Here is a 57671-nt window from a genome sequence, read left to right as displayed (position 1 = left end):
GACGCGGGCAAGCTGGAGTCCAACCACCCGGCGCTCGGCATCCACGCGGACGCCCGGCTCGCGCTCCAGGCGCTCCTGGAGACCGCCGAGGACCGCACCGACGCGACCGCCCCGGTCCGGGTCCGCGAGGTCCTGGACAAGGTCGCGGCGCGCCTCGCCGCGCAGGACCTGGAGCTGGAGCACCGGCTGGTGGCCTCGGTCCGCGAGGCGCTGCCGCCCCGCGCCCCCAGCTTCTGGGACATGACGATCCTCGCCTACTGGGCGTGGTCCGCCTTCGACGCCCGGCACCCCAACACGATGCACTCCGCGCAGGGCGCCGGCGGCCTCGGCTACGCCTACCCGGCCGCCCTCGGCGCGGCCGCCGCCGACCCGACGACCCCGGTCCTCGCGGTCTCCGGCGACGGCGGCGCGATGTACTCGATCGCCGAGCTGGCGACGGCGAAGCAGTACGGCTTCGACGTCACCTGGCTGATCGTGGACGACGGCGGCTACGGCATCCTCCGCGAGTACATGACGGACGCCTACGGCGAGGCCACCGGCACGGACCTCGCCCGCCCCGACTTCGTCGCCCTCGCCGAGTCCTTCGGCGTCCCCGCCGTCCGCACCACCCCCGACGCCCTCACCACGGACCTGGCGAAGTCCCTCGCCACCCCCGGCCCCTCGGTCGTCGTCCTCCCGGCCCTCCTGAGGATGTTCGAACCGACGCACCTCTGAGCGGGGCGCCGCGACGCCCGCGGGGCCGGGAGCCCGGTGGCTCAGCCCGTCAGGGACTCCCACGTCTTGCGGTACTCCGCGAAGCGGGCCTCGTAGCCCTGGACGAACTCCTTCGCCTCGCGCCGGCTCAGGGTGCCCCTGGCCTCGCGGCGCGGGGGCGTCAGCCGGGCTATGTCGGTCATGATCACGACGGCCGCGTCGGCGGCGCTCCCGCCCCGCTCCCGCGCGGCGAACAGGCGCTCTCCGACCCCCCGCAGCAGGCCCAGGGAATCGTTGAGGGGGTTGGAGACGGCGGCGGCCACCTCCCGCGCCGGCGCCTCCTCGATCCGCCCCGTGTCCCCCAGCGACCGCATGGCCACCAGCGCCGCGAACAGCCCTCCCCAGCGGTACGGCTTCCCGTCCTCGACCTGCCCCATGGACATCCCCTTCCGTCACCCGTGCGTGGCTCCTGCCGTCCTACCCACCGGAAGTCGGTCCTAGGACCAAAGCCCGGTCTTTGTGACGGCGGGATGAAATCGCACGTCGGGCACGTTGTGGCCTTCCGGTAGACCAGGACGGACGGGAGGCGCCACGTGGCGGTGGTGGGTCGGCAGCGGGAACAGGGGTGGGCGCGGCGGCTGTGGTCGTACGCCTGGCGGTACAGGACGGACGTCGTGCTGGCGCTGGGCTCGTCGCTGGCCGGCATGGCGCTGCTGGCGCTGGTGCCGCTCATCACCAAGGTGATCATCGACGACGTGATCGGGGCCGGGTCGCGGTCGCTGGCCGTGTGGACCGGGCTGCTGCTCGCCGCCGCCGTGCTCGTGTACGGGCTGACCTACGTGCGGCGCTACTACGGCGGGCGGCTCGCGCTCGACGTGCAGCGGGACCTCCGGGACGACATGTACGGGACGATCCTGCGGCTCGACGGGCGGCGGCAGGACGAGCTGTCCACGGGGCAGGTCGTCGGGCGCGCCACCAGCGACCTCCAGCTCATCCAGGGCCTGCTCTTCATGCTGCCGATGACGATCGGGAACGTGCTGCTGTTCCTGATCTCGCTGGCCGTCATGGCCTGGCTGTCGATCCCGCTGACCCTGGTCGCGCTGGCCGTCGCCCCCGCCCTGTGGTGGATCGCCAAGCGCAGCCGCACCCGGCTCCACCCGGCCACCTGGGCCGCCCAGCAGGAGGCCGCCGGCGTCGCCGGGGTCGTCGACGGGGCCGTCACCGGCGTCCGGGTAGTGAAGGGCTTCGGGCAGGAGGAGCAGGAGACCGGGAAGATCCGGGAGGCGGGGCGGAAGCTGTTCGCCGCGCGGCTGCGGACGATCCGGCTGAACTCGCTCTACACCCCCGCCCTCCAGGCCGTCCCGGCCCTCGGCCAGGTCGCCGTCCTCGCGCTCGGCGGCTGGCTCGCCTACCGGGGCCAGATCACCCTCGGCACCTTCGTCGCCTTCTCCTCCTACCTGGCGTCCCTCGTCGGCCCGGTCCGGATGCTCGCCATGGTCCTCACCGTCGGCCAGCAGGCACGCGCGGGCGTGGAGCGGGTCGTCGAGCTGATCGACACCGAGCCGGCCATCGAGGACGGCACGAAGGAGCTGCCGGCCGACGCCCCGGCGACCGTCGAGTTCGAGGACGTGAGCTTCGGCTACGGCGGCGGCGAAGCCGGCGGGAAGCCCGTCCTCGACGGGTTCTCGCTGGAGCTGCGGGCCGGCGAGACCGTCGCCCTGGTGGGCTCCTCCGGCTCCGGCAAGTCGACCGTCTCCCTCCTGCTGCCGCGCTTCTACGACGTGGACCGCGGCGCCGTCCTCGTCGGCGGCCACGACGTCCGCGAGCTGACCCTGGAGTCGCTGCGGGCCGCCATCGGCCTGGTGCCCGAGGACTCCTTCCTCTTCTCCGACACCGTCCGCGCCAACATCGCGTACGGCGTCCCCGACGCCACCGACGAGCAGGTCGAGGCCGCCGCGCGGGCCGCCCGCGCCGACCGCTTCATCGCCGAGCTGCCGGAGGGCTACGCCACCAAGGTCGGCGAGCACGGCCTCACCCTCTCCGGCGGCCAGCGCCAGCGGGTCGCCCTGGCCCGGGCGATCCTCACCGACCCCCGGCTGCTCGTCCTCGACGACGCCACCTCCGCCGTCGACGCCAAGGTCGAGCACGAGATCCACGAGGCCCTGAAGGCGGTCATGGCGGGCCGTACGACCCTGCTGATCGCGCACCGCCGCTCCACGCTCAACCTCGCCGACCGGATCGCCGTCCTCGACGGCGGCCGGCTCGCCGACCTCGGCACCCACGAGGAGCTCCAGGAGCGTTCCGCGCTCTACCGCCGGCTCCTCACCGACCCCGACGAGCTGGGCGGCGTCTCGCCCGGCCACGTCCTCAGGACGGCGAAGGCGGCCCCCGAGGACGACGCCGTCCTGCGGGCCGAGCTGGACGCCGAGTTCGACGCCGAGCGCGGCATCACCCCCGCCCTGTGGGTGCGGGACGAGACGCCCGACCGCGCGGCGAAGGCCGCGGGCGCCACCCCCGAGCTGCTCGCCGCCGTCGCCGCGCTGCCGCCCGCCGCGGACACCCCGCTGGTGGACGAGGCCCGCGCCGTCGAGCCGGAGGCGAGCTACGGGCTCCGCCGGCTGCTGCGCGGCTTCGGCGCGCCGCTCCTCATCAGCCTCGGTCTGGTCGCGCTCGACGCGGGTGCCGGTCTGCTCCTGCCGGTCCTCATCCGGCACGGCATCGACGAGGGCGTGAACCGGCTGGCGATCGGCGCCGTCTGGGCCGCCTCCGTGCTGGCCCTCGTCACCGTCCTCGTGCAGTGGGTGGCGCAGACCGCCGAGACCCGGATGACCGGCCGCACCGGCGAGCGCGTCCTGTACGCGCTCCGCCTGAAGATCTTCGCCCAGCTCCAGCGGCTCGGCCTGGACTACTACGAGCGCGAGCTGACCGGCCGGATCATGACCCGGATGACGACGGACGTCGACGCCATGTCGAGCTTCCTCCAGACGGGCCTGGTGACCGCCTTCGTGTCGGTCGTCACCTTCTTCGGGATCATGGTCGCGCTGCTCTTCCTCGACCTCCAGCTGGCCCTGGTCGTCTTCGCGACCCTGCCGTTCCTCGCCCTCGCCACGTTCTGGTTCCGCCGCTCCAGCGTGAAGGCGTACGAGCTGGCCCGCGAGCGGATCAGCGTCGTCAACGCCGACCTCCAGGAGTCCGTGGCGGGTCTGCGGATCGTCCAGGCGTTCGGCCGGGAGCGGGCGGGCGCCGCGCGGTTCGCCGAGCGCGGCGACGCCTACCGGGACGCGCGGGTGCGCGGCCAGTGGCTGATCTCGGTCTACTTCCCGTTCGTCACCCTGCTGTCCTCGGCCGCCGCCGCGGCCGTCATGATCGTCGGCGCCAACCGGATCGAGGCCGGCACCCTCACCACCGGCGCCCTGGTCGCCTACCTCCTCTACATCGACCTCTTCTTCGCCCCCGTCCAGCAGCTCTCACAGGTCTTCGACGGCTACCAGCAGGCCGCCGTCTCGCTGGGCCGCATGCAGGAACTGCTCCAGGAGCCGACGTCGACCGCCGCCGCGGAGGAGCCCCGCGAGGTGCTCTCGCTGCGCGGCGACCTCGCCTTCGAGGACGTGTCCTTCGGGTACGGCGGCGAGACCGGCGACGGCGCGGAGACCGCGCTCACCGGGATCGACCTGCGGATCCCCGCGGGGCAGACCGTCGCCTTCGTCGGCGAGACCGGCGCCGGCAAGTCGACCCTGGTCAAGCTGGTCGCCCGCTTCTACGACCCGACCTCGGGCCGGGTCACCGCGGACGGCGCCGACCTCAGGGACCTCGACCTCACCTCGTACCGGCACCGGCTCGGGGTCGTCCCGCAGGAGGCGTACCTCTTCGAGGGGACGGTCCGCGACGCCATCGCCTACGGCCGCCCCGGAGCCACCGACGCCGAGGTGGAGGCCGCCGCCCGCGCGGCCGGCGCGCACGACATGATCGCCACCCTGGACGGCGGCTACCTCCACGAGGTCGCCGAGCGCGGCCGGAACCTCTCGGCCGGCCAGCGGCAGCTGATCGCCCTGGCCCGCGCCGAGCTGGTCGACCCGGACGTGCTCCTCCTCGACGAGGCCACCGCCGCCCTGGACCTGGCCACCGAGGCCCAGGTCAACGCCGCCACCGAGCGGCTGTCCGGGCGGCGCACCACCCTGATCGTGGCGCACCGCCTCACCACGGCGGCCCGCGCGGACCGGGTCGTCGTCATGGACCACGGCCGGGTCGCCGAGGACGGCACCCACGACGAGCTCCTCGCCCGCGACGGCCGCTACGCGACCCTGTGGCGCACCTTCATCGGCGAGGCGGACCCGGAGGCGGAGCAGGAGGAGGCGGCCGCGATCTGAGTACGGGGGCTCATGACCGGGCCGGTGCGGCCGGGGTTGGATCGGTGGCATGCACGACGTCCCCGACGCCCCCGCCGCCCCCGACACCGCCGCCGCGCCCGACGCCCCCGCCCACGACCGGGCGGTCCGGCTGCTGCGCCGCAGCGCGCTCTGGGCGGGGCTGCTGTTCCTCCCCGCGATCCTGCTCGGCGTGGTGCTGGCCCTGGCCTCCGAGAGCGGCACGGCGTGCGTGATGCGGGGCACCTGCGGGGAGGTGCCCGGCTGGCTCTACGCGGTCACCCTGGTCGTCGCGGGCGGCGCCTGGCTGCGGGCCCTCACCGTGCCGTACGGCGCCCCGCCCACCCGCGCCCGCTGGGCCGCCCTGTGGACGCTGATCGGCGCCGAGCTGCTCTTCCTCGCCCTCGTCATGGCGTACTTCGCCGGCTGACCCGTCCCGCCGGGGCAACCGTACGGGCGTCCCGGACGTCGTAAACGTGTACGGCCACGAGGAGAGCGGGGGAGGAGCACCATGTCCGGAGGCACCGCGGTCCCGGCGATCGCGGGGCGCCCGCGCGCGGACGTCCGTCGCGCCCGCCCGCGCGGGTACCTCCGCCGGGCCCTGCCACGCGCGCGCGTGCACCCCGTCGCGTACGCCCTCTTCCTCGGCCTCGCGGCCGGGCTGCTGACCCTGGCCGGGCCCGGCGCGGGCACCGCCGACGCCGCCTCCGTCTGCCAGGGGCGGCCCGCCCGCACGGTCGCCTTCGCCACCGGCGAGCTGCGCCTCTACCGGACCCGCCACTACGCCTGCGCCCTGGTCCTCGCCAAGCGGCCCGGCGCGCCGCGGCCCATGAAGGTCACCCTCCAGCCGCGCGGCGGCCGGGCCGCCGTGGTGAGCGGACGCTCGGGCCGGCAGGCCGGACCGGTGACCGTGCACGCGCTCAACCGGTGCGTCCGCGCCACCGCGACCGTCTCCGGCCGCTCCACCGCCACCGGCTGGATCCTGTGCTGATGCAGAGGTAAGACCCAACCGGGTCTGGCGGCCCGGACGTTCACCCCGCTAGGTTCACGGCACCGTTGTGAATCATGGGAGGGTGCATGCGTAAGTCGCTGAGACTGATGCTGTCGCTTTCGGTGCTCATAGGCACCGTGGGCTCCACCGGCGTGGCCACCGCCACCGCCGCGGACACGGAGTCCGTCAGCACCGTCGCGGAGACGCAGGGCTCGGACATCAAGGACCGCCTCCTGGCGATCCCGGGGATGAGCCTGATCGAGGAGAAGCCGTACGCCGGCTACCGCTTCTTCGTCCTCAACTACGAGCAGCCGATCGACCACAAGCGGCCCTGGGCCGGAACGTTCCAGCAGCGGATCTCGGTGCTCCACAAGGGCACCGACCGCCCCACGGTCTTCCGCACCAGCGGCTACGGCCTGAGCACCACCCCGAGCCGGGCGGAGCCGACCCGGATCGTGGACGGCAACCAGATCTCCATGGAGTACCGCTTCTTCACGCCGTCCCGCCCGGCGCCCGCCGACTGGTCCAAGCTCGACATCTGGCAGGCCGCCAGCGACCAGCACCGCATCTTCACCGCGCTGAAGAAGGTCTACGGCGAGAACTGGCTCTCCACCGGCGGCTCCAAGGGCGGCATGACCGCCACCTACTACGAGCGCTTCTACCCGCGCGACATGGACGGCGTCGTCGCCTACGTGGCCCCCAACGACGTGGTCAACAAGGAGGACTCGGCCTACGACCGGTTCTTCGCGAACGTCGGCACCAAGGAGTGCCGCGACCGCCTGAACTCCCTCCAGCGCGAGGCCCTGCTCCGCCGCGGCCCGCTCCAGGAGAAGTTCAAGACCTGGGCCGCCGCCGAGGGCGCCACCTTCAACACCGTCGGCTCGCTCGACAAGGCGTGGGAGGCGACCGTCCTCGACTTCGTCTGGGGCTTCTGGCAGTACTACGGCGAGGACGTCTGCGACACCATCCCGGAGGCGAGGACCGCGAGCGACGACGTCGTCTACGACACGATCGACGCCTACGCCGGCTGGTCCGCCTACAGCGACCAGGGCCTGGAGTACTACACGCCGTACTACTACCAGGCGGCCACCGAACTGGGCTCGCCCAGCATCCGGCAGCCGCACCTCGCCGGGCTGAGCCGCTACGGCTACCAGCCGGCCTCGAACTTCGTGCCCCGCGAGATCCCGATGACGTTCAAGCCGTGGGTCATGCGGGACGTCGACGACTGGGTCCGCAAGAACGCGCACCGGATGCTCTTCGTCTACGGCCAGAACGACCCGTGGGGCGCCGAGCCGTTCCGCGTCGACAAGGGCGCCCGGGACAGCTACGTCTACTACGCGCCCGGCGGCAACCACGGCGCCAACGTCGCCGGACTCGTCGACGCCGAGCGGGAGAAGGCCACCGCCCGCATCCTCGCCTGGGCCGGGGTCGACGCCCCCGCCGTCGAAGCGGCCCAGCCGCTCGCCCGCTTCGACGCCCGCCTGGACCGGCCGGTGGACGAGGACGTGACGAAGGAGCACGGCCTGCGGCCGTAGCCCCTCCCGGGGGTGCGCCCGGCCGGGCGCACCCCCTTCCCCGTCAGCGGTCGTACGACAGCCCGAAGCCGACCGGGTAGAGCGTCACCGCCGGGTCCTCGGCGCTGCGCACCGGCACCGGGAGCCGCCCGCGCGGCTTCGCCCGCCCCGCCAGCACCCGTACCGCGGCGCGGAGTTCGACGTCGGTCCAGGAGTAGGCGGCGAGCGTCGCCCGCTGCCCGGCGGTCCGGGCGACGTCGTACGGATTGCGGATCGCGACCGTCACCACCGGCACCCCGGTCGCCACCAGGCGGGCCACCAGCGTGCGCTGCGGACTGGTCGCGGTGAGGTTGTACGTGCCCACCACGACGACGTCCTGCCCCTCGGCGGCGGCCACCGCCTCGTCGATCCGGGCCGCCGTCGGGGTGATCCCGGTGGACAGCGCCGTCGCCGTGAAGCCCAGCTCCCGCAGCGCCCCCGCCAGGGTGACCGTCGGCGGACCCGTGGTGCCGGACGGGGAGGCGGGGTCGGCGCCGACGACCAGGACCCTGCCGTGCGAGGCCGGGCTCAGCGGCAGGAAGCCGTCCTCGTTGACCAGCAGGGTGGTGGTCCGCTCCGCGATCCGGTCGGCCTCGGCGAGGTGCCGGGCGGTGCCGACGGTGGCGTCCACCGCCTCCCGGGTCGTGCACGGCTCGGCGAACAGGCCCCGGCGCGCCTTGAGCCGCAGGATCCGCAGCACCGAGGTGTCGATCCGCTCCTCGGTCAGCTCCCCGCTCCGTACCGCCCCGAGCACCGCGTTCCAGGCGACGTCGAGCCTCGGCGGGTTGAGCAGCTGGTCCACGCCCGCCCTGAGGGCGAGCACCGGCACCCGGTCGTCGCCGTACTTGGTGCGGACGCCCTGCATGTCGAGGGCGTCGGTCACCACCACCCCGTCGTAGCCCAGCTGTTCCCGCAGCACCCCGGTGAGGATGGGGTACGAGAGCGTCGCCGGGTCCTCGGAGGGGTCGAGCGCCGGGACGACGAGGTGCGCGGTCATGATCGCGTCGATGCCGGCGGCGATCGCGGCCCGGAACGGCGGGGCGTCGAGCTCGGACCACTGCGCGCGGGTGTGGGTGATGACCGGCAGGCCGTAGTGGCTGTCCACGGCGGTGTCGCCGTGGCCCGGGAAGTGCTTGGCCGTGGCGGCGACGCCGGCGCCCTGGTAGCCGCGGATCTGGGCGGTGACGAGATGGGAGACCGCGGCGGGGTCGGAGCCGAGGGAGCGGACGCCGATGACCGGGTTGCCGGGATTGACGTTGACGTCGGCGACCGGGGCGTAGTTCTGCCGGATGCCCAGCGCGGCCAGCTCGGCGCCCGCGATCCGGGCCGCCTTGCGGGTGTCGGCGGGGGAGCCGCCCGCGCCGAGCGCCATCGCGCCCGGCAGCAGGGTGGCGGGCTCGCCGACCCGGCAGACGATGCCGTGCTCCTGGTCGGTGGAGATCAGCACGGGGACCGGCGTGCGGGCGGCCAGCGCGGCGGCCTGGATGCCGTTGGACAGCTCGGCGATCTGGTGCGGGTCACGGGTGTTGTGGGCCCAGGCGAAGTAGATGATCCCGCCGACGTGGTAGCGCTCGACCAGTTCGGCGGCGGTGCGCACGCCGATCTCCCGGAGGTTGGCGTCCACGTCGGCCTGGTCGGGGGCGGTGGCCGAATGGCCGTACACCCGCGTCACGAAGAGCTGGCCGACCTTCTCCTCCAGCGACATCCGGCCGACGAGCCGGCGGAGCCGCTCCTCGGTGCGGGCGTCGGTGGCGTGGGCGGCGGGGGCGACGGCCCCGGTGACGGAGGCGGCGGCAGCGGCGGCGGTGACGGCGAGCAGGGTGCGTCGGTTGGGGTGGGGCACTGGTGCTCCTTCCGGCCGAACAAGGGGTGAAAGAAACTTCCAAGGTGAACGGATAGTCTGAAAGTAACTGTCAGGTCAAGGACTCCCGCACGAATCGCCGAGAAGTGAGGTCCGTCCCGGTTCAGGCCGCCGCCGCGATCGACGGCCACAGCTCCTGGAGCGTACGGACCGTCTCCCGGATCGCCGGACGCCGCGCCGCCCCCGCCCGCCACAGCGCGTGCAGCCGCCGCGTCGGCGCCGGGTCGAGCCGCAGCGGCGCCACCTCCGGCGGCAGCCCGCCGCGCCCCAGCCGGGGCACCAGCGCGATGCCGAGACCGGCCGCCACCAGCGCCACCTGCGTGTGGTTCTCCTCCGCCTGATGCACGATCCGGGGCTCCACGCCGGTCGCCCGCAGCGTCCGCTCCAGCCAGTCGTGGCACACCGTCCCCGGCGGCTGCGAGATCCAGCGCTCGTCCGCCAGCTCCTCCCGCCGCACCGACCGCCGCGCCGCCAGCGGGTGCCCCCGGTGGACCAGGACGTCGCAGCCGTCGTCACCGATCACCGCCTGCTCCACCCCGGGCGGCGCGGGCAGCGGCGCGATGTCCCAGTCGTGCGCCACCGCCAGGTCGAGCACCCCGCGCGCCACCAGGTCCACCGACAGGTGCGGGTCCACCTCGGTCAGCCGGGCGTCCAGGCCCGGATGGCGCACCGCCAGGTCCGCGAGCACCCGGGGCATCAGACCGCGCGCCGCGCTCGGGAAGCAGCCGATCGACAGGCGCCCGGCGGGCAGCCCGCGCCGCTCCTCCAGACGCACCTCCGCCTCCTCCACCAGCGCCAGCAACTGCCGGGCGGTGCCCGCGAGCTGACGGGCCTCGTCGGTGAGCCGGACGCCCCGCCCGCTCCGTTCGAGCAGCGTCGTGCGGGTCTCCCGCTCCAGCTTCGCGATCTGCTGCGAGACCGCCGACGGGGTGTAGCCGAGGGCCGTCGCGGCGGCGCCCACGCTGCCGTGGACGGAGACGGCGTGCAGGGCGCGCAGCCGGCCGAGATCGAGCACGGGAACCTCCGACGGGCGTCCTGGATGTAGCAGTGCTTCATCCAACCATGAAGACACCTGTGCTGGTGCTACACGGTCGGCGGCGGCCATGCTCGCTCCATGCGTCCCGCACACATCGCCCTCGCCGCGCTCGTCGCCGCCCTCTGGGGCGTCAACTTCGTCGTCATCGAGATCGGCCTCGACCACTTCCCGCCGCTGCTCTTCTCCGCCCTCCGCTTCCTCGTGGCCGCCCTCCCCGCCGTCTTCCTCGTCGGCCGGCCCAAGGTCGCCTGGAAGTGGATCGTCGCCGTCGGACTCGCCCTGGGCGTCGCCAAGTTCGGCCTGCTCTTCACCGGCATGGACGTCGGCGCCCCCGCCGGACTCTCCTCCCTGGTGCTCCAGGTGCAGGCCGTCTTCACCGCCCTCTTCGCCTTCGCCGCGCTCGGCGAACGCCCCGGTCGGCTCACCGTCCTCGGCATGGGCGTCGCCCTCGCGGGCATCGGCGTCGCCGCCGTCGACGAGGGCACCTCCGGGCCCGTCACCGGCTTCGTCCTGGTCGTCGCGGCCGCCGCCTGCTGGGGCGTCTCCAACGTCCTCACCCGCCGGGCCGCCCCGCCCGACCCGCTCAACTGGATGGTCTGGGTCAGCACCGTGCCCGTCCTGCCGCTGCTCGCCCTCTCCCTCCTCCTGGAGGGGCCCGAGCGCGACCTGGCCGCGCTGCGCGCCCTCGACTGGACCGGCGTCGGCGTCATCCTCTACGTCGCCTGGGTCACCACCGTCTTCGGCTTCGGCGCCTGGGGCTGGCTGCTCCGCCGGCACCCCGCCTCCTCCGTCGCCCCCTTCTCGCTCCTCGTCCCCGTCTTCGGCATGTCCTCGGCCGCGCTCTTCCTGGGCGAGGGGGTGACCCCGCTGCGCTGGGCGGCGGCCGCCCTCCTGGTCGGCGGAGTGGCCCTGACCTCGCTCGCCCCGAAGACCCCGAAGGCCCTGGAGACCCTGGAGACCCCGGAGACCCCGGAGGGCGTGGCGGACACGGCGGACGTGACGGACGTGACGGCCCCGCTCGTCCCGACGGCTCCGACGGCTCCGACGGCTCCGACGGCCCGGCGGACGTGACGGACTCGGCGGACGCGACCGGCGCGACGGCACCGGCGGACGCGGGGCGGACCGCGCGGGCCCCGAAACCCCTGGTGCGGGAGGTCCCCGTCCCCGTATCGTCCGGGGGTCCCACCGGCGAGGAAAGGCCCGCATGACCTTCGAGAACGTGACCGTCGACGCCCCCGTCCCGGCGCCCGGCGCCCTGCTCCTGGCCGGCATCCCCGGCAGCGGCAAGTCGACCGTCTCGGCCGCCCTCGCGGCCCGCTTCACCCGCGCCGCGCACGTCGAGGTCGACCACCTCCAGGAGCTGATCGTCAGCGGCGGCCACTGGCCGACCCCGGACGGCGACCCGGAGGCGGACCGCCAGATCCTGCTGCGCGCCCGCAACGCCTGCCTGCTCGCGGGCAGTTTCGCCGCCGCCGGCTTCCTCCCGGTCATGGACGACGTCGTGGTCCGCCGCTCCCACCTGGACTTCTATCGGGCGCAGCTGACGTCCGTCCCCCTCCACGTGGTGATCCTCGCCCCCGGCCCGGACAAGGCGTGGGAGCGCAACAACGCCCGCCACAAGCGCCTCACCACCAACTGGGCCTTCCTGGACGAGGCCATGCGCGCCGAACTCTCCGACCAGGCCCTCTGGATCGACAACGCCGACCAGACCGTCGACGAGACCGTCGACGCGGTCCTCGCGGCCACGGGCCTGACCGCCGGGTGAATCAGCCTTCGGAGCGCGGGAACCCGTCGGTCTTCACGACGATCTCGCGGCCTTCGAGGGGGAGGACCAGGTCTTCCCCGAAGGGGATCTTCTCCTGATCGGTGTAGACGCCGGTGCGGGTGGGGTTGCTGTGGATGACGCAGGAGTTGCCGGAGGGGTCGATGATCACGTAGAGCGGGATCGCGCACTCCGCGTGCATCCGGAGCTTCTTCTCGAAGTCGTTGTCCCGGGTGCTGAGCGAGATGATCTCCAGGACGGCCTCGAGGCTGTGCCACTCGAAGCGGCCACGCTTGTTCCGCTCGGAACCGGGGGCGATGATCGCCAGGTCGGGGGCGTAGCCCCAGAGGCTGGACGGGAAGTCGATCATGACGTCCGAGAGGATGTCGCCGTGTCCGGCGAGCTGCTGCTCGATCTGGGGGGCGGCCCGAAGGATCACCTTCCACTGCTGCTCGCCCTGAGGCGTCATGATGATCTTTCCGTCCGTGATCTCTACGCGAAAACCTTCGGGCAGGTTGGCGTCCTCCAGGACGTCCCAGGCGCTGGACGTGTCCATCAGTATGGTCGTCACGAGATCCTCCGTGTGTCGTCGCTCACAACGATAGCCGCGCCCTACCCCCGCGGCGCCGCCGTCGAATCCCGCACCACCAGCTCGCCCGGGACCGTCTCCGTGCCGTGCGCCGGGGCGTCCTCGGTGCCCATCGCCAGCCGCCCGGCGCGGACGCCGGAGTCGTGGAGGGGGAGGCGTACGGTCGTCAGCGCCGGGACCGCGTCGACCGAGAAGGGGAGGTCGTCGAAGCCGGCCACGGAGACGTCGCCGGGGATCGACAGGCCCCGTTCCCGCAGGGCCGCGCAGACGCCGAGGGCCACCGTGTCGTTGGCGGCGACGATCGCCGTGAGCCCCGGGTCGCGGGCGAGGAGTTCGGCGACCGCCGCGTGACCGGCGGCGCGGTCGTAGGGTCCGTGCACGGTCGGGCCCTCGGTGGCGCCCGCCGCCGCGAGGGCCTCCCGGTGGCCCTCCAGGCGGTGCCGGGTGGTGGTGCGGTCGGCGGGGCCCGCGACGTAACCGATCCGGGTGTGGCCGAGGCCGAGCAGGTGCTCGGTGAGCCGGCGGCCCCCGGCGCGGTTGTCGAAGACGAGCGCGGCGGTGTGCGCGTCCCCGGGCACGGGCGGGCGCCCGCACAGCACGACCCGGGTCCCGGCCTCCGCCATCCGGGCCAGTTTCGCGGCCGTCGCGGCCAGGTGCTCCGGGTCCTCCAGTGAGCCGCCCATGAGGATGACGGCGGCGGCGCGCTGCCGCTGGAGCAGCGTGAGGTAGGTCAGCTCGCGCTCGGGGGAGCCCCCGGTGTTGCAGACGACGGCCAGTTTCTCGCCGCCCGCCCGGCCCGAGCCGCCCTCGCCGATGGCGCTCTGCGCGGCGCTCGCCATGATCCCGAAGAAGGGGTCGGCGATGTCGTTGACCAGCACTCCGACCAGGTCGGAGGTGGCGGCGGCGAGCGAGCTGGCGGGGCCGTTCAGGACGTAGTCCAGCTCTTCGACCGCCTTGAGGACCCGTTCCCGGGTCGAGGCGGCCACCGGGTAGTTGCCGTTGAGGACGCGGGAGACGGTCGCGGGGGAGACCCGGGCGCGGGCGGCCACGTCCGCCAGGGTGACGGTCATCGCGTGCGTACCTCCGGGGCCTTGTCCGACGTGTTGTCGGCAGGCTAGCGTCATCCACGACAGAAAGCGCTTTCTATCGTCGCGCCGGAAGCGCTTTCTGTCATGCATGGCGCATGCCGTCATGCCTCCGCACGGCGATCGCGGGCCGCGATCGCGGAAAACGAGGGCGCGAGCCCGCCGGGGAGAGGAACCTTCCGTGACACGCAGGACAGTCCGCATCGCCATGAACGGCGTCACCGGGCGCATGGGCTACCGCCAGCACCTCGTCCGCTCGATCCTCGCGCTCCGCGAGCAGGGCGGCCTCGACCTCGGCAACGGCGAGGTCCTCTGGCCCGAGCCGGTCCTCGTCGGCCGCCGCGAGCACGCCCTGCGCGCCCTCGCCGAGAAGCACGGCCTGACCGAGTGGTCCACCGACCTCGACGCCGTCCTCGCCGACGACTCGATCGACGTCTACTTCGACGCCCAGGTCACCTCGGCCCGCGTCGAGGCCCTCACCAAGGCGATCGCGGCCGGCAAGCACCTCTACACCGAGAAGCCCACCGCCGCCGACTTCGCAGGCGCCCTCGACCTCGCCCGCCTCGCCACCGAGAAGGGCGTCAAGCACGGCGTCGTCCAGGACAAGCTCTTCCTCCCCGGCCTGCTCAAGCTCAAGCGGCTCATCGACGGCGGCTTCTTCGGCGAGATCCTGTCCGTGCGCGGCGAGTTCGGCTACTGGGTCTTCGAGGGCGACTGGCAGGAGGCCCAGCGCCCCAGCTGGAACTACCGCTCCCAGGACGGCGGCGGCATCGTCGTCGACATGTTCCCGCACTGGGAGTACGTGCTCCACGAGCTGTTCGGCCGGGTCACCTCCGTCTCCGCCGAGATCGCCACCCACGTCCCGCGCCGCTGGGACGAGCAGGGCAAGCCGTACGACGCGACCGCCGACGACGCCGCCTACGGCACCTTCCACCTGGAGGGCGGCGCCATCGCCCAGATCAACTCCTCCTGGGCCGTCCGCGTCAACCGCGACGAACTCGTCGAGTTCCAGGTCGACGGCACCGAGGGCTCCGCCGTCGCCGGTCTGCGCAACTGCCGCGTCCAGCACCGCGGCACCACCCCCAAGCCGGTCTGGAACCCCGACATCCCCGCCACCTACTCCTTCCGCGAGCAGTGGCAGGAGGTCCCCGACAACGCCGAGTTCGACAACGGCTTCAAGGCCCAGTGGGAGCTCTTCCTCCGCCACGTCGTCCTCGACGAGCCCTACCACTGGGACCTCCTCGCCGGCGCCCGCGGCGTCCAGCTCGCCGAGCTGGGCCTCAGGTCGGCCGCCGAGGGCCGCCGCCTCGACGTCCCCGAGGTGACCCTGTGACCCTGCGCCTCCCCCTCCCGGGCGGCGGCACGCGCGCGTACGAGCCCCGCGCCGAGCCGCTCGCGCCCGCCGCGCCCGGCCCGCTCACCTCCCGCACCGTCTTCTCCGCCGCCCACGTCGTCGCCGACCCGTACGCCGACACCACCCCCGACGGCCCCGCCGCCGTCGACTGGGACGCCACCCTCGCCTTCCGCCGCCACCTGTGGTCCCACGGCCTCGGCGTCGCGGAGGCCATGGACACCGCCCAGCGCGGCATGGGCCTCGACTGGGCGGGCGCCGCCGAACTCGTCCGCCGCTCCGCCGCCGAGGCGAAGACCGCCGGCGGTGCCATCGCCTGCGGCGTCGGCACCGACCAGCTCACCGGCCCCGCCACGCTGCCGGAGATCCGGGCGGCCTACGAGGAGCAGCTCGCGGTCGTCGAGGAGTCCGGCGCCCAGGCCATCCTCATGGCCTCCCGCGCGCTGGCCGCTGCGGCCGCCGGCCCCGAGGACTACCTGGAGCTGTACGGCCACCTGCTGCGCCAGGCCGCCGAGCCCGTGATCCTCCACTGGCTCGGCCCGATGTTCGACCCGGCCCTGGAGGGGTACTGGGGCTCCGCCGACCTGGACGCGGCCACCGAGACCTTCCTGGAGGTCATCGCCGCCCACCCGGACAAGGTCGACGGCGTCAAGATCTCCCTCCTGGACGCGGGCCGCGAGATCGCGCTGCGCCGCCGGCTCCCCGAGGGCGTCCGCTGCTACACCGGCGACGACTTCCACTACCCGGAGCTGATCGCGGGCGACGACCAGGGGTTCAGCCACGCCCTGCTCGGCATCTTCGACCCGCTCGGCCCGCTGGCGGCGGAGGCGGTCAGGACCCTCGACACCGGCGACACGGCGGGCTTCCGCAAGCTGCTCGACCCGACGGTCGCGCTCTCCCGCCACCTCTTCGAGCCCCCGACCCGCTACTACAAGACGGGCGTGGTCCTCCTCGCCTGGCTCGCGGGCCACCAGGAGCACTTCACCATGGTCGGCGGCCTCCACTCGGCCCGCTCCCTGCCGCACCTGGCCCGCGCCTACGAACTCGCCGACGGCCTCGGCCTGTTCCCGGACCCGGCCCGCGCCGAGGCCCGGATGCGCGCCCTCCTCACCGTCCACGGAGTGCCTCAGTGAACCTCGACCGTTTCAGCGTCAACCAGATGACGGTGAGGCAACTGCCCCTGCCGCGGCTGGTGGAGGAGTGCGTCCGCCTCGGCGTCCCGGGGATCGGCCTGTGGCGCGACCCGGTCAAGGAGTACGGGATCGAGGCGGCGGCCGCGCTCGTGCGGGACGCCGGGCTGGCCGTCACCACGCTCTGCCGGGGCGGCTTCTTCACCAGCGACGGCTGGGAGGCCGACAACCGCGCGGCGATCGACGAGGCGGCGGCGCTCGGCACGGACACCCTGGTCCTGGTCTCCGGCGGCCTGCCCGCCGGCAGCCGCGACCTGCCGGGGGCACGCGCGCGCATCGCCGACGCGATCGGCGTCCTCGCCCCCTACGCGGGCGCGCGCGGGGTCCGGCTCGCCATCGAGCCCCTCCACCCCATGTACGCCTCCGACCGGTGCGCGATCTCCACCCTGGACCAGGCCCTGGACATCGCCGAGCGCTTCCCGGCCGAGCAGGTGGGCGTCACCGTCGACACGTACCACCTGTGGTGGGACGAGAACGCCCCGGCTGCCGTCGAACGCGCGGCGGCCGGAGGCCGCGTCCACTCCTTCCAGCTCGCCGACTGGACGACCCCCCTCCCGGAGGGTGTCCTCAACGGGCGGGGACAGCTCGGCACCGGCGCGATCGACCTCACGTGGTGGGCCGGACTCCTCGAACGCGTCGGCTACACCGGCCCGGTGGAGGTCGAGCTGTTCAACGACGCGCTGTGGGCACGGGACGGCGTGGAGGTCCTGGAGGAGACCCTGGAGGCCTTCCTCAAGGTCTGAGACCCGAAGGGGTGCGGCCCTTCTTCCTGCCGGGGCCGGGAGGGGACCGGGGTGTGCGGCCCGCCCCGTCCGGCCCCGGCCCATGCGACGGACGGTCAGGAATCCCGTACGTCCTGCTGCTCGACCTCCTTGAGGACACGGGCGACCGTGGCGAAGTCGTTGTCCCTGTGCAGGACGGTCAGGCCGTGGTGGACCGCGGTGGCGCAGAGGAGGAGGTCGACGACGCCCGCCGCCCGGTGCTGCCCCTTCAGGGTCAGCTTGTGCTGGGCGGCGTCCACCCACCGCCACGCGTCCTTCGGGACGCGCACCGGTCCGAACAGGGCGGCGAGTTCCTCGTCGACGTCGTCGCGGTCGTCCGGGCCGGTGGCCATGAAGAGAACCTCCGCCCTGGTGGCCTCGCACATGCCGATGGCGCCCGTGTCGATCTCGGCTTCCCAGCGGCGCTGTGCCAGGGGATCAGTGCCGAGGTGGACGTACGCGCTGGTGTCGATGAGGTACGTGATCACCCGGCGTCCCCGCCGTGCTGGGCGGCCTTACGGGCTTCCCAGGTCCGGCGAAGGGGCTCCAGCTCTCCCCGCGCCCCGCGTTCCGTGAGGCGCTGGAACGCGGCCCTGCGGCGGTGACGCTTTATGACCTCTTCGAGCGCCGTGTTGATCGTGTCCTTCTTCGTGGTCGTACCGAGCAGCTTCGCCGCCTCGGCCAGTACGTCGTCGTCCACGTCCACATTGGTCACGCTCATGACCAGCCTCCATGTCTGTCATGTGGGACAAGAAGCCACTCTTGCCACATGGTAGCTCGGGAACGGTGCCCGGGCGGGAGCCGTCCACACCCCCGCCCGCACTGTCGGTGCCCTTCGCTACCGTCGTCCCATGTCCAACGAGGGCCAGCCGCACCGTCCCGCCGTGCTGGAAGGGGTGCTGGAGAGGATCACGTACGCCAACGAGGAGAGCGGCTACACGGTCGCCCGGGTCGACACCGGCCGGGGGGCGGGGGAGCTGCTCACCGTCGTCGGCGCGCTGCTCGGCGCCCAGCCGGGGGAGTCGCTGCGGATGGAGGGCCGCTGGGGCTCCCACCCGCAGTACGGCCGCCAGTTCCAGGTGGACCGGTACACGACGGTCCTGCCCGCCACGATCCAGGGCATCCGCCGGTACCTCGGCTCCGGTCTGATCAAGGGCATCGGCCCCGTCTTCGCCGACCGCATCACGACCCACTTCGGCCTGGACACCCTCGACGTCCTGGAGGAGGCGCCGGCCCGCCTCGTCGAGGTCCCCGGGCTGGGGCCCAAGCGCACCGGGAAGATCATCGCCGCCTGGGAGGAGCAGAAGGCGATCAAGGAGGTGATGGTCTTCCTCCAGACCGTCGGCGTCTCCACCTCCATCGCCGTCCGCATCTACAAGAAGTACGGCGACGCCTCGATCTCCGTCGTCCGGGAGAACCCCTACCGGCTGGCCGCCGACGTCTGGGGCATCGGCTTCCTCACCGCCGACCGGATCGCCCAGTCCGTCGGCATCCCGCACGACAGCCCCGAGCGGGTGAAGGCGGGCCTCCAGTACGCCCTCTCCCAGTCCGCCGACCAGGGGCACTGCTTCCTCCCCGAGGAGCGGCTGATCGCCGACTCGGTGAAGCTGCTCCAGGTGGACACCGGACTGGTCATCGAGTGCCTCGCCGAGTTGGCCGAGGACCCCGAGGGGGTCGTCCGGGAAGCGGTCCCCGGCCCCGAGGGGGAGCCCGTCACGGCCGTCTACCTGATCCCCTTCCACCGCGCCGAACTCTCGCTCGCCGGCCGGCTGCGGCGCCTGCTGCGCACCCCGGAGGACCGGATGCCCGCCTTCCGGGAGGTGGCCTGGGACAAGGCGCTGGCCTGGCTCGCGGACCGCACCGGTGCCACCTTGGCGCCCGAGCAGGAGCAGGCGGTCCGGCTCGCCCTGACCGAGAAGGTCGCGGTCCTCACCGGCGGGCCCGGCTGCGGCAAGTCCTTCACCGTCCGGTCCGTCGTGGAGCTGGCCCGGGCGAAGCGGGCCAAGGTGGTCCTCGCGGCGCCGACCGGCCGGGCGGCCAAGCGGCTCGCCGAGCTGACCGGCACCGAGGCGTCCACCGTCCACCGGCTGCTCGAACTGAAGCCGGGCGGGGACGCGGCGTACGACGGGGACCGGCCGCTCGACGCCGACCTCGTCGTGGTCGACGAGGCGTCCATGCTGGACCTGCTGCTGGCGAACAAGCTGGTCAAGGCGGTCGCCCCGGGCGCCCACCTGCTGCTGGTGGGGGACGTGGACCAGCTGCCGTCGGTCGGCGCCGGCGAGGTGCTGGCGGATCTGCTCGCGCCGGGCAGTCCGGTCCCGGCCGTGCGGCTGACCCGGATCTTCCGCCAGGCCCAGCAGTCCGGGGTGGTGACCAACGCGCACCGGATCAACGAGGGCCTGCCGCCCGCCACCACCGGCCTGCCGGACTTCTTCCTCTTCGCGGAGGAGGAGACGGAGGACGCGGCCCGGGTCGCCGTCGAGGTCGCCGCCCGGCGCATTCCGGCCAGGTTCGGCCTCGACCCCCGCCGGGACGTACAGGTCCTGGCCCCGATGCACCGCGGCCCGGCCGGCGCCGGCGCCCTGAACGGACTCCTTCAGCAGGCCATCACCCCGGCCCGGCCGGACCTCCCGGAGAAGCGGTTCGGCGGCCGGGTCTTCCGTGTCGGGGACAAGGTGACCCAGATCAGGAACAATTACGAAAAAGGGGCGAACGGCGTCTTCAACGGTACGGTCGGAGTGGTGACGGCGCTGGACCCCGAGGAGCAGTGCCTGACCGTCCGGACGGACGAGGACGAGGAGGTGCCCTACGGCTTCGACGAACTGGACGAGCTGTCCCACGCGTACGCGGTCACCATCCACCGTTCGCAGGGCAGCGAGTATCCGGCCGTGGTGATCCCGGTCACCATGAGTGCGTGGATGATGCTCCAGCGCAACCTGCTCTACACGGCCGTGACCCGGGCGCGGAAGCTCGTCGTCCTGGTCGGCTCGCGCCGCGCGATCGCCCAGGCGGTCCGCACGGTCTCGGCCGGCCGGCGCTTTACCGCACTGGCCCATCGCCTCACAGGGGGTGCCCCCGTGTGAAAGATCACGGAGGACTACCGCAACCGGGGCGAAGGGGGCAGGATAAGCAGGTTGGCGGCACTGAGTGCCGCCGATTGGCCCAATGGCGACCCCGAGTGCACTCTCCTGAGCCAAGTGGGGGATGGTAGAGACAGTCAGGGCACCTCGAAGAAGAGGCACTACGTCGGTGAGGGATGACGTGAGCGACAACTCTGTAGTACTGCGGTACGCGGACGGTGAATACACCTACCCGGTGGTCGAGAGCACCGTCGGCGACAAGGGCTTCGACATCGGGAAGCTGCGAGCCCAGACCGGTCTGGTCACCCTGGACAGCGGATACGGCAACACCGCCGCCTACAAATCCGCGATCACCTACCTCGATGGTGAGCAGGGCATCCTGCGGTACCGCGGCTACCCCATCGAGCAGCTGGCCGAGCAGTCCACCTTCCTGGAGGTGGCCTACCTGCTGATCAACGGCGAGCTGCCGAAGGGCGACGAGCTCTCCACGTTCCAGAACGAGATCACCCAGCACACGCTGGTCCACGAGGACGTCAAGAACTTCTTCCGCGGCTTCCCGCGGGACGCCCACCCGATGGCGATGCTGTCCTCCGTGGTCTCCGCGCTGTCCACCTTCTACCAGGACAGCCACAACCCGTTCGACGAGACCCAGCGCCACCTGTCGACGATCCGGCTGCTCGCGAAGCTGCCGACGATCGCCGCGTACGCGTACAAGAAGTCGATCGGTCACCCGTTCGTCTACCCGCGCAACGACCTCGGTTACGTCGAGAACTTCCTGCGCATGACGTTCTCCGTGCCGGCCCAGGAGTACGAGCTCGACCCGGTCGTCGTCTCGGCGCTCGACAAGCTCCTCATCCTGCACGCGGACCACGAGCAGAACTGTTCGACCTCCACCGTGCGTCTGGTCGGCTCCTCGCAGGCGAACATGTTCGCCTCGATCTCGGCCGGCATCTCCGCCCTGTGGGGCCCGCTGCACGGCGGCGCCAACCAGTCGGTGCTGGAGATGCTGGAGGGCATCAAGGCCAACGGCGGCGACGTCGACTCCTTCATCCGCAAGGTGAAGAACAAGGAGGACGGCGTCCGCCTGATGGGCTTCGGCCACCGGGTGTACAAGTCCTTCGACCCGCGCGCCAAGATCATCAAGGCGGCGGCGCACGACGTCCTCTCGGCCCTCGGCAAGTCCGACGAGCTGCTGGACATCGCGCTCAAGCTGGAGGAGCACGCGCTCTCCGACGAGTACTTCGTCTCGCGCAACCTCTACCCGAACGTGGACTTCTACACGGGCCTCATCTACCGCGCGATGGGCTTCCCGACCGAGATGTTCACCGTGCTCTTCGCGCTCGGCCGCCTCCCCGGCTGGATCGCCCAGTGGCACGAGATGATCAAGGAGCCCGGCTCCCGCATCGGCCGTCCGCGCCAGATCTACACCGGCGAGGTCCTGCGTGACTTCGTCCCGGTCGAGGAGCGCTGAGCCGGTCCCGCACAGGCCGGCTGAGCCTTCGGTACGTACAGAAGCGCCCCGCCTTCCGATCCCCCCACGGGTCGGTCGGCGGGGCGCTTCTCATATTCCCGGTGCGGATTCCCCCCACGGGATCCGGGCCGGGCGTCCGGCGCGCGGTCTGCCGGGGTACGTACGGGAGGGCCGCTCAAAGCTCCCCGGTGCACGTGCCCCGGCCGCGCTTGCCTGCCGGGACGTCCCCCAAGACCTCCCGGCGAACGTCCCCCAAGACGTTCTGGCATCGCCCACTTAGACTCGCGAACAGCCCAGATGGTTACCCCCCAATATCTGTGATCTAGGTCTCTTTGTGAAGGACTTGTGCGTCACGTGTAGGTGAAATCAACGGAACCGCCTCAGTCGCAGGCTGTTGGTCACCACGAACACGGACGAAAAGGCCATGGTCAGACCGGCGATCATCGGGTTGAGCAGTCCGGCCGCCGCGAGCGGCAGGGCGGCCACGTTGTAGCCGAAGGCCCACGCCAGATTCCCCTTGATCGTCGCCAGGGTCCGGCGCGAGAGCCGGATCGCGTCCGCGGCCACCCGAAGGTCGCCCCGGACCAGGGTGAGGTCGCTCGCCTCGATCGCCGCGTCCGTCCCGGTGCCCATCGCGAGCCCCAGGTCGGCGGTGGCGAGCGCCGCCGCGTCGTTCACGCCGTCGCCGACCATGGCGACCGTCCGGCCCTCCCCCTGGAGCCGCCGGACCACCCCGGCCTTCTCCTCGGGCAGCACCTCGGAGATCACCTCGTCGATGCCGACCTCGGCCGCGACGGCCTCCGCGACGGCCCGGTGGTCGCCGGTGAGCAGCACCGGCCGCAGCCCGAGCCCCCGGAGCCGGGCGACGGCCTCGGCGCTGGTGTCCTTGACGGCGTCGGCGACGGTGAGGGAGCCGCGGAAGACCCCGTCCCAGGCGACGAGCACCGCGCCGGCCGGCGTGCCGTCGGGCACCGCCACGTCCTCGGCGGCGAGCAGCGCGGCCCGCCCGGCGAGGACGAGGTGCCCGTCGACGGAGCCGCGGACGCCGAGCCCGGGGACGTTCTCGAAGCCCTTGGGGACCGGCAGCTCGCCGGCGGGGAGGCCGAGCCGGTCGGCGGCGCCCGCGGCGACGGCCCGGGCCACGGGGTGCTCGGAGGAGTGCTCCAGGGCCCCGGCGAGCCGCAGCAGCCGCTCCTCGTCGACGCCGGGGGCGGGCCGGACGCCGACGAGGGTCATCCGGCCGGTGGTGACGGTGCCGGTCTTGTCGAGGACGACGGTGTCGACGCGGCGGGTCGACTCCAGGACCTCGGGGCCCTTGATGAGGATGCCGAGCTGCGCGCCCCGGCCGGTGCCGACGAGCAGCGCGGTCGGGGTGGCGAGCCCGAGGGCGCAGGGGCAGGCGATGATCAGGACGGCGACGGCGGCGGTGAAGGCGGCGGTGGCGCCGGCGCCGGAGCCGAGCCAGAAGCCGAGGGTGGCCAGGGCGATCAGCAGCACGACGGGGACGAAGACCGCGGAGATCCGGTCGGCGAGCCGCTGCACCTCGGCCTTGCCGCTCTGCGCCTCCTCGACGAGCTTCGCCATCCGGGCGAGCCGGGTGTCGGCGCCGACCCGGCCGGCCCGGACGACGAGCCGTCCGGAGACGTTGACGCAGCCGCCGGTGACGGCGGAGCCGGGGGTGACGTCGACGGGCAGGGACTCGCCGGTGAGCAGGGAGGCGTCGACGGCGGAGGAGCCCTCGGCGACGGTGCCGTCGGTGGCGATCTTCTCCCCGGGGCGCACGACGAAGAGCTCGCCGGTCCGCAGGTCGGCCACCGGCACCCGTACCTCGGTGCCGTCGCGGAGCACGGCCACGTCCTTGGCGCCGAGCTCCATGAGGGCCCGCAGGGCGGCGCCGGCCTTCCGCTTGGCGCGGGCCTCCAGATAGCGGCCGAGCAGGATGAAGGTGACGACGCCCGCCGCGACCTCCAGGTAGATCGCGGAGGCGCCGTCCGTGCGGTCGGCGGTGAGGTCGAAGCCGTGGCGCATGCCGGGCATGCCGGCGTCGCCGAGGAAGAGGGCCCACAGGGACCAGCCGTAGGCGGCGAGGGTGCCGACCGAGACGAGGGTGTCCATGGTGGCCGCGCCGTGCCGGAGGTTGGTCCAGGCGGCCCGGTGGAAGGGGAGGCCGCCCCAGACGACGACGGGGGAGGCGAGGGTGAGGGAGAGCCACTGCCAGTTGTCGAACTGGAGGGCGGGGACCATGGCGAGCAGGACGACCGGGGCGGCGAGGACGGCGGAGACCGTGAGCCGGGTGCGGAGGGCGGCGAGCTCGGGGTCGGCCTCCGGCTCCCCGGCCGCCTCGGGCTCCGGCGGCGCGGGTTCCTCGGCGGTGTAGCCGGTCTTCTCCACGGTGGCGATGAGCGCGTCGACGCCGACCCCGGGAGCGTGCTCGACGCGTGCCTTCTCGGTGGCGTAGTTGACGGTCGCGGTGACGCCGTCCATCCGGTTGAGCTTCTTCTCGACGCGGGCCGCGCAGGAGGCGCAGGTCATCCCGCCGATGGTCAGCTCGGTGACGGTGACGTCGGGGGCGGTCGCGTCGGGGGCGGTGCTGGTCATGTGCGCTTCCAGAAAAGGGGAGCAGGGCCGTACCCGTAACGGTACGACCCTGCTCCGACGCGGGTGCGTGCGGTCAGACCAGCTCGTAGCCGGCCTCGTCGACGGCGGCGGCGACGGCCTCGCGGTCGAGCGGGGCGGCGGACACCACGGTGACCTCGCCGGTCTTGGCGACGGCGGTGACCGAGGAGACGCCGGGGAGGGCGGAGATCTCGCCGGAGACGGCGCCCTCGCAGTGGCCGCAGGTCATGCCCTTGACCTGGTAGACGGTGGTGAGTTCGGTCTGCGTCTCGGCGGCCATGGGGCTCTCCTCTTCGGTTCGGAGTCTTACACCGACGATGCTATACCCCTAGGGGGTATAAATTCCACTCCTGTCCGGTTCGCGCCGGGCCAGCGATCTCAGCCACGCCAGTCCCACCAGTGTCACCAGGACGAGGCCCCCCACCGAGAACAGGGTGAAGAGGTGCTCCTGCCGCGAGGTGGGGTCCGGGAGGTACCCCTGGGCGAAGAGCGAGCGGTCGAGGTCGGTCGTGGTCAGCCGGAGCACCAGCCAGAGCGCGATCCCGTGCATCGAGTCCCAGAGCGCGTGCAGCGCCGCCACCCCCAGGTAGGCGCCGACGACCGGCCCGGCGAGGCGGAAGCGGCCGTCGGGGCGGCGGAAGGAGAAGAGCACCGCGCCCGCGATCGCCGTCCACAGGCCGTGCCCGAAGGGGGCGAGCACCCCGCGCAGGATCTCCGTCTCCAGCAGGGAGCGCAGGTCGATGCCGTCCATGGTGACGGCCGCGTTGAAGGCGTACCCCGCGCTCTCGAAGGCGGCGAAGCCGAAGCCGACCGCCCCGCCGAGGACCAGGCCGGCGCGCCGGCCGCGCAGGTACGGCCGGTGGCGGACGACGAACATCAGGGCGGCGAGCTTCACCGCCTCCTCGATCAGCCCCACCCCGACGAACATCCACAGCGACGGGTGGAGCAGGTAGTACTCCATGACCGAGGCGCCGAGGACGCCCAGGATGCCGCCGGTGACGAAGCAGCCGAGGATCACCGGCAGTCCGAGGTCGCGGCCGTGCCGCTCGTACGCCCACAGGACGAAGACGCCCGGGACCAGGAAGCTGCCCAGCAGGATCAGGGTGGGCAGCAGGGTGGTGTTGGCGGTGGCGTAGGTGACCACGGCGGTCAGCGCCCACAGCGCGAGGCCGCCCCACAGGCAGCGCTTCCACAGTCCCGGGCGCGGACCGGCCGGCCCGGGGGGCGCCGGTGGCGGGGGAGGGGGCTGGGGCGTGGTCCGGTAGTCGTACATCCGCGGGCCTCCAAGTCCCTCCGCCGACAGGGCGTCTGACCGGAGCTTATGGTAGATACCCGATATGTCGCATTCGGGGAGCACGCTCGTCCTGATCATGGTGATCGCCGTCCTGGCGCCCCTGCTCGCCTACGGGGTGGGGCGCCGGGTCCCCGTGCCGCTCGCCGTCTTCGAGATCCTCCTCGGCATCTGCGTCGGCCCCGACGTCCTCGACTGGGCCCACTCCGACGCGCTCATCGACGGCCTCTCCGAACTCGGCCTCACCATGCTGATCTTCCTGGCGGGGTACGAGATCGAGTTCGGCAAGGTCCGCGGCGACACCCTCCGGCGCTCGGTGTGGGCGTGGCTGGCCGCGCTCGCCCTCGGGCTCACCGCCGGTGTCCTGCTCGGCGGGGGCTATTCCACCGGCGTCTTCATCGGCGTGGCCCTCACCAGCACCGCCCTCGGCACCGTGCTCCCCGTGCTGCGGGACTCCGGCGGGCTGCGCGGCCGCTTCGGATCGGTCGTCATGGCCTTCGGCGCGGTCGGCGAGTTCGGCCCGATCATCGCCATGGCGCTGCTGCTCAGCGGGCGCACCGCCGCGCAGTCGACCGTGCTGCTCGCCGTCTTCGCCGCCCTCACCGCGGCCGCCGTCTACTGGGCGCTGCGGCCCCGGCCGCCGTGGTTCGCGCACGTCATCGCCAAGACCCTGCACACCAGCGGCCAGTTCGCGGTCCGCTTCGTCTTCCTGCTCATCGCGCTGATGCTCGGCGCCTCCACCGCCCTCGGCCTCGACGTCCTCCTCGGTGCCTTCGCCGCCGGGCTCATCACCCGGCTGGTGCTCACCGGGGCCGCGCCCGAGGCCGGCCCGGAGATCCTGGCGAAGGTGGAGGGGGTCGGGTTCGGCTTCCTGGTGCCGGTCTTCTTCGTCGTCACCGGCATCGAGTTCGACCTGGACTCGCTGCTCTCCGGCGGCCGGGAGCTGCTGCTCCTGCCGGTCTTCCTGGCGCTCTTCCTGGTGGTGCGCGGCGGCCCGATGTGGCTCCTCGCGCCGCGCGACCTCGACCGGACGGACCGGGGCGCGCTGGTGCTGTACGGCTCCACCGCGCTGCCGCTCGTCGTCGCCATCACCACCATCGGCCTGGACGACAAGGCCCTGTCGGCGGGCGAGGCGGCGGCGCTGGTGGGCGCCGGCATGGTCTCCGTCCTGGTCTTCCCGCTGCTGGCGCTGCGGATCAGGGCGGGCCGGGACCAGCCGTCGGAGGAGGCGGTCAGCGGGGCGGAGTCGTGGTGACCCGGGCCCCCTCCTCGGCGAGGAGCGGCTCCAGGTAGCGGTACAGGACCTTCTTGAGCTCGGCGACGGCCCCGTCCCGTGCGGGGCCCTCGGGGGCGGCGACGATCAGGGCGAGGCCGCCCTTGAAGACGGCGAAGGCCATGTCCGCGACCCGGTCCAGCTCCTCGACCGGCAGCGCCGGGGCGGCCCGCGCGCCGATCAGCTCGCGGACCTGGGAGAGCAGCGAGGCGTGCAGCTCGTCGTGCTCCTCGGCGATCCGGCCGGGCACCTCGGAGCCGTGCATCAGGGCGAGGAAGGCCGGGTTGAGGCAGTTGAACTCGATCATCGGGTCGAGGATCGCGTCGATCAGCTCCGGCAGCGGCAGGGCCACGTTCTCCGGCGTGAAGACCTGGCCGTGCCGCTCGCGCATCTCGTGGATGAGGCGGCCGCCGAGCTCGATGGCGATCGCCTCCTTGTTGGGGAAGTACTGGTAGAGCGTGCCCGGCGAGACCTTGGCCTCGCGGGCGATCGCGTTGGTGCTGGTGGCCGTGTAGCCGTTGGCGCAGAAGACGTCCGCGGCGGCCTGGAGCAGCTGGGCGATGCGGCGTTCGCCGCGTGCCTGACGGCGGCGCGGCTTGGGGTCCTCGGTCATGTCCGTCCCCAGCCTCCCTCGATACACGTTGACAAACACGAGAGGTCGCTCGCATTCTATGAAAACGCGAGCGATCACTCGTGTTTGCCAGTCTATGGCAATGGGCGGCCCCCGCGACCTGCCGGGAAGCGAGAGCGAGGGCCACGGTGAAGGGGACACCGCGTCATGTCCGAAGTCAAGAATCCGGCCCCCGCACGGGACCGGGACCCGGGTGACAGGTCGGCCGGGCGGCCGGCCCGGGCGCCCGGCGGGGGATGGACGCGGTTCGTGACCGCGCGGCCCCGGCTCACCCTGCTCGTCGCCCTCGTCCTCACCGCCCTCGCGGTGTTCGCCGGCGGCGGCGTGGGGGACCGGATGGGCAGCGGCGGCTGGGAGGACCCGTCCGCCGAGTCCACCTACGCCACCGAGGCGCTGGAGCGGGAGTTCCCCGGCTCCCAGCCCAATCTGCTGCTCCTGGTCGACGCCGGGAAGGCCGGGGTGGACGACCCCGCCGTGGCCGCCGAGGCCCGCAGGCTCACCGAGCGGCTCACCGCCGAGCCCGGCGTCGAGGGCGTCGGCTCCTACTGGACCACCGGCTCGCCCGCACTGCGCTCCGAGGACGGCACCCAGGCCGTCGTCGCGGCCCGGATCGCCGGCGAGGAGAAGGCGGCCGGCGAGGTCCTCGACCGGATCGCCCCCTCCTACCAGGGCACCCGGGGACCCGTCGAGGTCACCCTCGGCGGCGGCCTCGCCGTCCGCCACGAGATGCAGACGATCATCCAGGAGGACCTGCTGAGGGCCGAACTGATCGCCCTGCCCCTCACCCTCGTCCTGCTCGTCATGGTCTTCGGCAGCGCCGTCGCCGCCCTGCTGCCGCTCGGCGTCGGCATCGTCGCCATCCTCGGCACCAACGCCGTGCTGCGGGGCATCACCGAGTTCACCGACGTCTCCGTCTTCGCGCAGAACCTCACCACCGCGCTCGGCCTCGGCCTCGCCATCGACTACGCGCTCTTCGTCGTCCGCCGCTACCGCGAGGAGCTCGCCGCGGGCGCCGACCCGGGCGCCGCCGTCCGCACCACCCTGCGCACCGCCGGGCGGACCGTGCTCTTCTCCGCCCTCACCGTCGCCGTCTCGCTCGCCGCGATGCTCGTCTTCCCGCAGTACTTCCTGCGCTCCTTCGCCTACGCGGGCATCGCCGTCGTCCTGCTCGCCGCGGCCGCCGCCCTCACCCTGCTCCCCGCCGCCCTCGTGCTGCTCGGCCACCGGGTCGACGCCCTCGACCTGCGCCGCCTGCTCCGCCGCCGCGCCGCCGCGAAGGACGCCCCCGCGAAGGACGCCCCGACGGGTGCCGGCTGGTCCCGGGCGGCCGGCCTGGTGATGCGCCGGGCCCCCGTCTTCGCCGTCCTCACCACCGCGGGACTCGTCCTGCTCGGACTGCCCTTCCTCGGCGTGGAATTCGGCACCGCAGACGACCGGCAGCTGCCCGCCACCGCCACCTCCCGGATCGTCCAGGAGGAGCTGCGCGAAGGCTTCCCCGGCGACCCCGGCGGCAGCCTCACCGTCCTCGCCCAGGGCCCCGCGACCCCCGCCGAGTACGGCGCCTACCGCGAGCGGATCGCCGCCCTCGACGGCATCGTCCGCGTCGACGGCCCCGTCGTCTCCGGCACCGGCGCGGACGCCCACGCCTACTACAGCGTCGTCCCCGAAGGCCCCGCGGTCGGCTCCGGCGCCCAGCGGGCCGTCGGCGCACTGCGCGCCGCCGACGCCCCCTTCGACACCTCCGTCACCGGCCAGGCCGCCGTCCTCGTCGACTCCAAGGACGCCATCGGCGAGCGGCTGCCCTGGGCCGCCGGCATCATCGTCCTCGTCACCCTGCTGCTGGTCTTCCTGCTCACCGGCAGCGTCGTCATCCCCGTCCAGGCCGTGGTCCTCAACGCCCTCAGCCTCACCGCGATGTTCGGCGCCGTCGTCTGGGTCTTCCAGGACGGACACCTCTCCGGCCTCCTCGGCTTCACCGCCACCGGAGACATCGAGACCACCCTGCCGGTCCTCATGTTCTGCGTGGCCTTCGGCCTCTCCATGGACTACGGCGTCTTCCTGCTCTCCCGGATCAAGGAGGAGTACGACACCACCGGCGACCACGAGGGCGCCGTCCGCTTCGGCCTCGCCCGCACCGGCGGCCTCATCACCGCCGCCGCCGTCATCCTGGCCGTCGTCATGGTCGCCATCGGCACCTCCCGGGTCACCAACACCAAGATGCTGGGCCTCGGCGTCGCCCTCGCCGTCCTCATGGACGCCATGGTCGTCCGCAGCCTCCTCGTCCCCTCCGTCATGAAGCTCACCGGCCGCCTCACCTGGTGGGCGCCCGGACCGCTGCGCCGCTTCCACGACCGCTTCGGCATCAGCGAGTCCGGGACACCGGCCCCGCCCGACGCGACGGCCGGCGACCCGGAGGAGATACGCGAACCCGTCGGCGCCCGGGGCTGAGACACGGCGCGGCGCCGGCCTCCGGACCACCGGGAGCCGGCGCCGCACGGCGCGGGGGAGCGCGGATCAGTCGCGGCGCGCCCGGTTGCCGGGCCGGCTCGCGACCCAGGCGCGGACCGTGTCCGGGTACCAGAAGGGCTTGCCGGACTCCACGTGGTCCGGCGGCGGCAGCAGCCCGTGCTTCCGGTAGGAGCGGACGGTGTCCGGCTGGACCTTGATGTGCGCGGCGATGTCCTTGTACGTCCAGAGGCTTCTGTCCGTCATGCCTGTACCTCCCTCACGCCCCGTGCCGCGCAGCGGTGGCGGGGGGTGCCGTTCGGGGGCGCTGCGGGCGGTGGCGTCGGTGATCACCGGTCCTGTGCCCGGTGAACGCCCCTTCCGGACCGCCCGGCAGCGGCTGTCGAGCGTCTGTGACACGGAGGCCGCGTAACGGAGACACCTGTGACGAGGGCGCGAAAGCCGTGACAGAAGTGACGCACGGTCACAGCGGCGCGCCCCCGTGCGCCGGAGCCGCCGGGCCGTGCGGGCCGTGAGGCCGTGAGGGCCCTGCGGGGCTACACCCCGCAGGAGCGGAGGTAGCCGCGGGTGCGCAGGGCGATCGGATAGGGGGCGTCCGGCTCGCACGGGTACATGTCCTGCTCCACGATCGCGAACAGCTCCGTGCCCAGCGCCGCCGCGGCGGCCAGGACCGGTCCCAGGGCCGGCACCCCGGCCGGCGGTTCGCACATCACGCCGCGGGCCACCGCCGGGCCGAACGGCAGCTCCTCGGCCCGCACCTCCGCGAGCACCGCCGGATCCACCTGCTTCAGATGCAGGTAGCCGATGCGCTCCCCGTAGGTCTCGATCAGCTTGACGCTGTCCCCGCCCGCGTACGCGTAGTGCCCGGTGTCCAGACAGAGCGCCACCGCCTCCGGATCGGTGGCGTCGAGGAAACGGGTCACACTGTCCTCGTCGTCCAGATGGGTGTCGGCGTGCGGATGGACCACGATCCGCAGCCCGTACCGCTCCCGCACCTCCCGCCCCAGCCGCTCGGTCAGTGACGTCAGGTGCCGCCACTGCTCCGGCGTCAGCACCCGGTCCTCCAGCACCGCGCCGGTCTTGTCGTCCCGCCAGAAGGACGGGATCACCACCAGGTGCCGGGCCCCCACGGCCTGCGCCAGGGCCGCGTTCTCGGCGACGTGCGCCCAGGTCCGCTCCCACACGGCGGGCCCGTGGTGCAGCCCGGTGAAGACGGTGCCCGCCGACACCCGCAGCCCGCGCCGGGAGGTCTCCTCGGCGAGCACCGCCGGATCGGTGGGCAGATAGCCGTACGGCCCCAGCTCGATCCACTCGTACCCGGACCCCGCCACCTCGTCGAGGAACCGCTGCCACGGCACCTGCCGGGGATCGTCGGGGAACCACACCCCCCAGGAGTCCGGGGCGGACCCGATCCGGATGAGGGGCGGCGACGGCGACGGCGACGGCTTCGTCATGCCAGCCACCTTGACCCCGCCCCGGAGCAGCGTCAAGACGCCCGCAGGACCGCCCGGGGCGCACCCGAATGTCCGGACATGTCGTTGACACGCCTCCCGGGGGAGGGTTAGACCTGGGAGCGGGCACCGGAGTCGAGAGGTGGCACGGGTGGAGTCGGAGCCGTACGAGCTGATCACCATGGGGCGGCTCGGCGTCGACCTCTACCCCCTCCAGAGCGGCGTGGGACTCGACCGGGTCGAGACCTTCCGCAGGTTCCTCGGCGGCTCCCCGGCCAACGTGGCCGTCGCCGCCGCCCGCCTGGGCCGGCGCACCGCCCTCGTCAGCCGCACCGGCGCCGACGCCTTCGGCCGCTACCTCCGGCGCGAGCTGAAGGAGTACGCCGTGGACGCCGGCTGGGTCACCGAGGTCCCCGGCCGGCCCACGCCCGTCACCTTCTGCGCCCTCTTCCCGCCCGACGACTTCCCCCTCACCTTCTACCGCCTCCCCAAGGCCCCCGACCTGGAGATCCACCCGCACGAGCTGGACCTCGACGCGCTGCGCGCCGCCCGCGTCCTGTGGGTCACCGGGACCGGCCTCAGCGAGGAACCCAGCCGCGCCGCCACCCTCACCGCCCTGCGGGCCCGCGCCGGCCGCGCCCACACCGTCCTCGACCTCGACTGGCGCCCCGCCTTCTGGCCCGACCCGGCCACCGCCCGCCCCCACTACACCGAGGCCCTGCGGCACGCCACCGTCGCCGTCGGCAACGCCGAGGAGTGCGAGGTCGCCACCGGCGAACGCGACCCGGAGGCCGCCGCCCGCGCCCTCCTCGGCCTCCTCGCCCCCGGCGACGGCGCCGACCTCCGGCTCGCCGTGGTCAAGCGCGGACCCGAGGGCGTCCTCGCCGTCGCCGCCGACCCCGGCCGGGCCGCCGTCCCGCCGCTGCCGGTCGAGGTCGTCAACGGCCTCGGCGCCGGGGACGCCTTCGGCGGCGCCCTCGTCCACGGCCTCCTCGCCGGCCTCCCGCTGGAGGAGGCCGTGCGCCGCGCGGGCGCCGCCGGCTCGATCGTCGCCGGCCGCCTGGGCTGCGCCCCCGCCATGCCGGACGCCGCCGAGATCGACCGCGCCCTCGCGGCCGGCTCGGGCACCCTCCCGCCGGAGGGCGACCCCCGCTGACCGGCCGTGCGACCCCCGCTCCCGCCTCCGCCCCCGAGGACACCCGCACATGACCAGCCCGCACCGCCACCGCCTCCACCTCCCCGCCGGGACCGCCGCCCGGGGGCCGTACGCCTTGGACGTCGACCCGGGGACCGCCGGATGGAGCCGTTCCGCGCTCCGCGTCCTCGATCTCCCGGCCGGAGCGGAACACGCCTTCGACAGCGCGGATGCCGAGTGGGTGGTGCTTCCCCTCGCCGGTGCCTGTACCGTGCGCGTCGACGGGGAGATTTTCGAACTCGGGGGCCGCGAGAGCGTGTTCGCCTCCGTGTCCGACTTCGTCTACGTACCGCGCGATGCCCACGCCCAGATCGCCTCCGGCGCGGGAGGCCGCTTCGCTTTGGCAGGAGCGAACTGCGAGCGACGACTCCCCGCCCGCTACGGCCCCGCGCCGGAGGTTCCCGTGGAGACCCGCGGCAGCGGCGACCGCGCCCGCACGGTGCGGAACTTCGCCTCGGCCGACGCCTTCGCCTGCGACCGGCTGATCGCCGTCGAGGTGATCACCCCCGGCGGCCACTGGTCCTCCTACCCGCCGCACAAGCACGACGAGCACCGCCCCGGGACCGAGTCCGTCCTGGAGGAGATCTACTACTACGAGATCGCGGACCCGCGCGGCTACGCCTACCAGCGGATCTCGCCGTCCCGGCCCGGCGGCGCCGACCTGCTCGCCGAGGTCCGAGGCGGCGACGCCGTCCTCGTCCCCGACGGCTGGCACGGCCCCTCGATCGCCCAGCCCGGCCACGACCTCTACTACCTCAACGTCATGGCCGGACCCGGCCCCGCACGGGAGTGGCGGATCAGCTTCCACCCCGACCACACGGAGGGATACGCGTGAGCGTCCGCCTCACCGGCACCGTCCGCCTCACCGTCGCCCAGGCGCTGGTGCGCTTCCTCGCCGCCCAGTACGCCGAGCGCGACGGCGACCGGCACCGGCTCATCGCCGCCACCTGGGGCGTCTTCGGCCACGGCAACGTCGCCGGGATCGGCCAGGCGCTCGTCGAGCACGCCGACGCCATGCCCTTCCACCAGGGCCGCAACGAGCAGGCCATGGTGCACGCCGCCGTCGGCCACGCCCGCCAGACCGGCCGGCTCTCCGCCCACGCCGTCACCACCTCCATCGGCCCCGGCGCCACCAACCTCGTCACCGGCGCCGCCCTCGCCACCGTCAACCACCTCCCGGTGCTGCTGCTCCCCGGCGACACCTTCGCCACCCGCCCCGCCGACCCGGTCCTCCAGCAGCTCCAGGTGCCGTACGCCGGCGACGTCTCCGTCAACGACTGCCTGCGACCCGTCTCCCGCTACTTCGACCGGATCGTCCGCCCCGAGGCGCTGATCCCGGCCGCGCTCGAAGCGATGCGGGTCCTCACCGACCCCGCCGCCACCGGCGCCGTCACCCTCGCCCTCCCGCAGGACGTGCAGGCGGAGGCGTACGACTGGCCCGCGGCGTTCTTCGCCGACCGGACCTGGCGGATCCGCCGCCCCTCCCCGGACGAGCACGAGCTGGCGGCGGCCGTCGAGGCGCTCGGCGGGGCCGCCCGCCCGCTGATCGTCGCCGGGGGCGGCGTCCGGCACAGCGGTGCCGAGGAGGCGCTGGCGGAGTTCGCCGCGCTGACCGGCATCCCGGTCGCCTCCACCCAGGCCGGCAAGGGCGTGCTGCCCCACGACCACCCCCAGGACGTCGGGGCCGTCGGCCACACCGGCACCGCCGTCGCCGACCACCTGGCCCGCACGGCCGACGTGGTCCTCGGCATCGGCACCCGCTGGACCGACTTCACCACCGCCTCCGGGACCCTCTTCGGCCACCCCGCCCCGCGGGTCGTCAACCTCAACGTCGTCGCCTTCGACGCGCACAAGCTGGCGGCGCTGCCCCTGGTCGCGGACGCCCGCGAGGGGATCGAACGGCTCCACGCCCTGCTCGGCCCGCACCACGTGGCCGCGCACTACGTCCACGAGTACACCGAGGGGAAGCTCCGCTGGGAGGCCCGGGTCGACGCCGCCTACACCGTCCCCGACGAGACCGCCCGCCCCACCCAGACGCAGGTCCTCGGCGTACTCGACACCCTGGTCGACCCCACCGACATCCTGATCAACGCGGCCGGCTCGCTCCCCGGCGACCTCCACCGGCTGTGGCGGACCCGCTCCCGCGACCAGTACCACGTCGAGTACGGCTACTCCTGCATGGGCTACGAGATCCCCGCCGCGATCGGCGTCCTCCTCGCCGCCCCCGGCCGGCCCGTCTGGGCGCTCGTCGGGGACGGGACGTATCTGATGAATCCCACCGAGATCGTCACCGCCGTGCAGGAGCGGCTGCCGCTGAAGCTGGTGATCCTCCAGAACCACGGGTACGCCTCCATCGGCGGCCTCTCCGAGGCGGTCGGCGCCGAGCGGTACGGCACCGACTACCGGCTGCGGGCCGACGACGGAGGCTTCACCGGCCCCCCGCTCCCCCTGGACCTCGGTGCCAACGCCGCGTCCCTCGGGATGCGCGTGCTGCGCCCCCGCACCATCCGTGACCTGCGGGAAGCCCTCGCGGACGCCCGGGCCGCCACGGATCCCACATGTGTCTACATCGAGACCGAAACGGCAGACAGTGTGTCGGGCCCGCCTCCGGCCCAGGCGTGGTGGGATGTGCCCGTGGCCGAGATCTCGACCCGCCCGTCGGCGGTCAAGGCCCGCGAGGAGTACGACCGGCACGTCACCGCCCGACGCCGCCATCTCTGAAGGAGTAACTCGTCATGACGAAGAGCGTCCACCACTGGATCGGTGGCAAGACCGTCGAGGGCACGTCGGGCAACTGGGGCCCGGTCACCGACCCGGCCACCGGCGCCGTGACCACCCAGGTCGCCCTCGCCTCGGTGGAGGAGGTCGACGCGGCCGTCGCCGCCGCGAAGGACGCCTTCGCCACCTGGGGCACCTCCTCGCTGGCCCAGCGCACCACGATCCTCTTCAAGTTCCGCGCGCTGCTCGACGCCAACCGCGACGCGATCGCCGAGCTGATCGTCGCCGAGCACGGCAAGGTCCACTCCGACGCCCTCGGCGAGGTCGCCCGCGGCCTGGAGATCGTCGACCTTGCCTGCGGCATCACCACCCAGCTCAAGGGCGAGCTGTCCACCCAGGTCTCCAACCGGGTCGACGTGGCGTCCATCCGCCAGCCCGTCGGCGTCGTCGCCGGCATCACGCCCTTCAACTTCCCGGCCATGGTGCCGATGTGGATGTTCCCGATCGCCATCGCGACCGGCAACACCTTCATCCTCAAGCCGAGCGAGAAGGACCCGTCGGCCTCCCTCAAGATCGCCGACCTGCTCGCCGAGGCCGGTCTGCCGGACGGCGTCTTCAACGTCCTGCACGGTGACAAGGTCGCCGTCGACCGCCTCCTGGAGCACCCGGACGTCGCCGCGATCTCCTTCGTGGGCTCGACCCCGATCGCCCGGTACATCCACACCACCGCCTCCGCGAACGGCAAGCGCGTCCAGGCGCTCGGCGGCGCCAAGAACCACATGCTGGTCCTCCCGGACGCCGACCTCGACGCCGCGGCCGACGCCGCCGTCTCCGCCGCGTACGGCTCCGCCGGCGAGCGCTGCATGGCGATCTCCGCGGTCGTGGCCGTCGGCTCCATCGGCGACGAGCTGGTCGAGAAGATCCGCGAGCGCGCCGAGAAGATCAAGATCGGCCCCGGCACCGACCCGACCTCCGAGATGGGCCCGCTCATCACGGCCGTCCACCGCGACAAGGTCGCCTCCTACGTGCACGGCGCCGAGGCCGAGGGCTGCCAGGTCGTCCTGGACGGCACCGGCTACACCGTCGAGGGCCACGAGAACGGCCACTGGATCGGCCTCTCCCTCCTGGACCACGTGCCGACCACGGCCAAGGCGTACCAGGACGAGATCTTCGGCCCGGTCCTCTGCGTGCTGCGCGCCGAGACGTACGAGGAGGGCCTGGCCCTCATCAACGCCTCGAAGTTCGGCAACGGCACCGCGATCTTCACCCGCGACGGCGGCGCCGCCCGCCGCTTCCAGCTGGAGGTCGAGGCCGGCATGGTCGGCGTCAACGTGCCGATCCCGGTGCCGGTGGGCTACCACTCCTTCGGTGGCTGGAAGGACTCGCTCTTCGGCGACCACCACATCTACGGCAACGACGGCGTGCACTTCTACACCCGCGGCAAGGTCGTCACCACCCGCTGGCCCGACCCGGCCGACGCCCCCACCGGCGTGGACCTGGGCTTCCCGCGCAACCACTGACCCACCGGGTCGTACGACGGCCCCCGGGGTGCGTGCCGCCGCACCCCGGGGGCCGTCGGCCGTGTGCCGGGCGGGTTCCGGCCCAGCCTGACGGCATGTCATGCTCCGTACAAGGGTCAGGTTCGGTCGTTCCCGCCGCCGAACGACCAGGCGCGGATCGCGCACACGCCCTCGTCCACCGCGCCCGCCGAGCGGTACGTGGCGAGCGCCGGCCCGTTGTCCGTGTCCACCGGCACCCAGGCGCCCGCGCAGCCCCGCCTCCGCGCCTCCGCCAGCAGCGCCTCCGTCAGCGCCCGGCCCAGCCCCCGCCGCCGGAACGCCTCGTCCACCCCCAGCTCGTACAGGCACAGCTCGGCGCCCTTGTCCGGGTGGACCATCTCGATCCCCGTCGCGAAACCCGCCGGGACACCGCCGGGCGCGTACGCGATCAGCATCACGTGACCGGAGGACGCGAGGAAGCGCTCCGCCCACTCCGCCCGCGCCGGACCGTCGTACAGATGCTCCGCCGCGAGCAGTTCGGCCACCGTCCCGGCCCGCCGGATCTCGAAACCGTCCGCTCCCACCACGCCGCCTCCAGGCCCTCGCGTACCGCGACCGCTGTACGCGGACCGTACTGCGTACGACTCCAGGAGGCCGCCGATTTCCGCCCCGGGGGCGCCGCCACCGCACCGGCGGGCCGCCTAGGCTCGGGGCCATGCGACTCCGACTTCCCCGGTGGGCCGCGGTCACCGCCGTCCTCGCCGTCCTCGCGGGCGCCGGCACCTGGACCGCCGCCGCCCTGGACGAACCCCCGCCCGTCCAGCGCGAGGACCGGGCCCTCGACCTCGGCGGGGTGCGGATCGACACCTCGTACTTCACCGCCGGCGCCTCCGGCCGCCGTCCCGCCGTCCTGCTCGCCCACGGCTTCGGCGGCTCCAAGGACGACGTCCGCCCCCAGGCCGAACGGCTCGCCCGCGACGGCTACGCCGTCCTCACCTGGTCCGCCCGCGGCTTCGGCGCCTCCGGCGGGAAGATCGGCCTCAACGACCCCGAGCACGAGGTCCAGGACGTCCGCGGCCTCGTCGACTGGCTCGCCGCCCGCCCCGAGGTCCTGCTCGACGAGCAGGGCGACCCGCGCGTCGGCGTCAGCGGCGCCTCCTACGGCGGCGCCGTCTCCCTCCTCGCCGCCGGACACGACCCCCGCGTCGACGCCGTCGCCCCGCAGATCACCTACTGGAACCTCGCCGACGCCCTCTTCCCCGAAGGCGTCTACAAGAAGCTCTGGTCCGGGATCCTCTTCTCCATGGGCACCGACGCCCGGGGCGACGCCTGCGGCCGCTTCACCCCCGAGATCTGCGCCCTCAAGGAACGCGTCGCCGTCTCCGGCCGGCCCGACGCCGCCGCCCGCGCCCTCCTGGAGGCCCGCAGCCCCTCCGCCGTCGGCGACCGCGTCAAGGTCCCCACCCTCATCGTCCAGGGCCAGACCGACTCCCTCTTCACCCTCGACCAGTCCGACGCCATGGCCCGCGCCCTCACCGCCAACGGCGCCCCCGTCGCCGTCGACTGGATCGCCGGCGGCCACGACGGCGGCGACCGCGAGGCCGCGCGCGTCGAGGACCGGATCGGCGCCTGGTTCGACCGCTGGCTGAAGAAGGACGCCTCCGTCGACACCGGCCCCGCCTTCCGCGTCAGCCGCACCGGCGGCGTCGACTCCACCGACGGCCGCGCCACCCTGCGCGCCGCCACCGCCGACCGCTACCCCGGCCTCGCCGAGGGCACCCGCGCACTCGCCCTCGCCGGACCGGCGCAGCGCTTCACCAACCCGGCCGGCGGCGCCCCGCCCGCCGTCTCCTCCGTCCCGGGCCTCGGCGGCGGACTCGGCGGACTCTCCTCCTCCCTCGGCGTCGGCCTCGCCCTCGACTTCCCCGGCCAGCACGCCCGCTTCGACGCGGCCCCGCAGGCCGAGCCGCTCCGCGTCACCGGCACCCCGACCGTCCGCGTCAAGGTCACCTCCACCGCCCCCGACGGCTCCGCCGTCCTCTTCGGCAAGGTGTACGACGTCGGGCCGGACGGACGGCAGCAGGTGCTGCCCGCCCAGCTCGTCGCCCCGGTCCGCGTCGAGGACGCCGCGAAGGGCCGCTCCGTCACCCTCACCCTTCCCGCGATCGACCACGAGGTGGAGGCAGGCCACCGCCTCCGGCTCGTCGTCTCGGCCACCGACCTCGGCTACGCCTCCCCGGTCACCACCGCCGGCTACACCGTCGCCGTCGAGGGCCCGCTCACCGTGCCGACCGCGCCCGCCGTCACCACCCAGGCCGCCGGCCTGCCCTGGTGGGTCTGGGGCCTGCCGCTCGCCGGCCTCGTCGTCGCGGCCGCGCTCCTGCTGACCGCCCGGCGCCGCACGGCGAGCCCGGCTCCCGACCCCGCGCTCTCCTCGGTCCCCCTCCAGATCACCGGCCTGTCGAAGAAGTACAAGGGCGGCGAGCGGTACTCGGTCCGCGAGCTCTCCTTCCGCGTCGAACAGGGCCAGGTCCTCGGCCTCCTCGGCCCCAACGGCGCCGGCAAGACCACCACCCTGCGCATGCTCATGGGTCTGATCACCCCCGACGAGGGCGAGATCCGGGTCTTCGGCCAGGCCATCCGCCCCGGCGCCCCGGTCCTCTCCCGGGTCGGCTCCTTCGTCGAGGGCGCCGGCTTCCTGCCCCACCTCACCGGGCGGGAGAACCTGGAGCTGTACTGGAAGGCCACCGGCCGCCCCGCCGAGGACGCCCACCTCGACGAGGCCCTGCGCATCGCCAACCTCGGCGGCGCGCTCCAGCGGGCCGTCCGCACCTACTCGCAGGGCATGCGGCAGCGCCTGGCGATCGCCCAGGCCATGCTCGGCCTGCCCGACCTCCTCATCCTCGACGAACCCACCAACGGCCTCGACCCGCCGCAGATCCGCGAGATGCGGGAGGTGATGATCCGGTACGCCGCCGGGGGCCGCACCGTCATCGTCTCCAGCCACCTCCTCGCGGAGGTCGAACAGTCCTGCACCCACCTCGTCGTCATGGACCGCGGCCGGCTGGTCCAGGCGGGCCCGGTCGCCGAGATCACCGGCGCCGGGGACACCCTGCTCGTCACCCTCGGCGCGGCCGTCCCCGACGCGGTCGTCGAGAAGGTCGCCGCCCTGCCCGGCGTCGGCTCCGCGGTCCGCGCCGAGGACGGCATCCTCGTCCGCCTCGACACCCCCGACGGCGGCTCCGCCGACGCCACCGCGCTGATCGGCGAACTCGTCCGCCTGGACGTCCCGCTGACCGGGGTCGGACCGCACCGACGCCTGGAGGACGCCTTCCTGACCCTGATCGGAGGATCCGCATGACCGCGACGGCCACCGGGCCCCGCCCCGGACCCGACCCGGAGGCCCTCGCCCCCGGCTACCGCCCCGGACGCACCCTGCCGCTGCGCGTCGAGGCCCTGCGCCAGTGGAAGCGCCGCCGCACCCTGGTGATGGCCGGGGTGCTCGCCGCCCTGCCCCTCGTCCTGATCGTGGCCTTCGCCATCGGCGGCCCCGACGCCGACGACCGCGGCGGCCGGATCACCCTGATCGACACGGCGACCGCCTCGGGCGCCAACTTCGCGGCGACCTGCCTCTTCGTCTCGGCCGGTTTCCTCCTCGTCATCCCCGTGGCGCTGTTCTGCGGCGACACCGTCGCCTCCGAGGCCGGCTGGTCCTCGCTGCGCTACCTCCTGGCCGCGCCGGTGCCCCGGTCCCGGCTGCTCGCCGCCAAGCTGACGGTCGCGCTCGGCTACAGCGCCGCCGCGCTCTTCCTCCTGCCGCTCCTCGCCCTCGCCGCCGGCACGGCCGCCTACGGCTGGGGCCCGCTCCAGCTCCCCACCGGCGGCTCGCTCCCGGCCGGGGACGCCGTCCTGCGTCTGCTCATCGCCACCTCCTTCGTCCTCGTCTCCCAACTGGTCACCGCGGGCCTGGCCTTCTGGCTCTCCACCCGCACCGACGCCCCGCTCGGCGCGGTCGGCGGAGCCGTCGGCCTGACCATCGTCGGCAACGTCCTGGACGCGGTCACGGCGCTCGGCGACTGGCGCGACTTCCTGCCCGCGCACTGGCAGTTCGCCTGGATCGACGCCCTCCAGCCCCGGCTGGAATGGGGCGGCATGGCCCAGGGAGCGGCGATCTCCGTCACCTACGCCCTGGTCCTCTTCGCCCTCGCCTTCCGGGGCTTCGCCCGCAAGGACATCGTGTCCTAGTACACGTCGGCCCCCGCCTCACAACCATCCCCTCCGAGCCGCTTCCGCGCCCGCGCGGAAGCGGCTCGTCGTTCCCAGCGCGGCCAGCAGCTCGCCGACCCGCCGGCTGTACGTCCGCGCCGACATGCCGAGCCGCGCCGCGGCCGCCTCGTCCGTCATCCCCGACAGCAGGGCCTCCAGGACCGGCCGCAGCGGCTCGGGCGGCGCCCCCGGGGGCCGCGGCGGCGGGATGCGGACCAGCTCCTCCGCCGCCGCCCAGCAGACGTGGTGGGCCCGCACCAGGGCCTGCACCACCACCGGGTCCCGGATCAGCAACAGCCCGTTGTACAACAGCTCCAGATCGAGCGGGACCGCCGCCACCGTCCGGTCCACCACGATCAGCTTGAACGGGATCGCGTCGGCGAACCGGGCCTGCCCGGGTATCCGCGGCCCGTCCTCCAGCCGGGGCAGCGCGTGCCGGGGCACGATCCGCCGCACCTCCCCGGCCCGCTCCGCCGCCGCGCGCATGCACGCTCCCGCCAGCTTCAGGAACGGCTCGGGGATCGCGCGGTCCGCCGAGGCCACCGGGTCGTCGAAGGTCAGCAGCTCGTGCCGGGTCGAGGCGGCCAGCCCGGCGAGCGCCGCGCTGATGCGCCGCGCGCCCCGGACCGGGCGCCCCGCCGGCCGCTGTCCCTCGGTCGCGGCCCGGTTCATCGCCGAGCGGGCGAGCAACACGGAGCCCGCGCTCTCTGCCACCGCTGACCACCCCCGCCCGATCGATGTCCACTCCATGTACTCACGTGACTGCGCACGGTGACAACCCCTGGGGACAAACCTGGCGTCTCCATGCCACCGGCCCCCGTTCCGCCACTCGTTGCCACATCGAGATCCATCCGCAACTCCTTCGCGGGGTCCGCGCGCGCCTCCCGTTCGTCACAGTCGCAGGAGCCGGGCGCGGCTCCCGTCGCACCCGGCGATGGCCCGCGCCCGGCCCCAGGGCCGTAACGGATAGACAAGAGCCGTACGAAAACGGGGAGTTGTTCATGAAACGTCCGCACCGGACCACAGCCGTCCTCGCCGGGGCGCTCGCCGCCGGCCTCCTCCTCGGCGGCTGCGGCGCCGGGGGCGAGCGCTCGGCGACCGACCACCGGGAGGCCGCGCCCCTCGTCCCCGACGGCAGCAGCGCCACCGCGGCCCCCGCCCCGGTCGTCGGGGTGGGCGCGGACGAGGTCGCGCCCGAGGGGGAGCGGCGGGCCCCGAGCCCCGCCCCCGACTACCTCTCGACCTTCGCCCTCGACGTCGACACCGCCTCGTACGGCTACGCCCGCCGCTCGCTCGCCGACGGCAGGCTTCCCGACCCCGCCACCGTGCGGCCCGAGGAGTTCGTCAACAGCTTCCGCCCCGACTATCCCCGTCCCGCCGACGACGGCTTCAGCGTCACCGTCGACGGGGCCCGCACCGGCGCCGAGGGCTGGTCCCTCGTCCGCGTCGGCCTCGCCACCCGGGGCGCTGACCGGACCGGCGAACGCCCGCCCGCCGCCCTCACCTTCGTCGTCGACGTCTCCGGCTCGATGGGCGAGCCCGGCCGCCTCGACCTCGTCCGGCACGCCCTGGGGCTGGCCGCCGACGGGCTCCGCGACGACGACTCCGTCGCCCTGGTGGCGTTCAGCGACGAGGCCGAGACCCTGCTGCCGATGACCCGGCTCGGCGACGCCCGCCACCGGGTCCGCGAGGCCGTCGACTCCCTCGCCGTGCGCTCCTCCACCAACCTGGAGGCCGGCCTGCGCACCGGCTACGACGTGGCCGCGGAGGGGCACCGCGAGGGCGCCACCAACCGGGTCGTGCTGCTCTCCGACGCCCTCGCCAACACCGGGGAGACGGCCGCCGACGCCCTCCTCGGACACATCGACGCCCAGCGCAGGGAGCACGGCATCACGCTCTTCGGGGTGGGCGTCGGCAGCGAGTACGGCGACGAGCTGATGGAACGGCTCGCCGACAAGGGCGACGGCCAGACCACGTACGTCTCCACCCGGGACCAGGCCCGCAAGGTCTTCGTCGACCAGCTGCCGGCCCAGGTCGAGCTGCGCGCCCGGGACGCCAAGGCGCAGGTCGCCTTCGACAAGGAGACCGTGGAGCGGTTCCGGCTGATCGGCTACGAGAACCGCGAGGTCGCCGACGAGGACTTCCGCGACGACCGGGTCGACGGCGGCGAGGTCGGCGCCGGGCACACGGTCACCGCCCTGTACGTGGTGAAGACCCGGCCCGGCGCGAGCGGCCCGATCGCCACCGCCACCGTCCGCTGGCTCGACCCCGACTCCCGCTCCCCGCAGGAGCGTTCGGGCACGGTCGCGTCCGGCGCCCTGGCGGCGGGGCTCTGGGAGTCCGGCCACGACAGCCTGCGGCTCTCCGCGATCTCCGCCTACTTCGCGGAGGAGTTGCGCGGCGGCTCGCTGCCGGGCGCGCCCCGCCTCGGCGAACTGGCCGGGTACGCCGACTCCATCCGCGCGCGCTCCGGTTCGGCGGTGGTCGGCGAGCTGGCCGAGGCGGTGCGGCAGGCCGACCGGCTGATCGGCGAACGCCCCTCGGGGGAGGGGGAGTTCCGCTCCTCGGACCCGTACGCCTGAGCCGTACCGCCACGCTCCGCGCCCCTGCCACGCACGCGCGTGGCGGGGGCGCGGAGAGGAACGGGCGGCTCCGCCGCGGGGGCGGCATCATGACCCCATGGCCACCCTGCTGCTCGCCCTCGCCGTCGGAAGCACCGGCCTCTACGCCGGCTTCCTCCTCATCTTCCTCACCGGGATCATGCCCGCCCTGGGCCGCCTCACGGACGCCGCGTTCGTCACCGCGATGCGCCGGGTGAACGAGGCGGTGCCCAGGGCGGTCTTCATGACCGTCTTCGTCGCCGCCGCCGTCTTCCCGATCGCCGCCTATCTGGTGCCGGCGGACGGCAGGACCGACGCGCAGCGCTGGCTGGTCCTCGCCGGTTTCGTCTGCGCGGCCCTCAACCACCTGGTCACGATCGTCGGGAACGTCCCGCTCAACGAGGCGCTCGCCGCCGCCGAGGGCCCCGACGAGGACCCGGCCGTGAGCCGCGCCGCCTTCGAGTCGCGCTGGAACGCCTACCACCGGATCCGTACGGCCCTCGTCGTCGCCGCCTTCGGCCTGCTCACGGCGGCCGCCGTCGGCTGACTCCGGAACCCCTTCCTCCGCACTCCCGACCCGGCGGTGAAACAGACCGTCGGGTCGGCTTGTCGTCGGGGATGGCGCGATCTCGTCGAAGATCACCCGCCCCGCATCCGCAGGGACCCTTCAAAACCAAACTACCAAGTCCGAAACATGGTGCTGGCATGCATCGAGTTCCGGCCCCTGGCGAGAAGCTGCCGTCCTTATATCCCATCAAAGGGGGTGAATCACCCCGATTTCAGGGATCCGGATTTCATACCTTCCGGTTTCTTATTGACATGACCAGGGGGGTCTTTTTTTAATCAACCGAGGATCCGCGTGCGCAGACACCGAGGGGGCATAGTGGACGTCCACATCCTGGGGGGGCTGTCGGTCCGTGAGGGCGGGGTACCGATCACCCCGACCGCGGCCGCGCCACGCCAGGTCCTCGCCCTGCTCACCGCCTTCGCCGGCCAGGTCGTGCCCGTCACCGTCCTCACCGAGGAGCTGTGGCCCTCCGGCGCCCCGCGCGGCGCCCGGACCGAACTCGCGACCCACATAGCGGAGCTCCGCGCGCTCATCGCCCGCGCCCTGCACGAGACCGAGGACGAGGGCGCCGCGGGCGGCTGGACCGAGCGGCGCACCGCCGACGCGGTCCTCGTCTCGCTCCCCGGCGGCTACCGCCTCGACACCGGCGTCGGCGTCCACGACATCGGACAGTTCGAGCGCGCGGCCGGCGCCGGCTACCGCGCCATGGACGCCGGCGACCTGCCCCGCGCCTCGCTGCGGCTCGGCGAGGCCCTCGCCCTCTGGCGCGGCGAGCCCTACGCGGGCGTGGCCGCCGGCCCCTGCCTGCGCCGGGAGATCGAGCGCCTGGAGAGCGCCCGGCTCAGCGTCCTCGACCAGTGGGTCGAGGCCCAGCTCGGCCTCGGCCGGCACGAGGAGATCCTCTCCGAACTGCCCGGACTCGCCGCCCGCTACGCCACCAACGAACCCCTCCAGGCCCACCTCATGGTCGCCCTGCTCCGCTGCGGCCGGCACGAGGAGGCCCTCGCCGTCTACGAGCGGCTGCGCGTGATCCTCCACCGCGAGACCGGCATGGAGCCCTGCGCCCGGCTGCGCCGCCTCCAGCACGCCGTCCTCGCCGTCCGCCACACGCGCGTGGCCGCCGGGAGCGGCGGCCGCTCCCCGCTCCCCGGCACCCCCGGCGAGCGCGTCTTCGGCTACACCGGCGGCCACCCGGCCGCGCCCGCGCACGCCGGCGGCACGCCGGCCGTCACCTGGTACGGCCCCGCCCTGCCGCGCGTCCCCGCCCAGCCCCAGGCGGGCCGCGCGGACACCGTCACCACCGGTGTGGCGGTGCCCGTCTGACGGAGAGTCGGTTCGGCCCATGGGGGGAACGGGGGCCACGGGGAATGAAGTGCCGCACGTCACCGTTGACCCGCTCCCGGGACCGAATTACTTTCGGCCGTGAGGACGGGTTTCCTCCGAGGTGCCCGATTTAAGCTCGACTACGGGGGTGGGGGCCATGGACACGCACGGCGCGGACGGGGAAGCGGGCGCCGACGCGCTGCTCGCCGTCCTGGAGCTGCTCGCCGGACAGGCCCTGCCCGGCCAGTTCGAGACCCTCCTCGACGAGGCCCGGCTCGCCGGACTCGACGAGGCCGGACTCGCCCGGCTGGAGCGGGCCGTCGCCCTCGCCCGCTCCGTCCACGACGAGCGCGCCGACGACCGGTCGCTGGCCGCCCGCAGCGGGGCCTCCCTCGCCGTACTCACCGACACCGCCCGCGACCTGACGCTCAGCTACGACCTGGACGGCCTGCTCCGGATCGTCACCGGCCGCGCCCGCCGCCTCCTCGGCCTCGACATGGCGTACGTGACCCTGCGCGGCCCCGAGGGCGCCTGCTACATCCGCGTCACCGAGGGCTCCCGCACCGGCGGCGACACCGGCGCCACCACCGGCCCCGGGCTCTGCGTCGGACTGCGCATCGGCACCGGCAACTGCCTCGGCGGCATCGTCCACCGCACCGGCGAACCCGTCTGGACCCCCGACTACCCCGTCGACGAGCGCTTCACCAGCGGCGAGGCCCCCGACCCGGCCGCCGCCCTCGGCGGCGCCGAGGTCGTCGACCCCGGCGACGAGGCCGCCCGCGCCGAGGGACTGCGCGCCATCGTCGCCGTCCCGCTGCGCAGCGGCGACTCCGTCATCGGCGCCCTCTTCGGCGCCGACCGCCGGGTCCGCGAGCACACCCCCCCAGGAGATCGCCCTCCTCGGCGCCCTCGCCGACCTGGCCGCCCTCGCCGTCGAGAAGGCCGGACTCCTCGACCGCACCCGCGCCGAACTCCTCGAACTGGAGCGGGACAGCGCGCGCGTGCGCACCAGCCTCACCCGGATGCGGCACGTCAGCGAGGCCCACGGCCGGATCATGAACCTGGTCCTGGCCGGCGGCGACCTCCCGCACGTCGCCAAGGCCGCGGGCGACGCCCTCGACGCCACCGTCATGGTCCGCGACCCCGGCGGCCGCCGTCTCGCCGCCAGCGGAGACTTCCCCGGCCTCGACGAGGACGCCGTCGCCAAGGCGTCCCTCGACGCCCACGCGCTGCGCCGGCCCGTGCTCGCCGCCGACTCCGTTTGGGTCGCCCCCGTCATCGCCGGCTCCGAGGACCTCGGCGGCCTGGTGGTCCGCGCCGAGGGCGGCCTCACCGACGAGGACGAACGGCTCCTCGAACTCGTCGCCCAGTCCGTCGCCCTGCTCCTCCTCATGCAGCGGTCCACCGCCGTCGCCGAGGGACCCGTCCGCGACGAACTCCTCGACGACCTCATCGCCGACCCGCCGCACGCCCCGCAGCAGAGCGCCCGGCGTGCCCGGCGCCTCGGCGTGGACCTGCGCAAGCCGCACGTCCTCGTGGTCGCCCGGCCCGAGGGCGGCGAGCAGGGCAGGGCCGTGGTCTGGGCGTCCTCGTACGCGTACCGGCTCTCCGGACTCAAGACCGTGCAGGGCGGCTGCGTCGTGCTGCTGCTCCCGGGAGTGGACGCCTCCGCCGCCGCCTCCGCCGTCTCCGAGGAGCTCACCCCGCTCCTCGGCCACCCGGTCTCCGTCGCCGCCGCCGGACCCGGCGGCAGCCCCGACGCCGTCGGGCCGCTGTACGCGGAGGCGCTGCGCTGCCTGGACGCGATGAGCGCCCTCGGCGGTACGGGCTCCGCGGCGGCCGTCGCCGACCTCGGCTTCCTCGGCATGCTGCTCTCCGACGACCACGACGTGGACGGCTTCGTGGAGAACGCGATCGGGCCCGTCCTCGACTACGACGCCGAGCGGCTCACCGACCTCACCCGCACCCTGGAGGCGTACTTCGCCTCCGGCTCCAGCCCCACCAACGCGGCCGAGGCCCTGCACGTCCACCCCAACACCGTCTCCCGCCGCCTGGAACGGATCGGCGAACTCCTCGGCCCCGAGTGGCAGAAGCCCGGCCAGGTCCTGGAGGTCCAGCTCGCCCTGCGGCTCCAGCGCACCCGCGAGGTGCTGACCCGCCGCCGCGCCGCCACCGCCCCGGCCCGCCCCCCGGCGGCGCCGGCCGACTGAACGCACTAGGGCCTGTCTGACCATTCCCGCCGGGTCCGGGCCGCCCGGCACGCGCGCGTGGGTGCCCGCCCGCGCCGGGCGGACGGGCACCCCGCCCCGGCGGCCCGTTGGGGCGGGCTCGGGCGGACGGCCGGACGGGGTCCGGCCGGGAGGAGTGCCGAGGGGGCGTCAGCCGGCGGCGCGGCGCGTGCCGTAGCCCGCCGCGTCCCACGCCGAACCGAGCACCGTCGCCGTGTGCGCGGCCGAGGCCAGCGTGATGTGCCGGTGCCAGCCGCGGTAGGAGCGGCCCACGAAGTCCCGCAGCCCCGCCTCCTCGCCGACCGCGGCGAAGTCCCGGTCCACCCGCTGCGCCAGCTTCGTCAGCCGCAGCAGCGAACCGACCGTCGCCTGCGTCAGATCGCTGATCCACACCCGGGCCGGGCCCCGGCGCGGGTCGTCCCACTCGCCGAGCAGCATCAGCGGCCGCATCCGCTCCCCGCCGGGGGAGGGCAGCGCGACCCGCACCGCGGTCGCCAGCGAGGTCCGCGAGGTCCGCGCGCCACCGACCGTGTCCACCCAGCTCACCGGCCGGCGCAGCCCCTTCAGGGACTCCAGGATCTGCGCGGCGGGCAGCGGACCCGCGCCGAAACCGGGCAGCGAGCGGTCGGCGATGGCCAGCCGCGAACCGGCCCCGATCCGCGCCACCACCGGCACCCCGGCCGCGGCGAGCCGGGTCAGCGCCGCGCGGCCCGCGCCGCCCCGGATGTCGAGGAGCACCGGCTTGCGGGTGATGTCGGTCCAGCGGGCGGTGTCGAGGGCGGCCGCGACCGCGCACTCCTCCAGCGTCTCCTCGCCGGCCTCGTCGGGGACCTCCGCGCGGTCGCGCCGCGTGCGGTCCTTCACCCACGGGTCCGGCAGGAACAGCCGCCAGTTGACCGGCGCGCTCAGCTCCTCGCCGGCGAACCACACGCCGAACGCCTGCTGGCCCTGGAAGACCTGCCCGCGCTCGGGGTCGAAGCGCCGGTCCACGCCCACCGAGTGCTCCCCGGCCTTCGGGATCGGCATCGGCCGCACCACCCACGCCTGCGGGTGTCCGCCGCGCTCCAGGAACCGCCCGAGCGCGGCCCGCATCGGCTGCCAGTCCCAGGTGGAGCTGGAGATGAAGTGGTGCAGGCTCTGCTCCGCGGCCGGCCCGCCGATCTGCGCGGCGATGTTCCGGATCGACTTGCGGCCCTGCGCGGTCAGCAGCCCGTGCAGGTACTGCTCCGCCTTCAGCCGCTGGTCACGGCGGGCGAAGCCGGAGAAGAGCGCGGAGGTCAGCTCCGTGTAGACGTCCTCGCCGGGACGGGGCGCGGCGGCCCGGGGCACGGCGCGGACCCGGGGGCGCGGCACGGTCGGAGGGACGGCCGCGACGGCCGTCCCGCGCTTGATTGCGACGGATGTACTCACGACACTCCTGCCCGTCCTGCCCGAGGGTTGCGCAGCTGCCTCCCGCTGCCCCTCCACCGTCTCCCGTCCACGGGCGTCCCGACGAGGTGGACCCGGCACCCGAATCGGCCGCCGGATGGTGGCCGGACCACCGTCCCGCCCCTGACCTGGGCCTCCCGCCCCTCCGGGCGGGCCGCGACGCACTCCCCGAGGACCCCCGGAGCACCCCGTGGGTGCCCCGCCACCACCCCCCGGGACCGGGGACGGTGGCCCGGCCACACCCCTCCGGAGGAGCTGACAGACTCGCCGGACGCCCTTTGACCCGTCGCGCTCCGTCGCCGGACCATCGCAGAGCGAGGCGACACGGGAGGGCCCGGTTAATGCCCCAGGCCGGGACCCGTGCCCGTGCGCCTCGCTCCGACGGCCTCCCCGTACCCTGAGGCCGTGAACGCGCGCGGTCGGCCGCCGGTCGCCCTGGTGGTCTCCGCCGGCGGCGCGATCGGCGCTGCCGCGCGCTATGGCGCGGCGCTCCTGTGGCCCACCCCGGCCGGCGGGTTCCCGTGGACGGTCTTCCTGGTCAACGCGACGGGCTGTGCCCTGCTCGGCGTCCTCATGGTGCTGCTCACCGAGACCCGCGCGACCCCGCACCCGCTGCTGCGGCCCTTCCTCGGCACCGGGTTCTGCGGCGGTTTCACCACCTTCTCCACCTATGCGCTCGACACCCAGCGGCTGCTGAGCACCGGTCACACCGCACGCGGGCTGCTCTACTTCGGCGGCACGCTCGTCACGGCGCTGGCCGCCGTCTGGGCCGGGACCGCCGCCGCGCGGAGCCTCGTACGCGACCGGACGGAGGCCGGGTGAACTGGCTGTTCGTCGTCGCCGGGGCGGCCGTCGGCGCGCCCCTGCGCTGGTACGCGGACCTCGTCGCGAAGGCCCGCTTCGGACCGGACTTCCCGTGGGGCACCCTCGCCGTGAACGTCTCCGGCTCCCTCGTCCTCGGCCTGGTGACGGGCCTGGCCTCGGCGCACGCCCAGCTGCTCCTCGGCACCGGCCTGTGCGGCGCCCTCACCACCTACTCGACGTTCTCCCACGAGACGCTGAAGCTGTACGAGGACGGCGCGAAGGCCCGCGCCGTCCTCTACGTGCTGGTCAGCCTGGCCGCCGGGCTCGGAGCCGCCTGGCTCGGCGCGACGGCGGCCTGACCGGCCGCGGCTAGGCGGTGATCCAGTCCGAGGTGGCGATCACCGGCTGGACGCCGTCGCGGTGGACGGTGCCCTCGATGAGGCCGTACATGCGGTCGGCCGCGAAGTACACCTCGTTGTCGTTCTTGAGGCCGAAGGGCTCCAGGTCCACCAGGAAGTGGTGCTTGTTCGGCAGGTTGAGCCGGACCTCGTTGACCGTCGGCACGTGGTCGAGGACCCGGCAGGCCATCGCGTGCAGCGTCTGCTGGAGCGAGTAGCTGTACGTCTCCGCGAACGCCTCCAGCATGTGCCGGCGGGCCTTGGCGTACGAGCGGTCCCAGTCGTGCTCCGGGTCCGCGGCGGCCGTGGCCGAGTTCGCCCAGCGGGCGGTGACCTTGGTGGCCAGGATCCGGTCGTACGCCTCCTGGAGCGTCGTGTACCGGTCCTTGATGTAGCCGTGGAACTCGGAGTTCGTCGAGTTCATGACCGTCAGGTCCTTGAGCCCGGACAGCACCTGGAGACCGGTGGTCTCGCTGTACGTGACCTGCGCGGTGCGCACCTCCTGGCCCTGGCGGACGAAGGAGTGCTGCTCCTTGCGGGTCGGCACCGGGATCCGCTCCCAGGCGTACTCCTCGACCCGGATCTGCGCCTCCCGGATCACCTCCTGGGAGGTCACGAAGTGCTTGGCGAGGAGGATCGCGAACGCCTCGGGGGAGGCGATGCCGTGCTCCTTGGCGAAGGCGTAGATCGTGTTCTTGGTGGTGTCGGTCGGCAGGCAGTTGCCGTTGTCGCCGGTCAGGTGGACGTCGCGGTACTCGCCGCGCAGCGCCACCGACACGTTCAGGTCGCGGATCTCGTGCCAGGCGCCGTCCTCGCCGCCCCTGCGGGCGATCCTGACGATGCGGTTCTCGGCCTTGCCGTACTGGTTCTGGGCCAGGACGTGCTTGCTCATGCGGTTCAGCTCCTGCGGGTACGCGGATACGGATATCCCGTACGCCCGGCGTCCAGCGCGCCCGCGTCCCGCGGCCGTGCGCTCCCCGCCGTCCGGCCCGTGAACGGCGGACCGCCCCGGGACTGACGAGCATCCCGGTCCGTAGGTTGTGGCTCGAAGATAAGGGCCTTCCTGGTCAGTGGCAATGGGGGAGGGCGCGGGCGGTCCCGGCCGCCGGGCGCGGTCAGTACGGCAGCAGCCGGGTCTCGGCCGCCGGCAGGCCCTTGGCCCACCAGTGGTCGTAGCGGCCGTAGACCCTCGGGTCGCGGTCGGCGAGCAGCGTCCCCAGCGACGCCGCCTCGGCCGCGAGCCCGGCCCAGTCGCCGGCCGTCAGCGGATGGAAGGCGGCGGCCTCGACGCCGCCCTCGACGGGCCGCCAGGCCCCCGCGACATGGCCGTCGACGAGCAGCGTCGGCAGCACGTCGCCGTTGATCCGTATGACGTGCCGGCGGTACGCGTCGGGGACGATCCGGCTGCGGTCGGCGTACGCGAGCAGGGTGCTGTCCCACATCGCCATCAGCCGCGGCGGGGCCGGAGTCTCCCCGTCCGGGCGGACCGCACCCGGCAGGTCGTACAGCACCGCGCCGTCCGGACCGGCCAGGACCTCCGCCGCGCCCCGGGCGACCAGCGCGTCGAGCGCCGCGCGCGCCCGGCCCCGCTGGACGAGGCCGAACTGGCCCAGATCCGCCGCCGACGCGGGGCCGAAGCCCGCGAGATAGCGCCGGGCCAGTGCCTCCAGGCCCTCGGCCGCAGCCTCCGGGGCGGTCGGCACCGGCGCGGGTCCGGAGGCGACGAAACCGGGGGAGGTGGCGTACTGCCAGGGCGGGCCGCTCGGCACGTGCCACAGCGGCGCGTACTGCCGCAGCATCCGGCCCGCCGCCGGGGTGAGGCTCCCGCCGCCCCACAACTCCTCCGCCCGGCGCCGCAGTTCCTCGCCCGTCCGGGACCGGTCCGCGTACGCCAGGAGCTCCGGCAGCAGCGCGTCCGCGCCGTCCGGCGTGATCCCGGTGTCGGTGAACCGCCGGTCGCGCAGCCGGCTCCCGCGCAGCGTCGGCTCCACCGCCTGCCGGAACGGGCGGTAGTCCTCGGCGTGCACGAGGTGCAGGGTGATCCGCATCAGGGTCGAACGGACCAGCCGGAAGCCGCCGATCGCCGCGTCCAGGGCGGCCGGGTCGAAATCCGCCACCCTGTTCCACAGCGCCACGTACGGCGAGCCCGGCTGCTGCGCCTGGAGCGCCACCACCCGCCGGACCGCCTCCTCGACGCCGACCGGCTCCCGCGCGAGCAGCGACTGGCGGGCGAGCGTGGCCCGGTTGAGGGCGCGGGCGGTGAGGGCGGGCGGCGGAACGGTCGCGGTCATGGTCCCGATTGTGGCGCGGGGCACCGACAACGGGCGGCAGGGCCCGGCGGGACGGCGCCCCGAGCCACGGGCGGTCACTGCTCGCGCAGCCCCCAGGGGGACCCGTACGCGGTGAGGAGGTCGAGGAAGGGGCGGGGGTCGAGGGCCTCGGCGCCGAGGACGCCGGAGCCGGTCCAGGCGCCGGTGGCGAGCAGTTCGAGCGCGACGACCGGGTTGACGGCGGTCTGCCAGACGACGGCCTGGGAGCCGTACTCGCGCATCGACCACTCGTTGTCGACCACGTGGTACAGGTACACCTCGCGCGGCGCCCCGTCCCTGGTGCCCTTCACCCAGGTGCCGGCGCAGGTCTTGCCGCGCATCCGGTCGCCGAGGGTCGCCGGGTCGGGCAGACAGGCCGCGACGACGTCCCGGGGCGAGACCCGCGTCCCGTCCGGCAGCGTCACCGGTTCCGTACGGTCGAGCCCGACGCGGTGCAGCTCCTTGAGGGTCCGGATGAACTCCTCGCCGAGGCCGTACTTGAAGGTGACCCGGCGGGCGTCCACCCAGCGCGGGATCAGCAGCACCTCCTCGTGCTCGACGTTCACGCACTCGACCGGCCCGATGCCCTCGGGGAAGTCGAAGACCTCGGGCTCGCTGAACGGCGGGGTGGTGAACCAGCCGCGGTCCGCCTCCCAGACCACCGGCGGGTTCAGGCACTCCTCGATGGTCGTCCAGATGGAGAACGAGGGCGCGAAGTCGTAGCCGTCGACGGTGAGGTTCGCGCCGTCGCGGACGCCGATCTCCTCGACGGTGTCGAAGAGTTCCTCGGCGGCGTAGCGGGCGAAGACGTCCGAGAGGCCCGGCTCCACGCCGATCCCGACGAGCGCGAGCCGCCCGGACTTCTCCCACTCCGCGGCCCGTTCGAACTGCGCGTCGCCCAGCTTCACCCCGCACTCCTCGTGCGGGCGCTCCGGGTGCGGCCGGGACAGCGACATCGCCATGTCCAGGTAGTGCGTCCCGGCCGTGAGGGCGGCTTCGAAGAGCGGCATCACGAACCGCGGGTCGGTCGCGTTCAGCAGGACGTCGCAGCGCTCGCGCTCCAGCAGGGCGGTCACCGCCTCCCGGTCGGAGGCGTCGACGCGCGCGGCGCTGAACCGGCCGCCGGCCGACGCGCCGAGCGCGGCGACGGCCGCCTCCGCGCGGGACAGGTCGTAGTCGGCCACCACCATGTGGCCGAGGAAGGAGCGGCGGGCGGCGATCCGGGTGACGGCGGTCCCCACACCACCGGCACCGACGAGCAGGACGCGCATAGCGGCGAACCACCTCTCATCGTGAGGAAACGGGAGGGAACGAGACAGATCCCTGGAGTGCGCCCATGAAAGCCGCGCGCCGCGGTTCGGGTCAACGGTGTTGGCATAACCTGGGAAGGCTAGGGAAAGAGGTCCCCATGGCTAAGAAAGTGGTCCCCGAAGGGGAGCGGCGCCGCAGAAAACCCGCCAAGGCGGGAGGGGTCGTCCTCTCGGAGCGGCTCTACATCGAGACCGCCCTGCGCATGCTCCAGGAACACGGCAGGGACGGGCTGACCGTGCGCCGGCTCGGCGCGGCGATCGGCGCCGACCCCAGCAGCCTCTACCGCTACTTCCGGAGCACCGACGACCTCCTCCTCGCCGTCGGCGACGAACTCGCGGGCCGCGCCCTGCGCGGCTGGGCGCCCACCGGCGACTGGCGGGCCGACCTCCGCGAACTCGGCCTGCGCGTCCACTCCGCCTACCTCGCCCACCCGCAGGCGGCGATCCTCACCGCCAGCCGGGTCAGTGGCCGCTCCCACGAGATCGCCGCCGACGAGGCGATCCTCGGCGTCCTGCGCACCGCCGGACTCCCCGACGCCGAGGCGGTCCGCGTCTACCACGCCTTCATCGACCAGGCCCTCGCCTTCGCCGCGCTCGACGCGGCGGCCCTCGCCCTCCCGCACACCGCCCGCGCGGCGGACGAGGCCGTCTGGCAGGCCACCTACGCCCGCCTCCCGGCCGGCACCCACCCGCACATCGCCGCCACCGCCCCGCGCCTGGTCGCCCGCATGAACACCAGCGCCTACCCGACCGCCCTGGAGATGCTCCTGGACAGCGCGGCGGCGGCCCTCAATCCCGCGCCGGGCGGGGCCAGGCCGTCGGACGGAGCAGGCGCAGCCCGTTGAGCCCCACGAGGACGGTGGAGCCCTCGTGGCCGGCCACGCCCAGGGGCAGCGGCAGGGTCCCGAACAGGTCCCAGGCGACCAGGACGGCGATGAACGCGCCCGCGATCACCAGGTTCTGGACGACCAGCCGGTGCGCGGCGCGGGAGAGGGCGACGACCGCGGGGACGGCGGCCAGCTCGTCGCGCACGACGACGGCGTCGGCGGTCTCCAGGGCGAGGTCCGAGCCGGCCCGCCCCATCGCCACCCCGCAGTGGGCGGCGGCCAGCGCCGGAGCGTCGTTCACCCCGTCGCCGACGACCAGCACCCGCCGGCCCTCCGCCTCCCACGCCCGGACCGCCGCCACCTTCTCCTCGGGCAGCAGCCCGGCCCGCACGTCGGTGATCCCGACCCGCCCGGCCACCCGCCGCGCGGCCCGCTCGTTGTCGCCGGTCAACAGGACCGGGGCGCGGCCCGTCAGCCGGGTGAGCGCGGCGACGGTCGCGGCGGCGTCGGGGCGGAGCCGGTCGGCGACACCGAGCACCCCGACGGGCTCCCCGTCGCGCAGCACGGCCACCGCGGTGCTCCCGGCCTCCTCCAACTCCCGGACGAGGGGGGCGGGGTCGTTCTCGGGGCGCACGCGCGCGTGGTCGGCTTCGGGGTGCGCGGCGTGGGTGTCGGGGTGCGCGGGGCGGGTGTCGGGGTGGGGGTGCACGCGGGCATGGTGGGCTTCGGGGTGCGCGGGGCGGGTGTCGGAGCGGGGGTGCACGCGCGCCTGGTGGGTGTCGGGCAGGAGTCGGGCCGGGGAGCCGAGTTCGATCCGCCGGCCCTCGACGGTGGCGGTGACGCCGCGGCCGGGGGTGGCGGCGAAGGCGTCGGCGGGGGCCAGGGCGAGGCCGCGCTCCCGGGCGGCGTCGACGACGGCACGGGCCAGCGGGTGCTCGCTGGGGTGCTCGGCCGAGGCGGCGAGCCGCAGCAGGGCGTCGGCGTCCAGGCCGGTGCCGGGCAGCGGGCGGACGTCGGTGAGGCGCGGGGCGCCCTCGGTGAGGGTGCCGGTCTTGTCGAGGGCGACCGCGTCGACCTGCCCGAGGCGCTCCATGACCACGGCGGACTTGGCGAGGACGCCGTGCCGGCCGGCGTTGGCGATCGCGGACAGCAGCGGCGGCATCGTGGACAGCACCACCGCGCAGGGCGAGGCGACGATCATGAAGGTCATCGCCCGCAGCAGCGCGGACGTCAGGTCGTCGCCGAAGGCGAGGGGGACGGCGAAGACGGCCAGGGTCGCGAGGACCATGGAGACCGAGTACCGCTGCTCGACCTTCTCGATGAAGAGCTGCGTGGGCGCCTTGGTCCGGGACGCCTCCTCGACCATCCGCACGATCCGGGCGATCACCGAGTCCGACGGCTCGCGCCCGACGCGTACCCGCAGGGCGCCGGTGCCGTTGACGGTCCCGGCGAACACCTCGTCGCCCGTCTCCTTGGCCACCGGCAGCGGCTCGCCGGTGATCGTCGCCTGGTCGACCTCGCTCGCCCCGCCGACCACCTCCCCGTCCGCGCCGATCCGCTCCCCGGGCCGCACCAGGACGGTGTCCCCGACCGCCAGCAGTCCCGCGTCGACGGTCTCCTCCGCGCCGTCGGCGAGCAGCCGGGTCGCGGTCGCGGGCGCCAGGTCGAGCAGCCCGCGCACCGAGTCCGCGGTCCGCGCGGTCGCGACCGCCTCCAGGGCGCCGGAGGTCGCGAAGATGACGATGAGCAGCGCGCCGTCCAGGACCTGACCGATCGCGGCGGCGCCGAGCGCGGCGACGACCATCAGCAGGTCCACGTCGAGGGTCCGCTCCCGCAGCGCCTTGAGCCCCTCCCGGCCCGGCTCCCACCCGCCGGTGGCGTAGGCGCCGGCGAAGAGCGCCCCCCACAGCCAGGCCGGGCCGCCGAGCAGGTACGGGGGAAGGGCGAGGAGGAACAGCCCGAGCGCCGCCAGCGCCCACCGCACCTCCGGCAGGGCGTACGCGCGCGTGCGGCGGGGGAGCGGCGTGGGGCGGGAGCCCTCGGGAGCGGGGGCGGTCCGCTGATCCAGGGAAGAAGACATGACGGAGCGACCCTTCGCGGGCAGGCGGCAGCTACTCCCTCACCATACCGGAACACCTGAACACCTATTCATGTGTCATCCGTATGATGGGCCCATGGGCCACGGAATCGACGCCGCCACCGCCGCCACCCCCCGCGAGCGGCTCGACGCCGTCGGCACCGCCGACGTCGCCGCCACCCTCCAGGCCCTCGCCACCCCGTCCCGCCTGTACATCCTCGCCAGGCTCCAGGAAGGCCCCTGCGCGGTCGGCGACCTCGCCGAGGCCGTCGGGATGGAACCCTCCGCCTGCTCCCACCAGTTGCGCCTGCTGCGCAACCTCGGCCTGGTCACGGGCGAGCGCCACGGCCGCTCGATCGTCTACGCCCTCTACGACAACCACGTAGCCGAACTCCTCGACCAGGCCCTCTACCACGTGGAACACCTCCGCCTCGGCGTCCGCGACACGGCCGCGGAGCCCCCGGCGGGCCCTTCGGCCTGACCGCCCGGGCCCGGGCCCGGCCCGGGCCTCCGGCGGGCTTCTCCGCCCGGCGTCGGACTGGCCGGGCTTCCGACGGTCTCCTTCTTCCGTGGTCGGACGCCCCGCGCCTCCGACGGTCTCCTTCT

The 57671-nt window shown here is 74.0% G+C and carries 48 protein-coding genes and 1 pseudogene (1 of these 49 running past the window's edge); 29 read left to right on the top strand and 20 right to left on the bottom strand.

Features of this window, described 5'->3' with window-relative positions; translation table 11 throughout:
* Positions 1-714 carry the final stretch of a thiamine pyrophosphate-binding protein gene (locus tag IE321_RS14835; RefSeq protein WP_190223230.1) on the top strand. 969 nt of this gene lie to the left of the window's left edge, so the window shows 714 of its 1683 coding nt (coding positions 970-1683); the start codon falls outside the window, past its left edge; its stop codon occupies positions 712-714.
* Between the two features lie 41 nt (positions 715-755).
* Here the strand turns inward: IE321_RS14835 and IE321_RS14830 are convergent, their stop codons facing one another.
* A complete protein-coding gene (locus tag IE321_RS14830; RefSeq protein WP_190223229.1) occupies positions 756-1130 on the bottom strand; it encodes a hypothetical protein in 375 nt (124 codons plus the stop codon).
* 156 nt (positions 1131-1286) lie between these two features.
* On the opposite strand from IE321_RS14830, the gene IE321_RS14825 reads away from it, so the two are divergent.
* From IE321_RS14825 to IE321_RS14810, 4 genes are all read left to right on the top strand, one after another.
* Positions 1287-5060 (top strand): ABC transporter ATP-binding protein, encoded by a 3774-nt coding sequence (locus IE321_RS14825; protein WP_190223228.1) that lies wholly within the window; start codon positions 1287-1289, stop codon positions 5058-5060.
* 49 nt (positions 5061-5109) lie between these two features.
* Positions 5110-5487 carry a hypothetical protein gene (locus IE321_RS14820; protein WP_190223227.1) on the top strand — a complete coding sequence of 126 codons (378 nt, stop codon included), beginning with the start codon at positions 5110-5112 and terminating at the stop codon, positions 5485-5487.
* Positions 5488-5568: 81 nt separating this feature from the next.
* Positions 5569-6048, top strand: coding sequence for a hypothetical protein (locus IE321_RS14815; protein WP_229916408.1), 480 nt, complete (start codon positions 5569-5571; stop codon positions 6046-6048).
* Between the two features lie 86 nt (positions 6049-6134).
* The gene (locus IE321_RS14810; RefSeq protein WP_190223226.1) at positions 6135-7583 is read left to right on the top strand and encodes a serine protease; all 1449 of its coding nucleotides are present in this window, start codon (positions 6135-6137) and stop codon (positions 7581-7583) included.
* A 43-nt stretch (positions 7584-7626) separates the two neighbouring features.
* Here IE321_RS14810 and IE321_RS14805 read toward each other — a convergent pair whose 3' ends face one another.
* Entirely contained in the window at positions 7627-9444 is a 1818-nt protein-coding gene (locus IE321_RS14805; protein WP_190223225.1) for a glycoside hydrolase family 3 protein, read from the bottom strand.
* A gap of 121 nt (positions 9445-9565) precedes the next feature.
* Positions 9566-10477 carry a LysR family transcriptional regulator gene (locus tag IE321_RS14800; RefSeq protein WP_043224200.1) on the bottom strand — a complete coding sequence of 304 codons (912 nt, stop codon included), beginning with the start codon at positions 10475-10477 and terminating at the stop codon, positions 9566-9568.
* A gap of 99 nt (positions 10478-10576) precedes the next feature.
* Here IE321_RS14800 and IE321_RS14795 point away from each other — a divergent pair, with 99 nt between their 5' ends.
* Positions 10577-11569: an EamA family transporter gene (locus tag IE321_RS14795; protein WP_190223224.1), complete on the top strand. Its 993-nt coding sequence runs from the start codon at positions 10577-10579 to the stop codon at positions 11567-11569.
* 133 nt (positions 11570-11702) lie between these two features.
* Positions 11703-12263, top strand: a complete 561-nt coding sequence (locus IE321_RS14790; RefSeq protein WP_190223223.1) for an AAA family ATPase — start codon at positions 11703-11705, stop codon at positions 12261-12263.
* A 1-nt stretch (position 12264) separates the two neighbouring features.
* Here IE321_RS14790 and IE321_RS14785 read toward each other — a convergent pair whose 3' ends face one another.
* Both IE321_RS14785 and IE321_RS14780 read right to left on the bottom strand, forming a co-directional pair.
* Positions 12265-12831, bottom strand: coding sequence for a Uma2 family endonuclease (locus IE321_RS14785; protein ID WP_190223222.1), 567 nt, complete (start codon positions 12829-12831; stop codon positions 12265-12267).
* Between the two features lie 41 nt (positions 12832-12872).
* Positions 12873-13919: a LacI family DNA-binding transcriptional regulator gene (locus IE321_RS14780; RefSeq protein ID WP_190223221.1), complete on the bottom strand. Its 1047-nt coding sequence runs from the start codon at positions 13917-13919 to the stop codon at positions 12873-12875.
* Between the two features lie 196 nt (positions 13920-14115).
* On the opposite strand from IE321_RS14780, the gene IE321_RS14775 reads away from it, so the two are divergent.
* From IE321_RS14775 to IE321_RS14765, 3 genes are read left to right on the top strand one after another with little or no spacing between them, the layout of a single operon-like run.
* Positions 14116-15267: a Gfo/Idh/MocA family protein gene (locus IE321_RS14775; protein WP_043224195.1), complete on the top strand. Its 1152-nt coding sequence runs from the start codon at positions 14116-14118 to the stop codon at positions 15265-15267.
* Positions 15264-16418, top strand: a complete 1155-nt coding sequence (locus tag IE321_RS14770; protein ID WP_043224193.1) for a dihydrodipicolinate synthase family protein — start codon at positions 15264-15266, stop codon at positions 16416-16418. Before IE321_RS14775 ends, IE321_RS14770 begins: the two co-directional genes overlap by 4 nt.
* Before the next feature lie 26 nt (positions 16419-16444).
* On the top strand, positions 16445-17218 hold the full coding sequence (locus IE321_RS14765; protein WP_190223235.1) for a sugar phosphate isomerase/epimerase family protein: 774 nt from the start codon (positions 16445-16447) through the stop codon (positions 17216-17218).
* A 95-nt stretch (positions 17219-17313) separates the two neighbouring features.
* Here IE321_RS14765 and IE321_RS14760 read toward each other — a convergent pair whose 3' ends face one another.
* Both IE321_RS14760 and IE321_RS14755 read right to left on the bottom strand, forming a co-directional pair.
* Positions 17314-17724 (bottom strand): PIN domain nuclease, encoded by a 411-nt coding sequence (locus tag IE321_RS14760; RefSeq protein ID WP_190223220.1) that lies wholly within the window; start codon positions 17722-17724, stop codon positions 17314-17316.
* Positions 17721-17957, bottom strand: a complete 237-nt coding sequence (locus tag IE321_RS14755; protein WP_190223219.1) for a type II toxin-antitoxin system VapB family antitoxin — start codon at positions 17955-17957, stop codon at positions 17721-17723. Before IE321_RS14755 ends, IE321_RS14760 begins: the two co-directional genes overlap by 4 nt.
* A gap of 130 nt (positions 17958-18087) precedes the next feature.
* Here IE321_RS14755 and recD2 point away from each other — a divergent pair, with 130 nt between their 5' ends.
* A complete protein-coding gene (gene recD2 / locus IE321_RS14750) occupies positions 18088-20319 on the top strand; it encodes an SF1B family DNA helicase RecD2 (protein WP_190223218.1) in 2232 nt (743 codons plus the stop codon).
* 178 nt (positions 20320-20497) lie between these two features.
* Complete coding sequence (locus tag IE321_RS14745; RefSeq protein WP_043224185.1) at positions 20498-21787, top strand: citrate synthase; 1290 nt, start codon at positions 20498-20500, stop codon at positions 21785-21787.
* 366 nt (positions 21788-22153) lie between these two features.
* Here the strand turns inward: IE321_RS14745 and IE321_RS14740 are convergent, their stop codons facing one another.
* From IE321_RS14740 to IE321_RS14730, 3 genes are all read right to left on the bottom strand, one after another.
* On the bottom strand, positions 22154-24385 hold the full coding sequence (locus IE321_RS14740; protein WP_190223217.1) for a heavy metal translocating P-type ATPase: 2232 nt from the start codon (positions 24383-24385) through the stop codon (positions 22154-22156).
* 73 nt (positions 24386-24458) lie between these two features.
* Complete coding sequence (locus IE321_RS14735; protein ID WP_030749905.1) at positions 24459-24683, bottom strand: heavy-metal-associated domain-containing protein; 225 nt, start codon at positions 24681-24683, stop codon at positions 24459-24461.
* A 48-nt stretch (positions 24684-24731) separates the two neighbouring features.
* Positions 24732-25676 carry a PrsW family intramembrane metalloprotease gene (locus tag IE321_RS14730; protein WP_051842031.1) on the bottom strand — a complete coding sequence of 315 codons (945 nt, stop codon included), beginning with the start codon at positions 25674-25676 and terminating at the stop codon, positions 24732-24734.
* A gap of 64 nt (positions 25677-25740) precedes the next feature.
* Here IE321_RS14730 and IE321_RS14725 point away from each other — a divergent pair, with 64 nt between their 5' ends.
* Positions 25741-26949 carry a cation:proton antiporter gene (locus IE321_RS14725; protein WP_190223216.1) on the top strand — a complete coding sequence of 403 codons (1209 nt, stop codon included), beginning with the start codon at positions 25741-25743 and terminating at the stop codon, positions 26947-26949.
* Here IE321_RS14725 and IE321_RS14720 read toward each other — a convergent pair.
* Positions 26927-27580 carry a TetR/AcrR family transcriptional regulator gene (locus tag IE321_RS14720; protein ID WP_190223215.1) on the bottom strand — a complete coding sequence of 218 codons (654 nt, stop codon included), beginning with the start codon at positions 27578-27580 and terminating at the stop codon, positions 26927-26929. The two genes, IE321_RS14725 and IE321_RS14720, sit on opposite strands and share 23 nt — an antisense overlap.
* A gap of 165 nt (positions 27581-27745) precedes the next feature.
* On the opposite strand from IE321_RS14720, the gene IE321_RS14715 reads away from it, so the two are divergent.
* Positions 27746-30046 (top strand): MMPL family transporter, encoded by a 2301-nt coding sequence (locus IE321_RS14715; RefSeq protein ID WP_190223214.1) that lies wholly within the window; start codon positions 27746-27748, stop codon positions 30044-30046.
* Positions 30047-30112: 66 nt separating this feature from the next.
* Here the strand turns inward: IE321_RS14715 and IE321_RS14710 are convergent, their stop codons facing one another.
* Positions 30113-30310 (bottom strand): helix-turn-helix transcriptional regulator, encoded by a 198-nt coding sequence (locus IE321_RS14710; protein WP_190223213.1) that lies wholly within the window; start codon positions 30308-30310, stop codon positions 30113-30115.
* A gap of 290 nt (positions 30311-30600) precedes the next feature.
* Positions 30601-31518: a sugar phosphate isomerase/epimerase family protein gene (locus IE321_RS14705; RefSeq protein WP_190223212.1), complete on the bottom strand. Its 918-nt coding sequence runs from the start codon at positions 31516-31518 to the stop codon at positions 30601-30603.
* A gap of 178 nt (positions 31519-31696) precedes the next feature.
* Between IE321_RS14705 and iolC the strand changes: the two genes are divergently transcribed.
* The 4 genes from iolC to mmsA are packed head-to-tail and all read left to right on the top strand — an operon-like array spanning position 31697 to position 36948.
* Entirely contained in the window at positions 31697-32671 is a 975-nt protein-coding gene (gene iolC, locus IE321_RS14700) for a 5-dehydro-2-deoxygluconokinase (RefSeq protein ID WP_190223234.1), read from the top strand.
* A 49-nt stretch (positions 32672-32720) separates the two neighbouring features.
* Positions 32721-33545, top strand: coding sequence for a 5-deoxy-glucuronate isomerase (gene iolB, locus IE321_RS14695; RefSeq protein ID WP_043224170.1), 825 nt, complete (start codon positions 32721-32723; stop codon positions 33543-33545).
* Positions 33542-35431: a 3D-(3,5/4)-trihydroxycyclohexane-1,2-dione acylhydrolase (decyclizing) gene (gene iolD, locus IE321_RS14690; RefSeq protein WP_190223211.1), complete on the top strand. Its 1890-nt coding sequence runs from the start codon at positions 33542-33544 to the stop codon at positions 35429-35431. The genes iolB and iolD overlap by 4 nt, the downstream gene beginning before the upstream one ends.
* Before the next feature lie 14 nt (positions 35432-35445).
* Entirely contained in the window at positions 35446-36948 is a 1503-nt protein-coding gene (gene mmsA, locus IE321_RS14685; protein WP_043224166.1) for a CoA-acylating methylmalonate-semialdehyde dehydrogenase, read from the top strand.
* A 116-nt stretch (positions 36949-37064) separates the two neighbouring features.
* Here mmsA and IE321_RS14680 read toward each other — a convergent pair whose 3' ends face one another.
* Positions 37065-37514 (bottom strand): GNAT family N-acetyltransferase, encoded by a 450-nt coding sequence (locus IE321_RS14680; RefSeq protein WP_226651619.1) that lies wholly within the window; start codon positions 37512-37514, stop codon positions 37065-37067.
* Positions 37515-37642: 128 nt separating this feature from the next.
* Between IE321_RS14680 and IE321_RS14675 the strand changes: the two genes are divergently transcribed.
* Entirely contained in the window at positions 37643-40288 is a 2646-nt protein-coding gene (locus tag IE321_RS14675; RefSeq protein ID WP_043224164.1) for an alpha/beta fold hydrolase, read from the top strand.
* Positions 40285-41172, top strand: coding sequence for an ABC transporter permease (locus IE321_RS14670; RefSeq protein WP_043224161.1), 888 nt, complete (start codon positions 40285-40287; stop codon positions 41170-41172). The genes IE321_RS14675 and IE321_RS14670 overlap by 4 nt, the downstream gene beginning before the upstream one ends.
* Positions 41173-41190: 18 nt before the next feature.
* Here the strand turns inward: IE321_RS14670 and IE321_RS14665 are convergent, their stop codons facing one another.
* Positions 41191-41907, bottom strand: coding sequence for a helix-turn-helix domain-containing protein (locus IE321_RS14665; RefSeq protein ID WP_190223210.1), 717 nt, complete (start codon positions 41905-41907; stop codon positions 41191-41193).
* Between the two features lie 287 nt (positions 41908-42194).
* On the opposite strand from IE321_RS14665, the gene IE321_RS14660 reads away from it, so the two are divergent.
* From IE321_RS14660 to IE321_RS43035, 5 genes and pseudogenes are all read left to right on the top strand, one after another.
* Positions 42195-43775, top strand: coding sequence for a vWA domain-containing protein (locus IE321_RS14660; protein ID WP_190223209.1), 1581 nt, complete (start codon positions 42195-42197; stop codon positions 43773-43775).
* A gap of 97 nt (positions 43776-43872) precedes the next feature.
* Positions 43873-44340 (top strand): anthrone oxygenase family protein, encoded by a 468-nt coding sequence (locus tag IE321_RS14655; protein WP_190223208.1) that lies wholly within the window; start codon positions 43873-43875, stop codon positions 44338-44340.
* Between the two features lie 336 nt (positions 44341-44676).
* Positions 44677-45684, top strand: a complete 1008-nt coding sequence (locus tag IE321_RS14650) for an AfsR/SARP family transcriptional regulator (protein ID WP_190223207.1) — start codon at positions 44677-44679, stop codon at positions 45682-45684.
* Positions 45685-45841: 157 nt separating this feature from the next.
* A pseudogene (locus IE321_RS43040) lies at positions 45842-46480 on the top strand (GAF domain-containing protein); the annotation flags it as partial.
* A 205-nt stretch (positions 46481-46685) separates the two neighbouring features.
* Positions 46686-47894, top strand: a complete 1209-nt coding sequence (locus tag IE321_RS43035; protein ID WP_308076634.1) for a PucR family transcriptional regulator — start codon at positions 46686-46688, stop codon at positions 47892-47894.
* A 168-nt stretch (positions 47895-48062) separates the two neighbouring features.
* Here the strand turns inward: IE321_RS43035 and IE321_RS14640 are convergent, their stop codons facing one another.
* Positions 48063-49265 carry an IS701 family transposase gene (locus IE321_RS14640; RefSeq protein WP_376178609.1) on the bottom strand — a complete coding sequence of 401 codons (1203 nt, stop codon included), beginning with the start codon at positions 49263-49265 and terminating at the stop codon, positions 48063-48065.
* Between the two features lie 480 nt (positions 49266-49745).
* Here IE321_RS14640 and crcB (IE321_RS14635) point away from each other — a divergent pair, with 480 nt between their 5' ends.
* On the top strand, positions 49746-50162 hold the full coding sequence (gene crcB / locus IE321_RS14635) for a fluoride efflux transporter CrcB (protein ID WP_043224249.1): 417 nt from the start codon (positions 49746-49748) through the stop codon (positions 50160-50162).
* A complete protein-coding gene (crcB, locus tag IE321_RS14630) occupies positions 50159-50503 on the top strand; it encodes a fluoride efflux transporter CrcB (protein ID WP_190223206.1) in 345 nt (114 codons plus the stop codon). The genes crcB (IE321_RS14635) and crcB (IE321_RS14630) overlap by 4 nt, the downstream gene beginning before the upstream one ends.
* A gap of 10 nt (positions 50504-50513) precedes the next feature.
* On the opposite strand, the gene pucL is transcribed toward crcB (IE321_RS14630), so the two are convergent.
* From pucL to IE321_RS14615, 3 genes are all read right to left on the bottom strand, one after another.
* Positions 50514-51434, bottom strand: coding sequence for a factor-independent urate hydroxylase (gene pucL / locus IE321_RS14625; RefSeq protein ID WP_190223205.1), 921 nt, complete (start codon positions 51432-51434; stop codon positions 50514-50516).
* Between the two features lie 223 nt (positions 51435-51657).
* The gene (locus IE321_RS14620) at positions 51658-52833 is read right to left on the bottom strand and encodes a winged helix DNA-binding domain-containing protein (RefSeq protein WP_190223204.1); all 1176 of its coding nucleotides are present in this window, start codon (positions 52831-52833) and stop codon (positions 51658-51660) included.
* A gap of 74 nt (positions 52834-52907) precedes the next feature.
* A complete protein-coding gene (locus IE321_RS14615; protein ID WP_190223203.1) occupies positions 52908-54122 on the bottom strand; it encodes a saccharopine dehydrogenase family protein in 1215 nt (404 codons plus the stop codon).
* 137 nt (positions 54123-54259) lie between these two features.
* On the opposite strand from IE321_RS14615, the gene IE321_RS14610 reads away from it, so the two are divergent.
* A complete protein-coding gene (locus tag IE321_RS14610) occupies positions 54260-55006 on the top strand; it encodes a TetR/AcrR family transcriptional regulator (RefSeq protein ID WP_190223202.1) in 747 nt (248 codons plus the stop codon).
* On the opposite strand, the gene IE321_RS14605 is transcribed toward IE321_RS14610, so the two are convergent.
* Positions 54951-57068 (bottom strand): heavy metal translocating P-type ATPase, encoded by a 2118-nt coding sequence (locus IE321_RS14605; protein WP_190223201.1) that lies wholly within the window; start codon positions 57066-57068, stop codon positions 54951-54953. The genes IE321_RS14610 and IE321_RS14605 overlap by 56 nt on opposite strands.
* 94 nt (positions 57069-57162) lie before the next feature.
* Here IE321_RS14605 and IE321_RS14600 point away from each other — a divergent pair, with 94 nt between their 5' ends.
* Positions 57163-57546: an ArsR/SmtB family transcription factor gene (locus IE321_RS14600; RefSeq protein ID WP_043224142.1), complete on the top strand. Its 384-nt coding sequence runs from the start codon at positions 57163-57165 to the stop codon at positions 57544-57546.
* The last annotated feature ends 125 nt before the right edge of the window (positions 57547-57671 follow it).

This window comes from Streptomyces hydrogenans (assembly GCF_014656075.1).
In the GTDB taxonomy this organism is placed as follows: Bacteria; Actinomycetota; Actinomycetes; order Streptomycetales; family Streptomycetaceae; genus Streptomyces; species Streptomyces hydrogenans.
The sequence above is the reverse complement of the archived record's forward strand: the minus strand, read 5'-3'. Positions and strand labels throughout refer to the sequence as shown.

What these genes read in the sequence shown, in the direction of transcription:
- IE321_RS14830 (WP_190223229.1), bottom strand. Translation starts at nt 1,130, where the DNA reads ATGGGGCAGGTCGAGGACGGGAAGCCGTACCGCTGGGGAGGGCTGTTC.
- IE321_RS14820 (WP_190223227.1), top strand. Translation starts at nt 5,110, where the DNA reads ATGCACGACGTCCCCGACGCCCCCGCCGCCCCCGACACCGCCGCCGCG.
- IE321_RS14815 (WP_229916408.1), top strand. Translation starts at nt 5,569, where the DNA reads ATGTCCGGAGGCACCGCGGTCCCGGCGATCGCGGGGCGCCCGCGCGCG.
- IE321_RS14810 (WP_190223226.1), top strand. Translation starts at nt 6,135, where the DNA reads ATGCGTAAGTCGCTGAGACTGATGCTGTCGCTTTCGGTGCTCATAGGC.
- IE321_RS14795 (WP_190223224.1), top strand. Translation starts at nt 10,577, where the DNA reads ATGCGTCCCGCACACATCGCCCTCGCCGCGCTCGTCGCCGCCCTCTGG.
- IE321_RS14790 (WP_190223223.1), top strand. Translation starts at nt 11,703, where the DNA reads ATGACCTTCGAGAACGTGACCGTCGACGCCCCCGTCCCGGCGCCCGGC.
- IE321_RS14780 (WP_190223221.1), bottom strand. Translation starts at nt 13,919, where the DNA reads ATGACCGTCACCCTGGCGGACGTGGCCGCCCGCGCCCGGGTCTCCCCC.
- IE321_RS14765 (WP_190223235.1), top strand. Translation starts at nt 16,445, where the DNA reads ATGACGGTGAGGCAACTGCCCCTGCCGCGGCTGGTGGAGGAGTGCGTC.
- IE321_RS14755 (WP_190223219.1), bottom strand. Translation starts at nt 17,957, where the DNA reads ATGAGCGTGACCAATGTGGACGTGGACGACGACGTACTGGCCGAGGCG.
- recD2 (WP_190223218.1), top strand. Translation starts at nt 18,088, where the DNA reads ATGTCCAACGAGGGCCAGCCGCACCGTCCCGCCGTGCTGGAAGGGGTG.
- IE321_RS14740 (WP_190223217.1), bottom strand. Translation starts at nt 24,385, where the DNA reads ATGACCAGCACCGCCCCCGACGCGACCGCCCCCGACGTCACCGTCACC.
- IE321_RS14735 (WP_030749905.1), bottom strand. Translation starts at nt 24,683, where the DNA reads ATGGCCGCCGAGACGCAGACCGAACTCACCACCGTCTACCAGGTCAAG.
- IE321_RS14730 (WP_051842031.1), bottom strand. Translation starts at nt 25,676, where the DNA reads ATGTACGACTACCGGACCACGCCCCAGCCCCCTCCCCCGCCACCGGCG.
- IE321_RS14725 (WP_190223216.1), top strand. Translation starts at nt 25,741, where the DNA reads ATGTCGCATTCGGGGAGCACGCTCGTCCTGATCATGGTGATCGCCGTC.
- IE321_RS14720 (WP_190223215.1), bottom strand. Translation starts at nt 27,580, where the DNA reads ATGACCGAGGACCCCAAGCCGCGCCGCCGTCAGGCACGCGGCGAACGC.
- IE321_RS14715 (WP_190223214.1), top strand. Translation starts at nt 27,746, where the DNA reads ATGTCCGAAGTCAAGAATCCGGCCCCCGCACGGGACCGGGACCCGGGT.
- IE321_RS14710 (WP_190223213.1), bottom strand. Translation starts at nt 30,310, where the DNA reads ATGACGGACAGAAGCCTCTGGACGTACAAGGACATCGCCGCGCACATC.
- IE321_RS14705 (WP_190223212.1), bottom strand. Translation starts at nt 31,518, where the DNA reads ATGACGAAGCCGTCGCCGTCGCCGTCGCCGCCCCTCATCCGGATCGGG.
- iolC (WP_190223234.1), top strand. Translation starts at nt 31,697, where the DNA reads ATGGGGCGGCTCGGCGTCGACCTCTACCCCCTCCAGAGCGGCGTGGGA.
- iolB (WP_043224170.1), top strand. Translation starts at nt 32,721, where the DNA reads ATGACCAGCCCGCACCGCCACCGCCTCCACCTCCCCGCCGGGACCGCC.
- mmsA (WP_043224166.1), top strand. Translation starts at nt 35,446, where the DNA reads ATGACGAAGAGCGTCCACCACTGGATCGGTGGCAAGACCGTCGAGGGC.
- IE321_RS14675 (WP_043224164.1), top strand. Translation starts at nt 37,643, where the DNA reads ATGCGACTCCGACTTCCCCGGTGGGCCGCGGTCACCGCCGTCCTCGCC.
- IE321_RS14670 (WP_043224161.1), top strand. Translation starts at nt 40,285, where the DNA reads ATGACCGCGACGGCCACCGGGCCCCGCCCCGGACCCGACCCGGAGGCC.
- IE321_RS14660 (WP_190223209.1), top strand. Translation starts at nt 42,195, where the DNA reads ATGAAACGTCCGCACCGGACCACAGCCGTCCTCGCCGGGGCGCTCGCC.
- IE321_RS14655 (WP_190223208.1), top strand. Translation starts at nt 43,873, where the DNA reads ATGGCCACCCTGCTGCTCGCCCTCGCCGTCGGAAGCACCGGCCTCTAC.
- pucL (WP_190223205.1), bottom strand. Translation starts at nt 51,434, where the DNA reads ATGAGCAAGCACGTCCTGGCCCAGAACCAGTACGGCAAGGCCGAGAAC.
- IE321_RS14620 (WP_190223204.1), bottom strand. Translation starts at nt 52,833, where the DNA reads ATGACCGCGACCGTTCCGCCGCCCGCCCTCACCGCCCGCGCCCTCAAC.
- IE321_RS14615 (WP_190223203.1), bottom strand. Translation starts at nt 54,122, where the DNA reads ATGCGCGTCCTGCTCGTCGGTGCCGGTGGTGTGGGGACCGCCGTCACC.
- IE321_RS14610 (WP_190223202.1), top strand. Translation starts at nt 54,260, where the DNA reads ATGGCTAAGAAAGTGGTCCCCGAAGGGGAGCGGCGCCGCAGAAAACCC.
- IE321_RS14605 (WP_190223201.1), bottom strand. Translation starts at nt 57,068, where the DNA reads ATGTCTTCTTCCCTGGATCAGCGGACCGCCCCCGCTCCCGAGGGCTCC.
- IE321_RS14600 (WP_043224142.1), top strand. Translation starts at nt 57,163, where the DNA reads ATGGGCCACGGAATCGACGCCGCCACCGCCGCCACCCCCCGCGAGCGG.